The sequence below is a fragment of the Snodgrassella sp. ESL0324 genome (genome assembly GCF_013344955.1).
In the GTDB taxonomy this organism is placed as follows: domain Bacteria; phylum Pseudomonadota; class Gammaproteobacteria; order Burkholderiales; family Neisseriaceae; genus Snodgrassella; species Snodgrassella alvi.
The window spans coordinates 288,358-344,792 of record NZ_JAAEDS010000014.1 but is presented as its reverse complement, the minus strand read 5'-3'; the positions used below and the strand labels follow the sequence as shown (position 1 = coordinate 344,792).

Annotated in this window: 61 protein-coding genes (1 of these 61 running past the window's edge); 32 read left to right on the top strand and 29 right to left on the bottom strand. The window is 43.1% G+C overall.

Translation table 11 applies throughout. The features are described 5' to 3' along the window. From ftsH to GYY70_RS08570, 4 genes are all read left to right on the top strand, one after another. Window positions 1-1,772 carry the 3' portion of an ATP-dependent zinc metalloprotease FtsH gene (gene ftsH / locus GYY70_RS08585; protein ID WP_174832058.1) on the top strand. The gene continues 271 nt to the left of window position 1, outside the view, so only the last 1,772 of its 2,043 coding nucleotides appear in the window; its start codon lies off the left edge, out of view; its stop codon occupies window positions 1,770-1,772. Window positions 1,773-2,520: 748 nt separating this feature from the next. Further along, the gene (folP, locus tag GYY70_RS08580) at window positions 2,521-3,381 is read left to right on the top strand and encodes a dihydropteroate synthase (protein WP_174832057.1); all 861 of its coding nucleotides are present in this window, start codon (window positions 2,521-2,523) and stop codon (window positions 3,379-3,381) included. 183 nt (window positions 3,382-3,564) lie between these two features. Then, a complete protein-coding gene (glmM, locus tag GYY70_RS08575) occupies window positions 3,565-4,908 on the top strand; it encodes a phosphoglucosamine mutase (protein ID WP_025331205.1) in 1,344 nt (447 codons plus the stop codon). A gap of 37 nt (window positions 4,909-4,945) precedes the next feature. After that, window positions 4,946-5,620, top strand: a complete 675-nt coding sequence (locus GYY70_RS08570) for a DedA family protein (protein WP_084553050.1) — start codon at window positions 4,946-4,948, stop codon at window positions 5,618-5,620. A gap of 71 nt (window positions 5,621-5,691) precedes the next feature. Here GYY70_RS08570 and plsY read toward each other — a convergent pair whose 3' ends face one another. Further along, window positions 5,692-6,294 carry a glycerol-3-phosphate 1-O-acyltransferase PlsY gene (gene plsY, locus GYY70_RS08565; RefSeq protein WP_078475673.1) on the bottom strand — a complete coding sequence of 201 codons (603 nt, stop codon included), beginning with the start codon at window positions 6,292-6,294 and terminating at the stop codon, window positions 5,692-5,694. A 58-nt stretch (window positions 6,295-6,352) separates the two neighbouring features. On the opposite strand from plsY, the gene folB reads away from it, so the two are divergent. Beyond that, window positions 6,353-6,712 (top strand): dihydroneopterin aldolase, encoded by a 360-nt coding sequence (gene folB, locus GYY70_RS08560; protein WP_084547902.1) that lies wholly within the window; start codon window positions 6,353-6,355, stop codon window positions 6,710-6,712. A 33-nt stretch (window positions 6,713-6,745) separates the two neighbouring features. After that, window positions 6,746-7,366: an NAD(P)H-hydrate epimerase gene (locus GYY70_RS08555; protein ID WP_174832056.1), complete on the top strand. Its 621-nt coding sequence runs from the start codon at window positions 6,746-6,748 to the stop codon at window positions 7,364-7,366. Here the strand turns inward: GYY70_RS08555 and GYY70_RS08550 are convergent. Then, a complete protein-coding gene (locus tag GYY70_RS08550) occupies window positions 7,363-7,986 on the bottom strand; it encodes a CoA pyrophosphatase (protein WP_174832055.1) in 624 nt (207 codons plus the stop codon). The genes GYY70_RS08555 and GYY70_RS08550 overlap by 4 nt on opposite strands. A gap of 114 nt (window positions 7,987-8,100) precedes the next feature. On the opposite strand from GYY70_RS08550, the gene GYY70_RS08545 reads away from it, so the two are divergent. After that, the gene (locus GYY70_RS08545; RefSeq protein ID WP_084547899.1) at window positions 8,101-8,325 is read left to right on the top strand and encodes a hypothetical protein; all 225 of its coding nucleotides are present in this window, start codon (window positions 8,101-8,103) and stop codon (window positions 8,323-8,325) included. A 126-nt stretch (window positions 8,326-8,451) separates the two neighbouring features. Here GYY70_RS08545 and hemN read toward each other — a convergent pair whose 3' ends face one another. Further along, window positions 8,452-9,837 carry an oxygen-independent coproporphyrinogen III oxidase gene (gene hemN / locus GYY70_RS08540; RefSeq protein ID WP_174832054.1) on the bottom strand — a complete coding sequence of 462 codons (1,386 nt, stop codon included), beginning with the start codon at window positions 9,835-9,837 and terminating at the stop codon, window positions 8,452-8,454. A gap of 264 nt (window positions 9,838-10,101) precedes the next feature. Here hemN and fnr point away from each other — a divergent pair, with 264 nt between their 5' ends. Then, window positions 10,102-10,842, top strand: coding sequence for a fumarate/nitrate reduction transcriptional regulator Fnr (gene fnr, locus GYY70_RS08535; protein ID WP_084563361.1), 741 nt, complete (start codon window positions 10,102-10,104; stop codon window positions 10,840-10,842). A 128-nt stretch (window positions 10,843-10,970) separates the two neighbouring features. Here fnr and GYY70_RS08530 read toward each other — a convergent pair whose 3' ends face one another. The 5 genes from GYY70_RS08530 to GYY70_RS08510 all read right to left on the bottom strand — a co-directional run bounded on the left by GYY70_RS08530 (window position 10,971) and on the right by GYY70_RS08510 (window position 16,208). Next, window positions 10,971-11,753: a hypothetical protein gene (locus tag GYY70_RS08530; RefSeq protein WP_078475668.1), complete on the bottom strand. Its 783-nt coding sequence runs from the start codon at window positions 11,751-11,753 to the stop codon at window positions 10,971-10,973. A 67-nt stretch (window positions 11,754-11,820) separates the two neighbouring features. Next, window positions 11,821-13,137: an FAD-binding oxidoreductase gene (locus tag GYY70_RS08525; RefSeq protein WP_174832053.1), complete on the bottom strand. Its 1,317-nt coding sequence runs from the start codon at window positions 13,135-13,137 to the stop codon at window positions 11,821-11,823. A 78-nt stretch (window positions 13,138-13,215) separates the two neighbouring features. Beyond that, a complete protein-coding gene (locus tag GYY70_RS08520) occupies window positions 13,216-14,097 on the bottom strand; it encodes an ABC transporter permease subunit (protein WP_084547894.1) in 882 nt (293 codons plus the stop codon). Beyond that, a complete protein-coding gene (locus GYY70_RS08515) occupies window positions 14,090-15,058 on the bottom strand; it encodes an ABC transporter permease subunit (protein WP_078475665.1) in 969 nt (322 codons plus the stop codon). The genes GYY70_RS08520 and GYY70_RS08515 overlap by 8 nt, the downstream gene beginning before the upstream one ends. Before the next feature lie 19 nt (window positions 15,059-15,077). Further along, on the bottom strand, window positions 15,078-16,208 hold the full coding sequence (locus GYY70_RS08510; protein ID WP_084547893.1) for an ABC transporter ATP-binding protein: 1,131 nt from the start codon (window positions 16,206-16,208) through the stop codon (window positions 15,078-15,080). A gap of 540 nt (window positions 16,209-16,748) precedes the next feature. On the opposite strand from GYY70_RS08510, the gene coaBC reads away from it, so the two are divergent. Both coaBC and dut read left to right on the top strand, forming a co-directional pair. Then, entirely contained in the window at window positions 16,749-17,930 is a 1,182-nt protein-coding gene (gene coaBC, locus GYY70_RS08505; protein WP_174832052.1) for a bifunctional phosphopantothenoylcysteine decarboxylase/phosphopantothenate--cysteine ligase CoaBC, read from the top strand. Between the two features lie 82 nt (window positions 17,931-18,012). Next, window positions 18,013-18,474, top strand: coding sequence for a dUTP diphosphatase (gene dut, locus GYY70_RS08500; protein ID WP_084547891.1), 462 nt, complete (start codon window positions 18,013-18,015; stop codon window positions 18,472-18,474). A 145-nt stretch (window positions 18,475-18,619) separates the two neighbouring features. Here dut and ppk1 read toward each other — a convergent pair whose 3' ends face one another. The 9 genes from ppk1 to aroQ form a co-directional block, all read right to left on the bottom strand. Further along, window positions 18,620-20,680, bottom strand: coding sequence for a polyphosphate kinase 1 (ppk1, locus tag GYY70_RS08495; RefSeq protein ID WP_174832051.1), 2,061 nt, complete (start codon window positions 20,678-20,680; stop codon window positions 18,620-18,622). 86 nt (window positions 20,681-20,766) lie between these two features. Beyond that, window positions 20,767-21,381, bottom strand: a complete 615-nt coding sequence (locus GYY70_RS08490) for a serine acetyltransferase (RefSeq protein ID WP_202984462.1) — start codon at window positions 21,379-21,381, stop codon at window positions 20,767-20,769. Window positions 21,382-21,387: 6 nt separating this feature from the next. Next, window positions 21,388-21,660, bottom strand: a complete 273-nt coding sequence (locus tag GYY70_RS08485) for an oxidative damage protection protein (RefSeq protein ID WP_174832050.1) — start codon at window positions 21,658-21,660, stop codon at window positions 21,388-21,390. A 62-nt stretch (window positions 21,661-21,722) separates the two neighbouring features. Then, window positions 21,723-23,060, bottom strand: coding sequence for an amino-acid N-acetyltransferase (gene argA / locus GYY70_RS08480; RefSeq protein ID WP_174832049.1), 1,338 nt, complete (start codon window positions 23,058-23,060; stop codon window positions 21,723-21,725). Next, the gene (locus GYY70_RS08475; protein WP_084547888.1) at window positions 23,057-23,857 is read right to left on the bottom strand and encodes a hypothetical protein; all 801 of its coding nucleotides are present in this window, start codon (window positions 23,855-23,857) and stop codon (window positions 23,057-23,059) included. The genes argA and GYY70_RS08475 overlap by 4 nt, the downstream gene beginning before the upstream one ends. Before the next feature lie 121 nt (window positions 23,858-23,978). Next, complete coding sequence (prmA, locus tag GYY70_RS08470) at window positions 23,979-24,875, bottom strand: 50S ribosomal protein L11 methyltransferase (protein ID WP_174832048.1); 897 nt, start codon at window positions 24,873-24,875, stop codon at window positions 23,979-23,981. Window positions 24,876-24,966: 91 nt separating this feature from the next. Further along, complete coding sequence (gene accC / locus GYY70_RS08465; RefSeq protein WP_110414436.1) at window positions 24,967-26,325, bottom strand: acetyl-CoA carboxylase biotin carboxylase subunit; 1,359 nt, start codon at window positions 26,323-26,325, stop codon at window positions 24,967-24,969. A gap of 45 nt (window positions 26,326-26,370) precedes the next feature. Then, the gene (gene accB / locus GYY70_RS08460; RefSeq protein ID WP_025331183.1) at window positions 26,371-26,832 is read right to left on the bottom strand and encodes an acetyl-CoA carboxylase biotin carboxyl carrier protein; all 462 of its coding nucleotides are present in this window, start codon (window positions 26,830-26,832) and stop codon (window positions 26,371-26,373) included. Between the two features lie 41 nt (window positions 26,833-26,873). Then, window positions 26,874-27,332, bottom strand: coding sequence for a type II 3-dehydroquinate dehydratase (gene aroQ, locus GYY70_RS08455; RefSeq protein WP_025331182.1), 459 nt, complete (start codon window positions 27,330-27,332; stop codon window positions 26,874-26,876). A gap of 253 nt (window positions 27,333-27,585) precedes the next feature. On the opposite strand from aroQ, the gene queA reads away from it, so the two are divergent. The 6 genes from queA (at window position 27,586) to pntB (ending at window position 33,945) form a co-directional block, all read left to right on the top strand. Then, complete coding sequence (gene queA, locus GYY70_RS08450; protein ID WP_174830519.1) at window positions 27,586-28,626, top strand: tRNA preQ1(34) S-adenosylmethionine ribosyltransferase-isomerase QueA; 1,041 nt, start codon at window positions 27,586-27,588, stop codon at window positions 28,624-28,626. A gap of 17 nt (window positions 28,627-28,643) precedes the next feature. Further along, window positions 28,644-29,030 carry a lactoylglutathione lyase gene (gene gloA / locus GYY70_RS08445; protein WP_078475657.1) on the top strand — a complete coding sequence of 129 codons (387 nt, stop codon included), beginning with the start codon at window positions 28,644-28,646 and terminating at the stop codon, window positions 29,028-29,030. Between the two features lie 239 nt (window positions 29,031-29,269). Continuing rightward, window positions 29,270-29,587, top strand: coding sequence for a quaternary ammonium compound efflux SMR transporter SugE (sugE, locus tag GYY70_RS08440; protein ID WP_174832047.1), 318 nt, complete (start codon window positions 29,270-29,272; stop codon window positions 29,585-29,587). 142 nt (window positions 29,588-29,729) lie between these two features. Further along, window positions 29,730-30,671, top strand: a complete 942-nt coding sequence (locus GYY70_RS08435; protein WP_174832046.1) for a siderophore ABC transporter substrate-binding protein — start codon at window positions 29,730-29,732, stop codon at window positions 30,669-30,671. A 346-nt stretch (window positions 30,672-31,017) separates the two neighbouring features. Next, complete coding sequence (locus GYY70_RS08430) at window positions 31,018-32,553, top strand: Re/Si-specific NAD(P)(+) transhydrogenase subunit alpha (RefSeq protein ID WP_174832045.1); 1,536 nt, start codon at window positions 31,018-31,020, stop codon at window positions 32,551-32,553. 12 nt (window positions 32,554-32,565) lie between these two features. Continuing rightward, window positions 32,566-33,945, top strand: a complete 1,380-nt coding sequence (gene pntB, locus GYY70_RS08425; RefSeq protein WP_100115488.1) for a Re/Si-specific NAD(P)(+) transhydrogenase subunit beta — start codon at window positions 32,566-32,568, stop codon at window positions 33,943-33,945. Between the two features lie 213 nt (window positions 33,946-34,158). Here pntB and mog read toward each other — a convergent pair whose 3' ends face one another. Next, window positions 34,159-34,734, bottom strand: a complete 576-nt coding sequence (gene mog / locus GYY70_RS08420; RefSeq protein WP_025331175.1) for a molybdopterin adenylyltransferase — start codon at window positions 34,732-34,734, stop codon at window positions 34,159-34,161. 71 nt (window positions 34,735-34,805) lie between these two features. On the opposite strand from mog, the gene moaC reads away from it, so the two are divergent. Beyond that, the gene (gene moaC, locus GYY70_RS08415; RefSeq protein ID WP_025331174.1) at window positions 34,806-35,291 is read left to right on the top strand and encodes a cyclic pyranopterin monophosphate synthase MoaC; all 486 of its coding nucleotides are present in this window, start codon (window positions 34,806-34,808) and stop codon (window positions 35,289-35,291) included. A 1,276-nt stretch (window positions 35,292-36,567) separates the two neighbouring features. Further along, window positions 36,568-37,329, top strand: a complete 762-nt coding sequence (locus tag GYY70_RS08410) for a helix-turn-helix transcriptional regulator (protein ID WP_174832044.1) — start codon at window positions 36,568-36,570, stop codon at window positions 37,327-37,329. 223 nt (window positions 37,330-37,552) lie between these two features. Here the strand turns inward: GYY70_RS08410 and GYY70_RS08405 are convergent, their stop codons facing one another. Further along, complete coding sequence (locus GYY70_RS08405; RefSeq protein ID WP_037475833.1) at window positions 37,553-37,825, bottom strand: DksA/TraR family C4-type zinc finger protein; 273 nt, start codon at window positions 37,823-37,825, stop codon at window positions 37,553-37,555. Window positions 37,826-38,273: 448 nt separating this feature from the next. Here GYY70_RS08405 and GYY70_RS08400 point away from each other — a divergent pair, with 448 nt between their 5' ends. Beyond that, entirely contained in the window at window positions 38,274-38,603 is a 330-nt protein-coding gene (locus GYY70_RS08400) for a four-helix bundle copper-binding protein (protein ID WP_025331171.1), read from the top strand. Window positions 38,604-38,783: 180 nt separating this feature from the next. Here the strand turns inward: GYY70_RS08400 and dapB are convergent, their stop codons facing one another. Both dapB and GYY70_RS08390 read right to left on the bottom strand, forming a co-directional pair. Further along, entirely contained in the window at window positions 38,784-39,596 is an 813-nt protein-coding gene (dapB, locus tag GYY70_RS08395; RefSeq protein ID WP_025331170.1) for a 4-hydroxy-tetrahydrodipicolinate reductase, read from the bottom strand. A 3-nt stretch (window positions 39,597-39,599) separates the two neighbouring features. Further along, window positions 39,600-39,959, bottom strand: coding sequence for an outer membrane protein assembly factor BamE (locus GYY70_RS08390; protein WP_025331169.1), 360 nt, complete (start codon window positions 39,957-39,959; stop codon window positions 39,600-39,602). A 129-nt stretch (window positions 39,960-40,088) separates the two neighbouring features. Between GYY70_RS08390 and fur the strand changes: the two genes are divergently transcribed. Genes fur through dapD form a run of 3 tightly spaced genes read left to right on the top strand, consistent with a single transcriptional unit; the run spans window position 40,089 to window position 42,175 of the window. After that, window positions 40,089-40,523 (top strand): ferric iron uptake transcriptional regulator, encoded by a 435-nt coding sequence (fur, locus tag GYY70_RS08385; protein WP_025331168.1) that lies wholly within the window; start codon window positions 40,089-40,091, stop codon window positions 40,521-40,523. 29 nt (window positions 40,524-40,552) lie between these two features. Further along, window positions 40,553-41,341 (top strand): leucyl/phenylalanyl-tRNA--protein transferase, encoded by a 789-nt coding sequence (aat, locus tag GYY70_RS08380; protein WP_174832043.1) that lies wholly within the window; start codon window positions 40,553-40,555, stop codon window positions 41,339-41,341. Between the two features lie 15 nt (window positions 41,342-41,356). Further along, a complete protein-coding gene (gene dapD / locus GYY70_RS08375; protein WP_084547880.1) occupies window positions 41,357-42,175 on the top strand; it encodes a 2,3,4,5-tetrahydropyridine-2,6-dicarboxylate N-succinyltransferase in 819 nt (272 codons plus the stop codon). A gap of 73 nt (window positions 42,176-42,248) precedes the next feature. On the opposite strand, the gene GYY70_RS08370 is transcribed toward dapD, so the two are convergent. The 3 genes from GYY70_RS08370 to GYY70_RS08360 all read right to left on the bottom strand — a co-directional run bounded on the left by GYY70_RS08370 (window position 42,249) and on the right by GYY70_RS08360 (window position 43,350). Continuing rightward, entirely contained in the window at window positions 42,249-42,536 is a 288-nt protein-coding gene (locus tag GYY70_RS08370) for a hypothetical protein (protein WP_084553029.1), read from the bottom strand. Further along, on the bottom strand, window positions 42,533-42,949 hold the full coding sequence (locus GYY70_RS08365; protein WP_025331164.1) for a phage holin family protein: 417 nt from the start codon (window positions 42,947-42,949) through the stop codon (window positions 42,533-42,535). Before GYY70_RS08365 ends, GYY70_RS08370 begins: the two co-directional genes overlap by 4 nt. An 86-nt stretch (window positions 42,950-43,035) precedes the next feature. Next, the gene (locus GYY70_RS08360; protein WP_025331163.1) at window positions 43,036-43,350 is read right to left on the bottom strand and encodes a YqjD family protein; all 315 of its coding nucleotides are present in this window, start codon (window positions 43,348-43,350) and stop codon (window positions 43,036-43,038) included. A gap of 222 nt (window positions 43,351-43,572) precedes the next feature. On the opposite strand from GYY70_RS08360, the gene GYY70_RS08355 reads away from it, so the two are divergent. From GYY70_RS08355 to GYY70_RS08330, 6 genes are all read left to right on the top strand, one after another. Then, window positions 43,573-44,436: a phosphoribosylaminoimidazolesuccinocarboxamide synthase gene (locus tag GYY70_RS08355; RefSeq protein ID WP_174832191.1), complete on the top strand. Its 864-nt coding sequence runs from the start codon at window positions 43,573-43,575 to the stop codon at window positions 44,434-44,436. Between the two features lie 578 nt (window positions 44,437-45,014). After that, on the top strand, window positions 45,015-45,812 hold the full coding sequence (locus GYY70_RS08350) for a polyamine aminopropyltransferase (protein ID WP_174832042.1): 798 nt from the start codon (window positions 45,015-45,017) through the stop codon (window positions 45,810-45,812). A gap of 64 nt (window positions 45,813-45,876) precedes the next feature. Further along, window positions 45,877-46,212: a ferredoxin gene (locus GYY70_RS08345; RefSeq protein ID WP_037475854.1), complete on the top strand. Its 336-nt coding sequence runs from the start codon at window positions 45,877-45,879 to the stop codon at window positions 46,210-46,212. Between the two features lie 5 nt (window positions 46,213-46,217). Continuing rightward, window positions 46,218-46,853, top strand: a complete 636-nt coding sequence (locus GYY70_RS08340) for an alpha/beta hydrolase (RefSeq protein WP_174832041.1) — start codon at window positions 46,218-46,220, stop codon at window positions 46,851-46,853. Window positions 46,854-47,039: 186 nt separating this feature from the next. Continuing rightward, window positions 47,040-47,936, top strand: coding sequence for a helix-turn-helix transcriptional regulator (locus GYY70_RS08335; protein ID WP_174832040.1), 897 nt, complete (start codon window positions 47,040-47,042; stop codon window positions 47,934-47,936). Window positions 47,937-47,946: 10 nt separating this feature from the next. Then, on the top strand, window positions 47,947-48,804 hold the full coding sequence (locus GYY70_RS08330; protein ID WP_174832039.1) for an FRG domain-containing protein: 858 nt from the start codon (window positions 47,947-47,949) through the stop codon (window positions 48,802-48,804). A gap of 142 nt (window positions 48,805-48,946) precedes the next feature. Here the strand turns inward: GYY70_RS08330 and purM are convergent, their stop codons facing one another. From purM to rpsP, 5 genes are all read right to left on the bottom strand, one after another. Next, window positions 48,947-49,981 carry a phosphoribosylformylglycinamidine cyclo-ligase gene (gene purM / locus GYY70_RS08325; protein WP_078475138.1) on the bottom strand — a complete coding sequence of 345 codons (1,035 nt, stop codon included), beginning with the start codon at window positions 49,979-49,981 and terminating at the stop codon, window positions 48,947-48,949. Window positions 49,982-50,363: 382 nt separating this feature from the next. Then, entirely contained in the window at window positions 50,364-50,729 is a 366-nt protein-coding gene (gene rplS / locus GYY70_RS08320; RefSeq protein WP_025331156.1) for a 50S ribosomal protein L19, read from the bottom strand. Between the two features lie 13 nt (window positions 50,730-50,742). Then, complete coding sequence (trmD, locus tag GYY70_RS08315) at window positions 50,743-51,489, bottom strand: tRNA (guanosine(37)-N1)-methyltransferase TrmD (RefSeq protein ID WP_025331155.1); 747 nt, start codon at window positions 51,487-51,489, stop codon at window positions 50,743-50,745. Continuing rightward, window positions 51,489-52,001, bottom strand: a complete 513-nt coding sequence (gene rimM / locus GYY70_RS08310) for a ribosome maturation factor RimM (protein ID WP_078475139.1) — start codon at window positions 51,999-52,001, stop codon at window positions 51,489-51,491. Before rimM ends, trmD begins: the two co-directional genes overlap by 1 nt. 16 nt (window positions 52,002-52,017) lie before the next feature. After that, window positions 52,018-52,266: a 30S ribosomal protein S16 gene (gene rpsP / locus GYY70_RS08305; RefSeq protein WP_025331153.1), complete on the bottom strand. Its 249-nt coding sequence runs from the start codon at window positions 52,264-52,266 to the stop codon at window positions 52,018-52,020. 405 nt (window positions 52,267-52,671) lie between these two features. Here rpsP and GYY70_RS08300 point away from each other — a divergent pair, with 405 nt between their 5' ends. The 4 genes from GYY70_RS08300 (at window position 52,672) to groES (ending at window position 56,384) form a co-directional block, all read left to right on the top strand. Continuing rightward, window positions 52,672-53,631, top strand: a complete 960-nt coding sequence (locus GYY70_RS08300) for an acetyl-CoA carboxylase carboxyltransferase subunit alpha (protein WP_025331152.1) — start codon at window positions 52,672-52,674, stop codon at window positions 53,629-53,631. After that, window positions 53,609-54,922, top strand: coding sequence for a tRNA lysidine(34) synthetase TilS (gene tilS, locus GYY70_RS08295; RefSeq protein ID WP_084547873.1), 1,314 nt, complete (start codon window positions 53,609-53,611; stop codon window positions 54,920-54,922). The genes GYY70_RS08300 and tilS overlap by 23 nt, the downstream gene beginning before the upstream one ends. A gap of 80 nt (window positions 54,923-55,002) precedes the next feature. Further along, window positions 55,003-55,599 (top strand): sigma-70 family RNA polymerase sigma factor, encoded by a 597-nt coding sequence (locus GYY70_RS08290; RefSeq protein WP_078475141.1) that lies wholly within the window; start codon window positions 55,003-55,005, stop codon window positions 55,597-55,599. 497 nt (window positions 55,600-56,096) lie between these two features. Beyond that, window positions 56,097-56,384, top strand: a complete 288-nt coding sequence (groES, locus tag GYY70_RS08285) for a co-chaperone GroES (RefSeq protein WP_025331149.1) — start codon at window positions 56,097-56,099, stop codon at window positions 56,382-56,384. Window positions 56,385-56,435: the final 51 nt, after the last annotated feature.

Sequence of the window (56,435 nt, the reverse complement as noted above, 5' to 3'; positions counted from 1 at the left end):
TAGCGAAAAATATTCGGGTTAATGTGATTCCGGAAGAAAAACCGGGTATTTTGACTAATATGTTTATCAGCATATTACCTATACTGTTGCTGATTGGTGTATTTTTTTATTTCATGCGCTCCACACAAGGTGGCGGAGGCAAGGGCGGTGCATTTTCTTTTGGTAAAAGCCGTGCCCGTTTGCTGGATAAAGAATCTAATAAAACAACCTTTGCTGATGTGGCTGGCTGTGATGAAGCCAAGGAAGAAGTACAGGAAATTGTGGATTATCTGCGGGCGCCACAGCGTTATCAGACACTTGGCGGACGCGTACCGCGCGGTATTCTGATGTGTGGCAGACCGGGTACAGGTAAAACATTACTGGCAAAAGCAATTGCCGGCGAAGCTCAGGTGCCGTTTTTCAGTATTTCCGGTTCCGATTTTGTAGAGATGTTTGTTGGTGTGGGTGCATCGCGTGTTCGCGATATGTTTGAGCAGGCAAAAAAGAATGCTCCCTGTCTGATTTTTATCGATGAAATTGATGCAGTAGGCCGCCAGCGTGGTGCCGGTTTGGGTGGTGGTAATGATGAACGTGAGCAAACGCTGAATCAGTTGCTTGTGGAGATGGATGGTTTTGAAAGCAATACAACAGTTATTGTGATTGCGGCAACTAACCGTCCGGATGTGCTTGATCCTGCTCTGATGCGACCTGGCCGTTTTGACCGTCAGGTAGTGGTACCGTTACCGGATATCCGCGGACGTGAACAGATTCTGAAAGTACATGCTGCTAAAGTGCCTCTGGATAAATCAGTGGATTTACCTGTGCTGGCACGTGGTACTCCGGGTTTTTCCGGCGCTGATTTAGCCAATCTGGTAAATGAGGCTGCTCTGTTTGCAGGTCGTCGGAATAAGACCAAAGTAGACATGAGTGACTTTGAAGATGCTAAAGATAAGATTTACATGGGTCCTGAACGCCGTTCCATGGTTATGCATGAGGATGAGAAAAAAGCCACTGCTTATCATGAATCAGGTCACGCTGTTGTTGCTGAGACACTGGATTTTACAGATCCGGTACATAAAGTAACGATTATGCCCCGCGGGCGTGCTCTTGGTCTGACCTGGCAGCTGCCGGAACGTGACCGCATCAGTATGTATGAAGATCAGATGCTTAATCAGATTTCAATTCTGTTTGGTGGTCGTATAGCTGAACAGTTGTTTATTGGTCGTGTGTCTACTGGCGCTTCTAATGACTTTGAACGTGCTACTCAGATTGCACGTGATATGGTAACCCGTTATGGTATGTCCAAAAAAATGGGACCTGTAGTATATGGTGAAAATGAAAATGAGGTGTTTCTCGGGCGCTCTGTAACGCAATCGAAAAATATTTCTGAAAAAACCATGCAGGAAGTAGATGCTGAAGTACGTCGCATCCTTGATGAGCAGTATGAAATTGCTTATAAAATTCTGGATGAGAATCGCGATAAGATGCATACCATGGCTAAGGCTCTGATTGAATGGGAAACCATTGACCGTGATCAGGTGCTGGAAATTATGGCCGGTAAGCAGCCTAGTCCGCCAAAAGATTTCAGTGAAAATATAGTTAAGGATGGCGATACTGAGCAGCCGTTAGCTGAGACTGAAACTGAAGCTAAGACTGATGCGGTAGCTGAAACCGAAACAGGTGCTAAAGCGGATGGAGCAACTCAATCCGAAACTAAAGCTGATGCTGTGGCTGAGGATGCAGATAATACTGAATCTAAAGCATCTGCACCTGAACAGAAATCACAGGACTAATTAATGTAGTTATATGATTTTTAACGGCAGCAATAGCTGCCGTTTTTTCTATGTTTTATCTGAAAATAAGAGGCACAAAATATAATAGTAATACTGAAAATAGTTATTCTGGTATATAGGTATATGCTATTTTGGTTTATCTGAATTATTGAAAAGCATGGTAATTTAAGGCAGGAAGATTCTGTATTATGTAAATGATAAAATACTGGTAAAAGCTGGTGTGATAAATTCAGCCAAACGGTTCATTCATGAAAGTAGTAAATCAATATTTCCCATGAGGCAAATATTCTTTCATTAATTAATTTGGCTGGCTTTAAAATAGGTGAATTTATAAATTGAATATTTCTTCATTATTATCAGTTATAAATGTGAAATCAGAGCAATTATGATGGTTACATTGAGTCCGGATTATTTATATAACTCAGATAATGACAGGATATTTAAATCTTGAGATTTATCAATTTATTTTACATCAAGGTATTCTGTCTTAGTTCTGATAGCAATTCTGGTTGTAGTTCAATATATCTTTGTTAATTTCAATATTTTTTGATTTGCAACGATTTTTAATAGATTTTATGTTTTTGTTATTTTAAGTGAGTCTGAATTTGTACTTTGCGGATAAAAAAATCAAGATGTGAAGAGAAATATCTTTATCTGGCTGAGCAGAATTTATTGCTAGTATTATGGGTTTAACCACAAATACAGGCTGTATGATTATTTGATAAATGTTAAGGGATTATGATTGAGTATGAATAATTCTGGTCAAAATTACTGGCAGTGCGGGCGTTTTCAAATTGATTTGGCGCAGCCGAAGATTATGGGAATCGTCAATTTAACGCCGGATTCATTTTCAGATGGTGGTAGTTACAGTACTTCTCTGACTCTGGCATTAAAGCATGCGGAACAGTTATTAAAAGATGGGGCGGATATTCTGGATATTGGCGGAGAGAGCTCCCGTCCCGGATCTGATTTTGTTTCACCTCAGGATGAGTGGAAGCGTATTGAGCCGGTATTAACAGAGTTGGTTACCTGGAATGTACCATTAACTGTCGATACACGCCGCACTTGGGTAATGCGTCAGTTACTTGAGCAGCAGCTGGCTGACGGAATAAATGATATTCAGGCACTGGAAGATGCTGGTGCAGTGGATTTACTTGCGCAGCAGCAGAATATTGGTGTGTGTCTGATGCATATGCAGGGACAGCCGGAAAATATGCAGCATAATCCTGAATATCAGGATGTGGTTACTGAAGTTGGTCAGTATTTGCAGCAACGGGTATCTGTGTGTGAACAGGCTGGGATTGAACGTTTGCGTCTGACAATAGATCCGGGTTTTGGTTTTGGTAAGAGTCTTCAGCATAATATTGCATTAATGCAGCACTTTGCAGACTGGCATGCGGCCGTGGGTTGTCCGGTACTGATTGGGGTATCACGTAAAACGATGATTGGTTTACTGACTGATGAAACTGAACCAAGACAACGGGTTGTTGGAAGTGTGGTGGCGGCAGTAGCAGCAGTGGCACGTGGTGCAGCAATTATACGGGTACATGATGTAAGTGAAACACGTCAGGGTTTACAGGTATGGGCTGCCCTGGGCGGAAGTATTTAATAAGATAGGTTGCAGATTGTCAGCAGACGCGGGCTGCGGTTTTTATTATGTAATCTGAGTGGAATTTAATCGGATTCAGATTTATTGTGAACCGGATAGTTTTCAAATAACATTTTATTTACTGACTGAACAGCTATGCCTGTTCTACAATAATAGTCTTGAATTAATCGGTCGGAGCAGGTGATGGCAAAAAAATATTTTGGTACTGACGGGGTGCGTGGTGAAGTTGGTAAGTTTCCGGTAACCCCCGAATTTGTACTGAAATTAGCGTATGCTGCCGGACATGTACTGGTACAACATGGAACTGATCATCAGCCTACTGTGCTGATTGGTAAAGATACAAGAATTTCCGGTTATATGCTGGAAGCAGCAATGGAAGCGGGCTTTACAGCAGCAGGAGTAAATGTACTGCTTACCGGACCATTACCTACACCGGGTGTGGCTTATTTAACCCGTGCACTGCGTTTGGATTGCGGGGTGATGATATCTGCTTCACATAATGCTTATCATGATAATGGTATTAAATTTTTTGCAGAGGGCGGAGTTAAGTTAAGTGATATTCTGGAGCTGGAAATTGAAGCAGAGCTGGAAAAGCCGGTAAAAACGGTCCCCTCCAGCGAACTTGGCCGCGCACGTCGCATAAATGGTGCTGTTGACCGTTATATTGAGTTTTGTAAATCTACTTTTCCGAATCATTTGAATTTGCGTGGTTTGAAGCTGGTGGTAGATACGGCAAATGGTGCGGCCTATGCTGTGGCACCTAAGGTGTTTCATGAGCTGGGTGCAGATGTGGTCTGCATCGGCGATCAGCCGGATGGTTATAATATCAATCTGAAAATCGGTGCGACATATACTAAGTCACTACAGGCAGCAGTGTTACAGAATGAAGCCGATTATGGTATTGCGCTGGATGGTGACGGCGACAGGCTGATGATGGTAGATAAATTCGGCAAAGTCTATGATGGGGATGCGCTGATTTATGTAATTGCCAAAGCTCGTGCTGCAGCAGGCTGTCTGGATGGCGGTGTAGTGGGGACGGTTATGACCAATCTTGCTATGGAACTGGCGTTTAAGCGGCTGGGCATTGACTTTGTCCGCGCTAAAGTAGGAGACCGTTATGTTCTGGAACAGCTGCATCAGCATCAGTGGTCACTAGGGGGAGAAGCTTCCGGTCATATAGTTTGTCTGGATAAGCATAATACCGGTGATGGAATTATTGCAGCTTTACAGGTCTTTGCAGCCTTACAGGTTTTACAGCAGGATTTAGCCAGTATACTTACTGACTGGCAGCCTTTTCCGCAAACTATGATTAATGTTCATATTGAGCCTGATCAGGACTGGCAGAGTATTGCGGCGCCGGTAGCTGATGAGGTGATGAAACAGCTCGGAGATAACGGACGTGTGGTACTTCGCCCGTCAGGAACAGAACCGGTGGTGCGGGTTATGGTAGAAGCTCGTCAGACTGAAGTTGCGCGTCAGGCAGCTGAAAAAATTGCCAATGCAATTAAGTCGGGTTTGGCAGAATAAATCTGTCTGACAGGAATAAAAAAAGAACGGGCATTTTATGTTTGCATTGCTGGAAGCTTTTTTTACTGAGTATGGCTATGCAGCGGTATTTCTGGTATTGGTCGCCTGCGGCTTTGGTGTGCCGATACCGGAGGACGTAACGCTGGTTGCCGGTGGTGTTATTGCCGGACTGGGACATGCGCATGTTCATACCATGTTTATGGTAGGTATGGCCGGTGTTCTGGTAGGTGATGGGATGATGTTTAGTGCCGGACGCGTATTTGGTCATCGTATTCTGAAATTTCGTTTTGTTCAGCGGGTAATGACGCCCAGGCGCTATGCTCAGGTACAGGATAAATTTGATAAATATGGTAGCTGGGTATTATTTATTGCCCGTTTTCTGCCCGGTTTGCGTACCCCGATTTATATTACCGCCGGGATCAGCGGGAAAGTTTCTATACCGAAATTTTTGCTGATGGATGGTCTGGCTGCAATGATTTCAGTACCCGTGTGGATATATCTGGGTGAATATGGTGCGGAAAATATTGACTGGCTGATGCATAAGGTGCATCAGTTCCAGGCAGCTGTGTATGTTGTGATTGGCGTTGGTGCACTGGCACTAGTCTATTACTGGTGGAAAAAGCGTCAGCGTATCCAGTTTTTTAAACGTAAAATTGCTGAAATTCGTCAGCGCAGGCGCAATCGTAAGCAGCAAAAACAAAATTTGAAGTAATACGCCTGAAATAAAGAAAAAGACAGTTGAGAAAACTGTCTTTTTTTATTTATGGCCGCTATATTAATTTATTATTTAGTTTCGCCGATTTTACCTTCACGACCGCTGAACAGGTTTTTGATATTGCTTTTATGCCGGTAAAGAACCAGTATATCAATCACTATAACAGCAATTACCCAGCTTAACTGAGGCATAAACCACCAGGCAGCAAACGGGCTGATCAGAGTAGCTATTAATGCGGCCAGTGAAGATACTTTGAAACCAAAGGCCATAATCAGCCATACTGCTGCACAAATAAGTGCAGTAGGCCATGATAAAGCCAGGAGTACACCCAGTGCAGTAGCTACGCCTTTACCACCTTTAAATTTGAAAAATACCGGCCACATGTGGCCAATGAGAACCACTACGGCAATTATAGCAATGGTATTGCTGTCCAGTTGCCAGACCGTCTGATAGTGTTTTGCCAGCCAGACGGCCAGCCAGCCTTTGAGTGCATCGCCTAACAGTGTAAGAGCAGCGGCACTTTTTTTGCCTGTACGCAAAACATTGGTAGCACCGGGATTGCCGGAACCATAGCTGTGCGGATCGGGCATACCCATACAGCGTGAAACAATAACGGCAAAAGACAGGGAACCCAGTAAATAGGCACCGATAATTGCAAGGTAATTGACCATAAAGCGGTTTCTTTAGTCTACAATCTGAGGGTTTGCATTTTAGCTCAGTAGGTTGGACATGGATACTATCTTTTTACACGGTATGACTGCGCAGACGCTGATTGGGGTATATCAGTGGGAGCGGCAACAACAGCAAACACTGTTGCTGGATGTGGATATTGGTACAGATTTTCAGCAGGCAGCGCAAAGCGATAATATTGACGATACGATTCACTATGCCAGAGTGGCTGATGATTTGCGTGAGGTACTCGCTGAACAGGAATTTTTGTTACTGGAAGCACTGGCAGAGTATGTGGCGCAGTTTATATTGAACCGTTACGGGGCGTTATGGGTTCGGGTGAAAGTGGTGAAGCCGGGTATTCTTGCTGGTATTAAGGAAGTGGGTGTACAGATTGAACGCCGGAATACCCAAGTATGATAATAATCTGTTTTTCCTGCTAAAGGAGAAGATATGAATACGCCAGTCTGGACTGTGGCACAGATGAAAGCATGGGAGGATACACAGAACCGTGAAGGTTTGAGTTATGCCCGAATGATGGAACATGCAGGAAGTCGTGCAGCAAAGGATTTATTATGTCGGTTTCGTTCCTCGCAGCATACACTGATATTGTGTGGTAAAGGGAATAATGCAGGTGATGGGCTGGTATTAGCCCGAGTGTTGTCTTTACATGGCTGGCCGGTAACGATTTTGTTTTTACAGGGACAGCAATTATCAGCTCTTGCAGAAGCTAACCGGAAATGTCTGCCGGTTACTGTAGATTGTATTGATACTTCGCAGTTGCATATTGTGCTGCCGTCTGTGCATCTGGTTGTGGATGCTGTTTATGGTACTGGTTTCCATGGTGAGTTGCCTCAGGCTATTGCACGTTGTTTTGATGCAGTCTCTCAGGCAGATGTGTTTAAGGTGGCGCTGGATATGCCCAGTGGTGTGGCTGGAGATGGCGATGAAATAGCTGCCGGAAGTTTTCAGGCACAGCTAACTTATGTTTTTCAGTCCCTGAAACCGGCACATTGTCTGGAGCATGTAAGACAGTTATGCGGAGAAATAGTACGTATTGATTTACTGGATTAGTGTTGATAGTTTTGCCTGCTCCATACCTGATAGCATTGAGCCAGGTGTAATAGCATGCATGCAGTAGCTCCCCAGATATGCCGGTTCTGATAATGTAAATGATATACCTTAAGCTTAAGTTGCTGATGTTGTTTAATACTATGCTGGTATAGCTTGCTATCCAGAACAACAGGTAAGGGTACAGGGAATATTTCGCTGACTTCTGACGGGTTGAGCTGCCAGTATAGAGATGAATTGCTCCAGGCCAGAACAGGAACAACTTTGAAACCGCTGGGCAGATAGCATTGAGGTAAGGTTCCGACCAGCTGCCACTGATTACGAATTAGTCCGGTTTCTTCTTCGCTTTCGCGAAATGCTGCATTGATACTGCTTTCATTATTTTCCAGTTTGCCGCCGGGAAAAGCGATTTGTCCGCGGTGCTGGCGTAGTTGCTGACTGCGCTGAGTAAGCCAGATTTGCGCGTTACCATGATTCCAGTCAACAGGCATCAGTACCGCAGCGCAGCGAAAATTAACGGGCAGATGCTGTAATGCATCCTGGCGCTGATTAAGTATAGTAGGCAGTGTACTAGTGCATGCGTAATGTAAAAACTGTTTCAGCTTATCAGGTTTGGTAAACATTTCAATGATGTCAGACTGTTCTTTTTTCAGGATACTGAGTAATTTATATATCGTTCAGGCATAAATGACCAGAATAATTTTAAAGAGGATTAACCAGTGGTTACCAGAGATATAATGAAATTATGGGTAATTGAAGCACTGAAGTACTTAGGCGGATCTGGCTGGCCTAAGGATGTCAGTAAATATATCTGGGATAAATATGAGCAGGAGTTGAAAGCATCCGGAAGTATGCTTTATACCTGGCAATATGATTTACGCTGGGCTGCTCAGCAATTGCGTAATGAGAAAAAGTTAAAACCAGTTCATAAACGGCGTGATTTACCCTGGGAACTGGTTTAATTTTAAAACAGTAAAATTGGTTTGCAGTTAAGTAAATGGCGATGGCGGACAGTTGCAGTATTTATTAATTTTGGCAACGTTATTTATCTTGCTGATAAAACGATGGTAACTGTTGCGGTTTGATTATTATAATGTACGCGAATACTGGGCTTCGGTGCGCTTCTGGCGCAAATAGTAGTCAAATACCATGGCGATATTGCGAATCAGCAGCCTCCCTTTGGGTGTTACCTGTAAATTCTGATCAGTAAGATTGAGCAGGCCAAGCTGTTGCAGGTGCTGTAAATCAGTCTGCTCAGCAGCAAAGTAAGTTTGAAAAGGCTGTTGCATGGCATGGCTATAATCAGTGTAATTAAGCTGGAAGCGGCACATCAAATCCTGAATTACACGCCGGCGCAGTAAATCGTCCGCATTAAGCTGGTACCCGCGCATAACCGGCAGGCGGTTTTCATCCAGAGCCTGATAGTAGGCAGACAGTTCTTTTTCATTCTGGCTGTAGATATTGTTGATTTTGCCGATGCTGGATACGCCGATGGCGATTAAGTCACAGTCTGCATGGGTTGAATAACCCTGAAAATTGCGTTGCAGACGGCCTTCAGATAAGGCAATGGCCAGTTCGTCATCAGGTTTGGCAAAATGATCCATGCCGATGAAGATATAGCCCTGTTGTAACAGATATTGAACGGTATTTTGCAGAATATCCAGTTTAACACTGCTGTCGGGTACGGCTGATGTGTCAATACGCCGCTGGGGTTTGAACAGATGCGGCAGGTGCGCATAGTGATACATGGCAATGCGATCCGGCTGCAGAGTCAGTACGTGATTCAGTGTGCAGCGCATAGAGGCTTCAGTCTGGTGCGGTAAACCATAGATTAAGTCGACACTGACAGAGTGAAAACCATTAGCTCTGGCTGCCTCAATGACTGTCCGGGTTTCAGCTTCGCTCTGGATGCGGTTAACGGCCTGTTGTACCGCCGGATTGAAATCCTGAATACCGATGCTCATCCGGTTAAAACCGAGTCTGCCCAGATGAGCCACAGTTTCAGCTGTTACTTTACGCGGATCGATTTCAATCGAATATTCACCCTGCTCTGACAGGGTAAAGTAGCGGCTGATACTGGCAAAGATGTGACTGAGCTGGTCATCATTCAGAAAGGTTGGTGTACCGCCGCCGAAATGTAATTGTGCCAGCAGCGGCTTACCCTGCCAGTTTTGTGCCAGCAGTGCCAGTTCTTTATCCAGATACCGGATATATATATCGGCACGGCTGGTATCTTTGGTAATAATTTTATTACAGCCGCAATAGTAACAGATGGTATTACAGAAAGGCACATGTACGTACAGGGAAACTGGTTTGTCACCAATGTTTTGCTGTAAAACAGTTTGTAACTGAGTTGCGGTGAATGATGTATTAAAACGGTCTGCTGTAGGGTAGGAAGTATAACGCGGGCCGGAAGACGGTAAGGAAGCGATAAGGGTACGGTCGAATTCTATGTTGATGCGTGGTGTGTTCATTGGGTAATGATGGTTATTCTTGTGTTGGTCTGGTGAAATAGATAAGAGTGATAACTATTTATGGTAGAATACATCAGGCAGTAAAGTAAAGCAGTGAAAACATAATAAGCCAATTTTTTTATTAAATCAGGGTCTGAAGGAAAATTCAATTCACTTTGTCTATAACAATACTATATTGAATAGTTTTTAAAAATTTGATTTATATCAATATGTTTGTTATATGATGTTCTGGGCAGAGTGTAATCAGTAATTATTAAATATATTATGATTAGATTGTATAAACAGGGTGAAATAGTACAGAAATTATGCGAAAAATGTTCTCTGCATATTCTCTGTATGCCGGTAATGCTTAAAGATCGGGAACTTACTGATTTGGGGGCGATTATTCGTCAGAGTCGTCGGTTAAAAAAAGGTGAGTATCTGTTTCGCGCCGGTGAACCGTTTAATGCAATATTTGCCGTACGAACCGGTTTTTTTAAAACCATGGTTAATAGCCGGGACGGACGAGATCAGGTAACTGGTTTTTTTATGTCAGGTGAATTATTGGGTTTGGACGGTATTTGTCATAATGTTCATGGCTGTGATGCAGTAGCTCTGGAAGATAGTGAGGTATGTGAGCTACCATTCACTAATATGGAAGATGCCGGTAATATTTTGCCTTCATTACAAATACATTTTTATCGTCTGATGAGTCAGGAAATTCTGCGTACTCAGGAGCTGATGCTGATGCTGGGTAATATGCGTGCAGAAGAGCGTCTGGCTGCGTTTCTGGTGAATTTATCTCATCGTCTGAGTTTTCGTGGTTTTGCCGCAAATGATTTTATTTTGCGTATGTCACGTGAAGAAATTGGCAGCTATCTGGGGCTAAAGCTGGAAACAGTAAGCCGTACTTTGTCTAAATTTCAGCATGAAGGCTGGATAAAGGTTGAGCACAAGCATATTCAGTTATTAGAACCATGGATGTTGCAGAAAATGGTAATGCATTGTCAGCGGGCTGCAAGTTGAATTCAGTTAATGCTTAAAAAAGCTGTAGCATATTATTGTTGCTACAGCTTTTTTATTTGATGAGGAAAATTATTTTATATACCTGAGTTTGCAATATCGATCATGATTGTGCATTAGCCGGGCTTATTTCAGGCGTATTCGGCCATCGCGGCAAGCTTAAGTGTGTCTTTACCATAAAATTTAGCCTTTAGATGACGCATCCAGCGGATTTTATGTAAGCTTTTGTTGACAATACTACTTACTTCATCTGGTTGATTATGCAGTACGCTATGCCATAATTCTTTAGCCTGAATAGTTACGCCGAATTCCTGCATTAAACGTGCACCTGAGTGCAGATAGCATAGCCAGTCGCGGGAATGGCATTGCGTTAATGTCATCGCGGATAAAGGATCATCTTCGAAATCGATAAAGCCTATGCTGTCCTGATTAATGTAAATCATATTGCGTGCAAAAGTTTCACTCAGGTATTGCTTGCGTTTATGTACATCTTCGATGGCGTTAAGACCAAGCTGCCAGCGTTGCAACAGAAGTTCAGGCTGATGCTTACAGTGTTTCCATTCTTTTTCCAGATTGTGATTGCCAATATGACTAATCATCAGTGCATCCGGTTGTTGCGCCAGAATGGCAGGAACCCGCACTCCTGCTGAGGCCAGAGCACGCAGACGGGATGCTTCGGTTTGCAGTGCAGGTATTCCGCCCAAATTGGGTACAGGTTGCAGCATGTGTATACCACTTATTTTCTGAGCTATTTTTAATAAGTGATAGCGCCAGGCACTGTTGCGTGCACCAGCTTGCCGTACCCATACTTTTTCGCCGTTAGTCAGTATATGGCTTTGCATCAGGCCGGTTTGTATGAGCAGGCACTGTTGTAATGCATGCTGATAAAAGGCAGAAGAGTCGGAAGCGGTCATGAAGCCTGTTGCTTGAATTCAAAAACGGGTATTGATTGTACTATAGTTAAGTTTATAACTCTTAAAATTAAGGTAATAAATCTTTTAGACGGTAATAACTTGTTCCTACCCATTGTATGGGCAGGCGCAGTAAACTGCCACCGGGAAAGTTGTGATGTATAATTTTTTCAAACATGTTCAGACGGCTGTCATCACCACTGATTGCCTCAGCAATAATCTGCCCGCCCATACCGGCAGCAGCCACGCCATGCCCTGAAAATCCTTGTAAAAAATAGAGTTGCGGGTTAAGACGCCCGAAATGGGGCAGGCGGTTCATGCTGATATCAACCAGACCACCCCAGGCATAATCAATTTCTGCATCTGCCAGTTGTGGAAATACTTTAAGCATATCACGGCGCATACTCTGAATGAGTTGCAGCCGGCCTGGTTCACGACCGGAATAATTCACTTTACCTCCGAATAACAGGCGGTTGTCTGCACTCAGGCGATAATAATCAAGTACAAAACGGGTATCACATACTGCCATGTTATTTTTGATGAGTTGCTGAGCACGCTCCCCAAGCGGCTGGGTTGCAATCATGTATGTACCTACCGGCAGGATTTTGGCTTCGAGCGCCTTTATAGGTGCCTGCCGGAGACTGCGGGTAAAGGCATTGACAGCAATCACGAGATTTTTTGCAATGATATTCCCGTTTGGTGTGGTAATCCGGTATCCGTGCTGCCATGTTTCCAGCGAAAGCATAGGGGAATGTTCAAACAGCAATGCTCCGGCACGGGCAGCTGCACGAGCCAGTCCAAGTAAGTAGTTAAGTGGATGTAAATGTCCGGCCTGATGGTCAAAAATAGCGCCGGTATAGCGTTCACTGGCCAGTTGCTGTTGCAGCTGGTTTGAATTCCATACTTCATAATCATGAAAATGGTAGTGTTCGGCAGCTTCTTTCACCCATTCAGTTAAGGCACGCAGCTGGCGCGGCCGGATAGCTGCATGAGCGTAACCACGCTGCCAGTCACAGCTGATTTGGTAGGTTTGAATCTGTTGTTCAATCAGAGTGACAGCTTCACGGCTCCACTGCCAGAGTGTTTGTGCATTTTTCAGTCCGATCATGCTGGCCAGATTGCTCATTTCAGCAGCGTAACCATAAATGACCTGACCGCCGTTACGGCCGGAGGCGCCATAACCGATTCGGGCGGCTTCGATAAGTGCTACACTATGCTGCTGTTGTGCCAGTGGCAATGCAGTACCGATTCCGCTCAGTCCGCCACCAATGATGCAGGTTTCCACTTCAACAGTACCTTTTAAACTTGGATAGTGGCTGTGGTCATTACAGCTGGCTGTATAGTAGCTGTCAATGCGTTCTGTATCTGGCGGTATGTAGGTAGACATAGTTACATGATTAAACTGATTAGGAAGATGAAAAATTGGCAGCTAACCGAAATCAGATAGCTGCCATATATGCAATTTTTATTTGTTAGCCTCAAGTAACTGGCTCTGTCGATAGGCTTCTGCCATTTCCCGTTCACGTCGGGTATTTTGCCGCATCATAAAGTAATTAATACCAATAACCAGTGTACCTACCAGTGCAATGATGATGGTGGCCAGTACATTCATTTGCGGATCCAGACCCAGTTTGATTTTTGAAAATATAATCATTGGCAAAGTGGAAGAACCCGGACCGGACAGGAATGATGTAATGACTAAATCATCCAGCGACAGTGTAATGGACAGCAGAAAGCCAGATGCAATAGCCGGAGCAATTGAAGGCAGTGTAATCAGAAAAAATACCTTTAATGGCCTTGCACCAAGATCCTTGGCTGCTTCTTCCAGTGACTGATTAAGCTCAGACAAACGTGAGCGGATAATAACAGTTACATAGGCCATACACAGGGTGGTATGACCAAGCCAGATAGTAAAAAAGCCGCGTTCAAAATACAGAAAGCTAAAAACACTGTTTTGCAACAATATCTGTACCTGAATAATTAACAGCAGCATGGACAAACCGGTAATGATGTCCGGCATAACCATTGGTGCAGAAACCATACCGGCAAACAAGGTACTACCACGGAAACGTTTGATGCGGGCTAATGCGTAGCCGGCAAGTGTCCCCAGAATGACTGCGGCTGCCGCCGAGCACAAAGCAATGCGTACTGAAAGCCACGCAGCATCAAGTATCTGTTCATTTTGTAATAATTTACTGTACCACTGAGTGGAAAAACCTCCCCATACAGTGACCAGTCGCGAATTATTGAATGAGTAGATAATCAGCACAACCAAGGGTATGTACAAAAATGCCAGCCCCAGAAACAGCATTACTCTGAGAAACCAGGATGATATGTTTTTATGCATGACTGGCTCCTTCTTCAATTTCCCGGTTTTCATAGCGATGGAACAGGGTAATCGGAATCACCAGCAACAGCACCATAATGACAGCCACTGCTGACGCCAGCGGCCAGTTATTCTGATCGAAGAAAGCCTGCCACAGTACTTTACCAATCATCAGATTTTTTGGTCCGCCTATCAGTTCGGGTATCACAAATTCACCAACTGCCGGAATAAAGACCAGCATCGAACCGGAGATAATTCCGGCTTTGGATAGTGGCAGAGTAATGGAAACAAATGCTTTAATAGGGCCGGCACCGAGATCGGCAGCGGCTTCCAGCAGGCGGTTGTCCAGTTTTACCAGCTGAGTATACAGAGGCAGAATCATAAAGGGCAGATAGGTATATACCATAACCAGATTCAGTGAGAATGAGTTGTATAGCATATTCATCGGGTTGTTGATGAGTCCCCATTTGATCAGATAAGTATTAATAATACCGTTATGGCCGAGCAGGCTCATCCATGCATATACACGCAGCAGAAATGATGTCCAGAAAGGCAGCATAATGGTAAGCAGCAGACCGTTACGGATTTTTTCCGGTGCCCGGGCGATAGCATAGGCTATCGGATAACCTGCCAGCAAACAGATAAGTGTCGTAGTGAAAGCGGTTTTAATAGATAACCAGTAAGTCAGCAGGTAAATATTATCGCCTAAATTGCCAATAAACATTTGTCCGAGAGAATGCCAGAAATCATTGAAAATATCGGCATAATTCTGGTAGCTGACCAGAATATTTACCCGTCCCATTTCAGCATCTACATGATACAGCGGAGTATAGGGTGGGATAGCAATATCCTGTTCGGCAAAGCTGATTTTAAGTACGATAAAAAACGGAATAAGGAAAAGTACCAGTAGCCAGATATAAGGGATGCCGACAACCAGTCCCTGTGTCGGGCGCAAGCCTTTGAGGCGGTTAAACCAGTTCATGTTTAAGCTCCTGCGCCAATTAATGGGTCAGAGGGCTGACCTGATTATCCGGCCAGCTGATGTAAACTTTTTCTTCCCAGGTGGGCATAGGAATGCTGTATTGTTCCCAGTATGAGGATAACACCTGACTTTTGATAATTTTGCCGGAAGGCAGCTGGATATGAAAAATACCGAAGCTGCCCAGATAGGCAATTTCTTTGACAATTCCGGCTGACCAGTTATATTCCTGCTGAGGTTGCTCGCGATAGATGTTGATATCTTCAGGACGAATAGACAGCCAGATTTTCTGATCTTCCGGTCCGCTGATACCGTGACCAAGATAAACCAGTTGTTGCATTTCGGGGCAGTGAATAATGGTATGGTCGGCACCGTCTTCAGTCACTTTGCCTTCCAGAATATTGGTTTCGCCCATGAATTCAGCTGTAAAGCGGCTATTCGGATAGTCGTAAATATCAGAAGGTGTGCCAACCTGTTGCAACTGTCCGTCAGACATGATGGCAATACGTGAAGCCATTGTCATGGCTTCTTCCTGATCATGGGTAACCATAATACAGGTAGCGCCTACTTTTTCCAGAGTATTCACCAGTTCCAGCTGGGTTTGCTGACGCAGTTTTTTGTCTAAGGCGCCCAGAGGTTCATCCAGTAAGAGCAATTTAGGGCGTTTTGCCAGACTGCGTGCCAGTGCAACACGCTGCTGCTGACCACCGGAAAGCTGGTGAGGTTTGCGTTTGGCGTATTTGCTCATTTGTACCAGACGCAGCATTTCTTCTACCCGTGCACTGATTTCATCTTTGGGCAGTTTGTCCTGCTTTAGTCCGAAAGCGATGTTTTGTTCGACCGTCATATGCGGAAACAGGGCATAGCTCTGAAACATCATATTGATAGGGCGGTCGTAGGGTTGTAATTTAGTAATATCTTCACCATCAAGGATAATCTGTCCCTGAGTTGGTGTTTCCATACCGGCGAGCATGCGTAATAAAGTCGATTTACCGCTGCCGGAGCTGCCGAGCAAGGCGAATATTTCGTTTTTTTTGATGGTCAGATTAATATGGTCTACGGCGTAATTATCACCATAGGTCTTGACGATGTCTTTAATCTGTAAGTAATGTGCTGGATCGGCACCGGGTCTGGTGGTTGCGTTTTCGCTCATAATTAAAGGTTACTCCAGAAAAATCGTTCCAGCCAATGCTCGGCATATGGATGTTTACTGTAATGTTTAAAGAACGGTGCAAAAACGATTCTGCTCCTGCTTTAGGGGACGCATTGTATGCAAGCATTTAGTATGGGGCAATGAAATTTAAGTGTTAATACGTTTAAATTCTCCACTTAGAGTATAACTTTGTATGTAAACAGGGATTTAGCGGTACTTTTTAAATTGAATAAAATTTTGTTAGGATTGAGCTAAAGTACGGTCAGACAGAGAACATGCTGTCTGGCAGGCTGAATATTGCCTAGTGTATCATGTAATTATTGGCTGCTATATTCATTTAAACCTGATCTACTGAGCAGTTGTATCTGATAATTAGATTGTACTGATTTTCAATTATAAAATGTGAATGTGAGTATAAATGGATTATGCAAAAAATTTTCCTTCTAATCAAATAGTTTGTTTTATTTTTTTCTGACTGGGTTAAATGAAAATTCGGTAGATAACTGTTAACGGCCGGTCATGACGATGGATGTATAAGTAATGAAGAAAAAGGTGTTGCTGGGTATTTGTGGTGGTATTGCTGCATATAAATGTTGTGAACTGGTGCGACTGCTTAAAAAAGCAGGACATCAGGTTAATGTTGTGATGACACAGGCAGCTACTGATTTTGTCAGTCCCACTACTTTTCAGGCACTGAGCGGAGAACCGGTATTACTGGATACCCATGATGCTGCCGGCGGCAACGGGATGGCTCATATCAATCTGAGTCGTCAGGCAGATGTAATGCTGATTGCACCGGCTTCTGCCAATACGCTGGCGAAAATTGCGCATGGCATGGCTGATAATCTGCTGACAACTCTGGTAGCAGCCCGTACCTGTCCGCTGGCTGTTGCGCCGGCAATGAATGTACAGATGTGGAATAATCCGGCTAATCAGCGTAATCTGGCTTTATTACGTCAGGATCAGATAAAAATATTCGGACCGGCAGTCGGTGAGCAGGCCTGTGGCGAAACTGGCAGCGGACGCATGCTGGAAGCGGCTGAGCTGGCGGAATTGCTGGCAGATGTCTGGACACTGCCGGTGCTGGCTGGTAAACGGGTACTGATTACGACAGGGGCAACCTTTGAAGCCATTGATCCGGTACGCGGTATTACCAATATTTCCAGCGGACAGATGGGTATGGCTCTGGCACGTGCCTGCCGTGCGGCCGGAGCAAGTGTATCTTTGGTATACGGACAGATTAATACCTCAATGGCAGCAGGGCTGGCTTACACTGAACAGGCTGTCAGTGCAGATTCTATGCTGAATGCAGTCGAGCGTTTATTGCCACAGCAGGATGTGTTTATTTCTGTAGCAGCAGTGGCTGATTACAAAGTAAAAAACTGCAGTGTACAAAAACTGAAAAAACAGCCGGGGCAGGCTGTTCCTGTAATCGAACTGACTGAAAATGCCGATATACTGGCAACTGTAGCCGGCCGGCCGGATGCACCTTTCTGTGTCGGCTTTGCCGCAGAAAGTGAGCATGTTCTGGAATATGCGCGTGCTAAACGGCTGAAAAAAGGTGTGCCGTTACTGGTAGCCAATGATGTGAGTCTGGCTATGGGTAAAACGACCAATCAGGTAATTTTACTTGATGACGAGCAGGAAACGGCTTTACCGCAGATGAGTAAAGCAGATACCGCTGCGGCTATTGTTGAACGGCTGGCACAATTATTGCCGTGACAGTAAAAGACTGTTACTGATGTGTTATAGGGGCTTGCTGTCCTGATATTTTTAATGATCTATTATTTAAAGACTGGTTTTTATGAGTGCTTCTGAGTTATCTGTACAAATTAAAATATTACATCCGTCAATGGCAGAACAATTACCTGAATATGCGACGATTGGTTCGGCCGGGCTGGATTTACGTGCCTGTATTGAAACACCGGTTACTTTGCAGCCGGGAGAAAGCTTTCTGTTACCAACCGGACTGGCCATACATCTGGCTGATCCGGGATACGCGGCTCTGATATTGCCGCGTTCCGGTCTGGGGCATAAACATGGGATTGTACTGGGTAATCTGGTCGGGTTAATTGATTCGGATTATCAGGGAGAATTAAAAGTATCGTTGTGGAATCGCAGTCAGGAAGCGTATGTCATTGAACCTCTGGCACGGATTGCTCAGATGATTATTGTGCCGGTTATGCAGGCAGCTTTTACTGTGGTTGATGAATTTGCGCAAACCAGCCGCGGAGAAGGCGGTTTTGGTAGTACCGGACATCAGTAATTTTTATTTAAGCAAACGAAAAGCAAGGTATCCGGATGGATAACCTTGCTTTTTTTGCCATGGCACTGGCTAAAACTGCTTACTACACAATTAATTCAGCATTCTGACCGGCCATTCGGTAGTTTTAGGTTTGCAACCAGTATTATTACTGGCGATAACGCTCAATAAGCATATTCTGCATATTGGTTATAGACTCTTTCTCTGCTGGTTTAATGCGCTCATACTGACCATCCGGCTGCATCAGCCATGCACACTGATTATCAGCCAGCGCAAGCATCAGAGTTTCCTTGATTATACGTTGTTTTAGCTCAGGTGTTTCAATCGGTGTGCAAATTTCTACACGACGGAACAGATTTCTTCCCATCCAGTCGGCGCTCGATATCCATAGTTTAGAATCACCGCCATTTTCAAAATAAAATACCCGTGCATGTTCCAGCAGCCGGCCGACTATTGAGCGTACCCGGATATTTTCTGATAAGCCTTTAACACCTGGACGCAGCACACATATTCCGCGTACTATCAGCTCAATTTGTACACCGGCCTGACTGGCTGCATACAGGGCATCGACAATAGAAGGCTCAACCAGTGCGTTCATTTTAGCAATAATACGAGCTGTTTTGCCGGCTTTTGCCTGCTCAATTTCGTTATTAATGCTGTTGAGAAGCATTTTGTGCAGAGTAAACGGGCTTTGCGCTATTTTATGCAGATTATTGGGTTGTCCCAGACCGGTGATTTCCATAAATACGGTATTAACATCCACGCTGATATCCTGATTGCAGGTCATCAGACCCAGATCAGTATAAATTCGGCTGGTGCCCTGATGATAATTACCTGTACTGACATGAGCGTAGCGTTTCAGCCTGCCGTCTTCACGTCGTACTATCAGTGCCATTTTGGCATGAACTTTATAACCAAAAACTCCGTATACGACATGGGCACCGGCAGCTTCAAGCTGACCCGCCCAGTTCAGATTGGTTTCTTCATCAAAACGGGCCATCAGTTCTACTACTACGGTAACCTGTTTGCCTGTCAGTGCCGCTTTCATCAGTGCTTTTACCAGGTCAGAGTTACTGCCAGTGCGGTAAATGGTCATTTTTATCGCAATAACCTGAGTGTCATCGGCTGCCTGCTGAATCAGACGAACTGTAGGTTCGAAAGACTGATAGGGATGATAGAGTAAAATATCGCGCTGGCTGATGATGCTGAACATATCGCGATTTTTATTCAGAATGGCCGGTGTGCCGGGAATAAATGGCGGAAATTTTAAATCATTGCGTTCAACCATATCCGGTACAGCCATCAGTCGTACCAGATTTACCGGACCGTTTACCCGGTACAATTCGTCGCGCCCCAGATGAAAATGGCTTAGCAGGAAATCGTAAACGTGTGCCGGACAATTATCGGCTACTTCCAGCCGGACACCATCTCCATATTGTCTTCCCTGTAATTCACCGGCAATTGCCGTGCGCAGATTTTCCAGATCTTCTTCATCAACACTTAAGTCGCTGTCGCGGGTAAGGCGAAACTGATAGCAGCCTTTAACGCTCATTCCAGTGAAGAGTGTATGCACATGAGCATGCAGGATTGACGACAGAAATACAAAACCATCATGTCCGTCACATAATTCCTTAGGCATTTTCAGTACTCTTGGCAAAATACGCGGAGCCTGAACGATGGCCATGCCACCGGTACGCCCAAAAGCATCTTTACCTTCCAGTTCTACTGCAAAATTCAGTGATTTATTCAGTAAACGCGGAAAAGGATGCGAAGGATCCAGTCCGATAGGGGTCAGAATGGGTAACAGTTCATTTCGGAAGTAATCAGCTACCCACTGGCGTTGTGCTTCACTCCATTCACTGCGCGGATAAAAAGATATGCCTTCACTGCGCAGTGCCGGAATCAGCTCATCGTTAAATAATCTGTATTGTTCGGCAATAATGGCGTGAGCTTCTTCGGTTACATTGGCAATAACTGTATCCGGTAGTTCGCCATTGGCCAGAGGAATATGTGGTGAGAGTTCACGGGTACGCCGCAGCCATGCCATCCTTACTTCAAAAAATTCATCCAGATTGGAAGAAACGATACATAAAAACCGTAAACGTTCGAGTAAGGGTACCTGTGTATCCTGCGCCTGTGCCAGAACGCGACGATTGAAAGCCAGCAGGCTAAGTTCACGGCAAAGTAGATGTGGCTGAATTTCGGACATTGGCTATACCTGTAACTGTCATTAAGGGTAAGAATTTGTCAGTCTGGTGTTAATGTTACTAACATTGGCACTGTTTTGCTGACAGGTCAAGCTTCATTTGTATTTTCTGGCGGCCAGCGGTTGTGGATATATTGTCCCGGATTCTGGTAATTCAGTACTTTAGCGTAATTGCCGGCAGCAGTGGCATTTGCCGGAATATTTTTAGTCACAACACTGCCGGCGCCAATAGTGGCATTGTCACCAATCTGTACATTTTCAATCAGATTACAATTGGGTCCGATGTAGACGTTATTACCGATACAGGCTGCGGGGCCGTTGTTAGCGCCAATTACTGTGTAGGGAGAAAGATTGACATTATTACCCAGTCGGGCACTGCTATTGATAATCAGCGGGCCGCCATGACCAATGTACAAACCATAACCTACTGCTGTGCGCGGGCTGATAATGATACCGCTGCGGCGTTTTTGCCATGCATACATGGGGTAGGCAATTTTGCGCCATATTCCCGGTACGGAGGCCAGTCTGAGCCAGAAAGTAAAGCGGAACCCCCGGTTAAACAGATAATGACGAATAAAACTAGACCAGTCTGTACGGCCGCTATAACGAAACAAATCACTTTTAATAAGCTGGATAACCATAAAACAGTGCAAAAATGTCGGGAAAATAAAAGGCTGTTCGTCTCTGTGAAATCGAACAGCCATTAGTTTTTATACCTGAGGCGGTGTATAACCACTGATTTGATCGGCACCCTCGCCGAAGAAATAATTTTCCATTTGCTGAGTAATGTACTGACGGGCGCGGGGGTCGGCCAGACTAAGGCGGTTTTCATTAATAATCATGGTTTGATAACGTAACCAGCCATCCCATGCTTCCTGTGATACGTTATTGTATATGCGTTTACCCAGTTCATTGGGAAATGGCGGAAATTTCAATCCGGGCGCTTCTTTGCCCAGTTTAACGCAATGCACCATATGGCTCATGTGTTTTCCTTTGTGTCATTCAGGGAAAAATACAGATTGTAGAATATTTTGCAGGAGTTGGTTTAAAGCTGGCGGCAAAATATTTTCGACTGGCGTTTGTTACTGGTGTACTGTTGCTGCCGCTCTAATGGTAACTGTTCCAGGTGAGCACTGATAAATCCGCGTTCGACAAACCAGTCGCCGGTATGTGTGCTCAGAGCAAACAGTTCTTTTAGCTGTAATTGCTGTGCCTGTTTAATAACATGAGTCAGCAGCAATTCTCCGTAGCCGCGGGCGCGGGCATTCGGTGAAACAATCAGACAGGCCAGCTCACCGGCATTTGCTTCAGGATAAACATGTAAAGCAACACAGCCATAAACATAACAATCCTGCTCCAGCACAGAAAATTCATGAATATGGTTTTCCATGTATTCACTGTCGCGCGGTAATAAAATACCGGCTGCTTCCAGTGGCGCAATCAGTTGCAGAATATCACCGATATCTTTATTAGCAGCCGGCCGGATACGCATAAAGGGCGCTTTAGCCATGGCTGTGCCGCTGCCTTCACGGGTAAATAATTCCTGTAACAGGCTGCCATCCTGCAGACCGGACAGTACATGCACCCGTTGAACGCCGTGTTCAAGTACATGTGCTGCTGTCTGTAACAGCTCTGTCTGGCGTCTGCTTCCGGTGTTTTGTGCCAGCAGACTGGCAATTTCAACACAGTTCAGTTCACTGATGGTTTGTTGCTGTTCATCCAGTAAACCCTGCTGTGTGCCCAGAAAGATGAGTTTTTCTGCGCTGATGGCTTCTGCCACAGCTTGTGCAACTTCATTTACCTGCAAACGATATGACAGACCGCTAAGCGAATGACCGATCGGGCTGATTAATACCAGCTGATTGTGAGCCAGACGCTCTTCGATAGCGGCCGAATCTACTTTGCGAACACAGCCGCTGTAGCCCATATCTGTTCCGTTAATTACGCCCAGAGGCTTGGCGCGCAGGAAATTGCCGGCAGCAATACGCAGGTTCGGAGTGCTGTGCTCCATAACCTGTGTAGGTATCATAGATAGTGCTGCTTCCAGATTAAAGCGTGCAATTCCGCTGGCCTGTTTGACTAACTCCAGAGCAGCATTATCAGTAACCGGATTTTCATCTATGCTGATTGCAGTATCACTGCCGGCTATGGCCTGAATATACTGGCTGCACCCGTGAATAAGAACCAGCCTCATACCGAGGCTGGTTAATAAAAGTATATCGGCGGCCAGTGCTGCGAGTTTGTCGCTTACCAGAACATGGCTACTGATTGCTAAAACAAGCGTTTTACCATTCAGATGGTGGATATAGGGTGAAGCCTGACGAAAATCGTGAACAAACTGGTTACTTTTAAAAATTTCTTGATTACCTGCATGAATGTTCATTTTACTGCCATTAAATAAAATAACTGCATCATCAGTACAGTTAACGCAACAATGGTTGCCAGAGTCCAGTTAAATTCTTTGGACAGTTTATCCTGCTGATGATGTAAAAATTCGGTTTTGGCATGGATGGCATCGGTTTTTTCGATTGCATCATTAAGCAGTAATGGTACATCTGCCTGATTTGGATTGTCATTAGGCAGTAAGGTAAAAACAAGATTATTCAGGTTATTCACATTACTGTTCATGGAGATGCTGGTGGTGTTTTCTTCAGGCACATGGACTGGTGTATTGACTATTGGCGGAGCTTCTTTTACCGGCTCTGCTACAGGTGGCGGGTTGCGCAGTAATTCACTGCTGGCCAGCTGCGGCTGTGGCGCAGAGGAATGTTCCGGTTCCGGTTCGATTACCGTTGGCACGCGGATTTCAACTTTATTGGCTACTTGATTTAATAAAGTATTCAGATTCGGTCTTTTATCAATAACCGCAGTATTTTTTGGTGTTGGTGCACTGGTAAATATCTGACTCTGGGCATTTCTGCTGTTGGTCTGATTTAAATTCAGAGCATTTTGCAGTAAATCCATTACTTCACTGGCACTGGGAACCTGTTGTCCGGAAGCTGCCGTATTATTTTTGCTTCCGGCCGGCGGGGTGACATTTTTATTCGTACGGATTTTGGATACAACTGTAAATCTGTGCCGGCATTGTTCACACACAACACGTCCTCCGTCACGTGGCGGTGTTGCTACGATATTTTCTGCATGGCATTTAGGACAAATAACAGTAATTGTTTTAGACATGATTTTTCAGCAAACCAAATAGTTAAAAAGGAGGCAATTAAGTACTGTCAGAAGCGGATAGCCGTGTTATCGCATTAGCATGTCATGCCGGTATTTTCAGATAAATAGCAAAACCGGGCAATTATGCTCTTTTACGGCCACTAATACATACCCACCCGTCCAGTGTTTTAGGTGAGTTCAAATCAAACCACTGACGATATATTCCACTGAGCTCTTCTGTCTGTTCTGCCAGAATACCTGACAGGACAATTTCACCACCGGTACGGGTACGTTCTGCCAGCATTTGAGCCAGCATGCGTAACGGATTAGCCAGAATATTTGCAACAACGATGTCAAATTTCTGACCGGCTGGCAAATTATCCGGAAGATAAAATTCAGCACTGACCTGATTTTGTGCAGCATTATCCTGACTGGCACGGATTGCCTGCGGATCAATGTCTACACCACAGGCACGACCGACACCCAGTTTCAGTGCGGCAATCGTCAGAATACCTGAACCACAGCCATAATCCAGCAGAGTTTCACCACTGCGCACATGCTTATCCAGCCATTGCAGGCACAGCCGGGTAGTGGGGTGACTCCCGGTACCGAAAGCCAGCCCCGGATCCAGTTGCAGATTGATGACCCCCGGTTGAGTTGGCTGGTTATGCCATGATGGCGTAATCCATAAGCGCGAAGAAATCTGAATCGGGTCAAACTGAGACTGGGTCAGGCGTACCCAGTCCTGCTCAGGAATGGTTTCAAGATAGTACTGTGGTTTGGCAATCGCACATTCCTTTGCCGCTGCAGAGACAACGGAATCAATATCAGTATTTTCATCAAACAGTGCCACAATGTTACTTTGCTGCCACACCTGTTCAGTGGGCATATCAGGTTCGCCGAAAATCGGCTGTTCATTATCATTGCCGGCATTGGCATCTTCAATGGCTGTACTTAATGCGCCGTTTTCAATCAGTGCATCGGAGAGCTTATCCACCTGATCTTGTGTAACTGTAATAACAACTTGTTGGTAGTGCATGGCTTTTTTACCGTAACTGGATGTTTTATAAAACTTCAGGCAGCCACCGCGGCTGCCTGCAAACAAAAGCGCAATGTATGCTTATTGTAAATTATTTTTGTGATTCTTTGTGTTTTTGTAACCATTGTTCAAGATAATGAATACTTTCACCACCATGAATGAAACCCGGATCAGCAAAAATATCACGGTGCAGATTGGTATTGGTTTTAATACCGGTGATGGCCAGCTCCTGCAGGGCAACACGCATTTTGGCAATAGCTTCATTACGATCACGCCCGTGGGTACACACCTTACCAATCATGCTATCGTAATAAGGAGGCACGGTATAGCCCTGATAAATATGGCTGTCAATGCGTACTCCGTTACCACCGGGCTGGTGGCAGCTGGTAATCAGGCCGGGGCTGGGAACAAAAGTATACGGGTCTTCGGCATTAATCCGGCATTCAAAAGCATGTCCTTGTAAACGGATATCTGCCTGAGTGTAGGATAAGGGCAGACCGGAAGCTACACGGATTTGCTCCTGCACAATATCCACACCGGTAATCAGCTCAGTAATAGCATGCTCAACCTGCACACGGGTATTCATTTCAATGAAGAAGAACTCACCATCTTCATACAGAAATTCAAATGTACCTGCACCACGGTAGCCGATGCGCTGACATGCGGCTACACACGCGGTACCAATACGTTCGCGTTCTTCCGCAGTGATAAATGGTGCCGGTGCTTCTTCAATGACTTTCTGATGGCGGCGCTGCATAGAGCAGTCACGTTCACCCAGATAAATGGCATTGCCATGTTCATCACACAGTACCTGAATTTCAATATGGCGCGGTTTCTGCAGATAGCGCTCCATATATACGGCAGGATTACCAAAAGCAGCACCGGCTTCAGTACGGGTCATTTCTACTGCGGCCAGTAAATCCTCAGCCTTTTCAACTACGCGCATACCGCGACCGCCGCCGCCGCCTGATGCTTTAATAATGACCGGATAGCCTACCGCAGCACCGATTTTTTCAATTTCCTGCGGATCTTCCGGTAATGCACCATCTGAACCGGGTACGCAGGGGACACCGGCTGCCTGCATAGCCTTTTTCGCAGAAACTTTGTCACCCATCTGACGTATGGTTTCCGGACGCGGACCGATAAAAACGAAACCGGACTGCTCCACCTGTTCTGCAAAACCATCATTTTCTGCCAGAAATCCATAACCGGGGTGAATCGCATCAGCATCGGTAACTTCAGCAGCGGAAATCAGAGCAGGGATATTCAGGTAACTTTGGGCGGAACTGGCCGGACCAATACAAACAGATTCATCAGCCAGCTTAACGTGCAGAGCATCACTGTCGGCTTCTGAATGCACAGCTACGGTTGCAATACCCATTTCATGGCAGGCGCGCAGAATGCGCAGCGCAATTTCGCCACGATTGGCAATAAGAACTTTTTTTAACATGAGGCAGTACCTTGTAAAAAAGGGGAGTTATGACTGATATTAAGATTACTCAATAATAAACAGCGGTTCACCAAACTCCACAGGCTGCCCGTTGGATACGAGAATTTCTTTGACCACGCCACTGTGATCAGCTTCAATTTCATTCATCAGTTTCATGGCTTCGATGATACACAGAGTATCGCCGGCATTAACGGTTTGCCCCACTTCAACAAACGGTGCAGAAGTCGGACTTGCTGCCCGGTAAAAAGTTCCGACCATCGGTGACTTCATCGCTTTGCTCAGATCAGGACCGGCTGCCGGTACGGCTGCTGCCGGAGCAGCTTCTGCCGGAACTGCTGCTGGTGCAGCCATAACAGCCGGCTGTTGCTGTACTGGTGCAGAATATACTGGCTGAGCAGCAGTAGTGCGGGTAATGCGTACCTTTTCCTCACCTTCGGTCACTTCGATTTCAGCAATGCCTGACTCTTCTACCAAATCAATGAGTTTTTTAAGTTTACGTAAATCCATATTATGAACCCTTGTGTGATTGGACCTGATCGCAATAGGTATTAGTGTTGGCGATCTGTCTCTTGAATGTATTCAATTGCGCGGTGTAATGCTGCCTCGTAACCATATACGCCCAGACCACAGATTACCCCCATGGCAATATCGGACAGATAGGAATGGCGCCGGAAAGCTTCGCGTGCATGTACATTTGAAATGTGTATCTCAATAAATGGTTTGCCGGCAGCTGCAAAAGCATCACGAATGGCTACGCTGGTATGAGTAAATGCACCCGGATTAATAATAATAAACCGGGTATCATCAGTTAATGCAGCCTGAATGCGTTCTGTCAGAACATGTTCGGCATTGCTTTGCAGTGTTTCCAGCGTTAGGCCGGCTGCCTGTGCCTGTACAAGCAGTTTCTGATTAATGTCTGCCAGTGTGGTATGACCATATATATGCGGCTCCCGTAACCCTAAAAGATTCAGATTGGGGCCGTTTAAAACCAGAATTGAGGCACTCATATATTGATTGTTTATCGCAAAATTGCGCCATTTTTGCCGAAAATGCGCGCAAATGTCCAGTATTTTCGTAAAAATTTCACTATATAAACTACAACTGTTTTCCCTATAACAGTCTGGCAGCCTTATTTTGCGTGCTTAATAAACTGATAAGCCGGATATTTAAACTGTGGCTGATAAGGGTAATATGCTACTGCTTCGCAGTCTGTGCAAGCCGGCTTATAATACGTCTTTTGCCTTTTTTGGGCACATATACATGCATATTAATGATTTTGATTTTGATTTGCCACCGGAACTGATTGCTCAGCACCCTCCGGCTGTGCGTGGCAGTAGCCGTCTGCTGGTGGCTTTGCCCGGGCAGCCTCCGACAGACAGTGAATTTATCCGGCTGGCAGATTATGTGGCAGCCGGTGATGTTTTGGTATTTAACAATACCCGTGTAATGAAAGCCCGCCTTTTTGGCCGTAAAGCCAGTGGCGGTCAGATTGAAGCATTGATTGAACGAGTGCTGGATAACCATACTGCTCTGGCGCATGTGCGTTCATCTAAATCGCCCAAACCGGGTACAGAGCTGATTTTCGAAGGCGGATTGCATGCACAGATGCAGGCGCGACAAGGTGAGTTATTTGTACTGCATTTTTCCGGCGACAAAACTGTATGGGAGCTACTGGAAGCTCACGGCCATTTGCCATTACCACCATACATTACCCGTTCGGCTGATCATGACGATGATGAGCGCTATCAGACGATTTATGCTAAATATGAAGGAGCAGTAGCTGCCCCTACTGCCGGTTTGCACTTTACCGATACTATTTTGCAACAATTGCGAAATAAAGGCGTACACCTGACCGAAGTAACTTTACATGTGGGTGCAGGCACCTTTCAGCCGGTGCGGGTAGAAAATATTGCTGAACATCATATGCATAGTGAATGGTATGACGTGAGTGAGGAAGTTGTGGCAGAGATTGAAGCGGCACAGGCGCGAGGAAATAAAATCTGGGCGGTAGGCACAACAGCAGTTCGCGCACTGGAGTCTGCGGCACGCAGTGGAAAATTACAGGCAGGCCAGGGCGATACCAATATTTTTATTACGCCGGGCTATGAGTTTAAGGTAATTGACCGCATGATTACCAATTTTCACCTGCCTAAATCAACTTTACTCATGCTGGTAAGCGCATTTAGCGGTTATGATGAAATTCGTGCCATTTACCAGCATGCCATTGGTGCCGGATACCGCTTTTTCAGTTATGGCGATGCCATGCTGCTGGGTAATCTGGCAAAAACAAAAACAGAATAAGATATAAGGAACATAACATGAGAATGTTGCATACTATGCTGCGAGTAGGTGATCTGGATAAATCACTGGCGTTTTATCAGGATGTGCTCGGTATGAAACTGCTGCGGCGGGAAGATTTTCCCGGCGGACGTTTTACTCTGGCTTTTGTCGGCTATGGTGAAGAATCTGACAGTACCGTACTGGAATTAACCTATAACTGGGATACGCATACTTATGATCTAGGTACAGGATACGGACATATTGCTATTGAGGTAGATGATGCTTATGCTGCCTGTGATGCTGTGCGCGCCAAGGGCTGTCGTGTAACCCGTGAGGCCGGACCTATGCAGCACGGCACTACTGTCATCGCATTTGTGGAAGATCCTGATGGCTATAAAATTGAATTCATTCAGAAGAAGAAATAAGTTCGCAGCATTATATTGATTATAACTGTGGCAGACTGAACTGTGATCAGTATCAATATCCTGACAGATAGTTTATAGCCATCTGTTTTTGTTCCAATGGAGTTTTGATTGCTTGACGCTGATTCAGACTGCCTATTATGATGCCATTATTCATATGCTTATTTATGCATCCGTTCGGGACGACCCGGCCGGTAGATTCTCACGCAGGACGGCCTGCATCAGCCTTAACAGGAATCATTATGGCCTGGGTGTCATTATTGCTGGCCGGCATACTTGAAATAGTCTGGGCAATTGGTCTTAAGTATTCACAGAATTTTACTAAATTCACCCCGAGTATCATTACATTAGCTGCTCTGGTTGGCAGCTTTCTTCTGCTGGCACAGTCCATGCGTTCATTGCCGGTAGGTACAGCTTATGCAGTCTGGACTGGTATTGGCGCTGTGGGGGCAACCATTGTCGGTATCATTGCTTTTAAAGAACCGGCTGGTGCCATGCGTCTGATTAGCCTGACACTGATTATTGCCGGTATTATTGGTCTGAAACTGGGCGCACAGTAAATTCATGCTGTCCGGCAAGTTATAACATCTGCTTATTAAATTTATATTAAGCCGGATTGTATTGCAAAGCTGGACATTTATATTAAATAATGATAATAATTATCATTATTTAATAATTTAAAATTCAAGGGGTAATTCAGTTATGAAAAAAATAATAACGCTGGCTGTGGCATCGGCTCTGATGATGGGGTTAAGTGCCTGTCAAAGCACTGCACCGTCAATTAACCTTACTCAGGCTGGCGAAGAAATTAAGATACCGGTACAACCGCAAAAAATTGTTGTGATGGATTTCGGTGCTTTAGATACACTGGATGCACTGGGTGCCGGCAACCGCGTTATTGCTGCGCCGGTAAGTAATATTCCGGCTTATCTGCAACAATATCATAATGCACAGGTACAGGATTCAGGCAAAATGAAGGAGCCGGATATTGCCGGTATTAAAGCTGCCAGTCCGGATCTGATTATCATGAGCGGAAGGCAGAATAATTTCTATAAAGATTTAAGTGCCATTGCACCTACACTCAATTACTCAGTTAATGCCGGTGAAAATTATTATTCTGCGGTCAAGAATCAGATCAGATTGCTGGGGAAAATTGCCGGCAAAGAAGTACTGGCGCAGGAGCAGTTGAATGCACTGGATTTAAAAATGGATGCAGCCCGTCAGCTCGCGCAGCAATCCGGTAAAAAAGCCATCGTGGTATTACATAATGACGGAAATGTGATGCTGATGAATCAGGGTAGCTATGCTGCGCTGATTTTCGATGAATTACATGTAAAACGGGCTGTAAATGCCAATGATCTGCCTGTACCGGATAAAGCTGAAAATGGCCGGCCGGCACGTATAATGGTTGATAATCAGTTTATTGCTCAATATCATCCGGATATTATTTACGTTGTTGACCGCAGTAAAGCAATAGGCAATACACCGATGCGCAGCGATTATTTTGATAATAAAGTTATGCAGAATGCAGGTACGCAAATCGTTAATCTTAGTGCTGACTTATGGTATTTATCCGGCAACGGGCTGGAAAGTCTGAACCGTCAGATTGATGAAGTTATCCGGCCGCTGAACAGCATGAATTAAATTTTGTTCCTGTCACATTACAGCCAGCCGTTATTACTAATGGCTGGCTTTTTTGTTGAAAACAGATAATAGCCTATCCTGATAATAGACATTATTGATAAAGACATATTATATGTAAATGTAATTGTTAAATTTTTTAAATCAGACACAAATAATGACCTGAATAAAGGTTTTATTGCTGTGTTTTCGATAATATAGTGGTTGTAAACAACAGAAAATATTATCTTCTGATAGTTATGGGTTAGGCAGGCAGTCTATGCTGATTAACTCAGACCAAATATATCAGAGCAGACAAGTATTTACAGTTAAAACTATTTTACGGCACCTTCCTCGGAAAGGAATAAGAATGAAGATAGGTATTCCACGCGAATCTCTTGCCGGTGAAACCAGAGTAGCGGCTACGCCGAAAACCGTTACCCAGCTAATTAAATTGGGGCATGAAGTTGTTATTGAGCATGATGCCGGTAAGGCAGCCAGCTTATCTGACGGTTTGTATCATGAAGCAGGCGCAACAGTGGCCGATGCAGGCACTGTCTGGCAGTGTCCGCTAATATTTAAGGTAAATGCACCGAATAAAGAAGAAATTGCCGCCATGCAGTCCGGTACGATACTGGTCAGCTTCATCATGCCGGCGCAGCAGTCAGAGCTGGTACAGCAGTTACAGGCGAAAAAAATTACTGTGCTGGCAATGGACATGGTACCGCGGATTTCACGTGCACAGGCGATGGATGCATTGTCGTCAATGGCTAATATCAGTGGCTATCGGGCGGTAATTGAAGCTGCTGAAAACTTTGGCCGTTTCTTTACCGGCCAGATTACTGCTGCCGGTAAAGTTCCTCCGGCAGAAGTGCTGGTGATAGGTGCAGGGGTGGCTGGTCTGGCCGCTATTGGTACAGCCCGTCAGCTTGGTGCCGTGGTTAATGCATTCGATACCCGCCCTGAAGTTGCTGACCAGATTGAATCCATGGGTGGTAACTTTCTGCAACTGGACTATCAGGAAGAAGAAAGCAGTAGTGGCGACGGCTATGCTAAAACCATGAGTGCTGCTTATATTGAAGCAGAAATGAAACTGTTTGCCGAACAGGCCAGACAAGTTGACATTATCATTACAACTGCTGCAATTCCGGGAAAACCTGCTCCCAAACTGATTACCCGGGAGATGGTAGACAGTATGCGTGAAGGTTCGGTAATCGTGGATCTGGCTGCTGCTACCGGTGGTAACTGCGAATATACCGAACCCGGTAAAATTATTACTACAGCCAATGGGGTGAAAATAATTGGTTATACCGATATGGCTAACCGTCTGGCCGGCCAGTCTTCACAGCTTTATGGCACAAATCTGGTTAATCTGGCACGCCTGCTTACACCGAATAAGGATGGTGAACTGGCATTAAATTTCGAAGATGTGATTATCCGTAACATGACTGTTACTCATGAAGGCAACAGCATGTATCCGCCACCACCGATTCAGGTATCCGCCGCGCCAAAAGCAGAATCGAAAGTTGCAGCTCCGGCTCCTGTTGCGACAGCACAGCCGGCATCAGCAAACAAAAAAATCATCTGGGCAGCAATTGCAGTCATACTGATGTTGTGGATAGGTGCGGTTGCTCCGGTGGCTTTTCTGAATCACTTCATGGTATTTGTACTTGCCTGTGTAGTGGGTTACTTTGTGGTATGGAACGTGAACCACGCCCTGCATACCCCGTTAATGTCAGTAACTAATGCCATATCGGGCATTATTGTAGTAGGTGCATTGCTGCAAATCGGGCAGGGACATGGTTTCGTATCGCTGCTGGCCTTTATTGCAGTAGCGATAGTCAGCGTTAATATCTTCGGTGGCTTTGCTGTTACCCGCCGTATGCTCAATATGTTTCGTAAATAAGGGGGAAACGGTATGTCTCAAGGTATCGTAACTGCTGCATACATCGTTGCTGCGGTATTGTTTATTCTGAGTCTGGCCGGACTCTCACAGCAGGAAAGTGCCAGACGTGGCTGTTATATGGGCATAGCAGGTATGGCTATTGCGCTGATTGCTACGGTTTTCAGTGAAAATGCGCACGGTCTGGGCTGGGTGATTATTGCCATGGTTATTGGTGGTGCAGTGGGTCTGCAACAGGCTAAGAAAGTGGAAATGACCCAGATGCCGGAGCTGATTGCTATGCTGCACAGCTTTGTCGGATTAGCTGCCGTACTGGTGGGTTTCAACAGCTACATCGACCCTCATGATGTAGACTCAGATATGTTCACCATCCATCTGGTTGAAGTATTTCTGGGGGTATTTATTGGTGCAGTAACCTTTAGTGGTTCATTAGTAGCATGGGGAAAACTGAATGGTAAGATTGCCAGCAGCCCCCTGCAACTGCCACACCGGCACCTGCTCAATCTGGGCGCACTGGTATTGTCATTTTTACTGATGCTGTGGTTCGTAGGTGTTGGCGGTTCCGGTTTTGCCCTGATTGTCATGACTCTGATTGCACTGGTATTCGGTTATCATCTGGTTGCTTCGATTGGCGGAGCTGATATGCCGGTAGTCATTTCCATGCTGAATTCTTATTCAGGCTGGGCTGCCGCCGCTGCCGGTTTTATGCTTGATAACGATTTACTGATTGTTACCGGTGCATTAGTCGGTTCGTCCGGTGCGATTTTGTCATATATCATGTGTCAGGCAATGAATCGCAAATTTCTTTCTGTAATTGGCGGTGGTTTCGGTTCAGCGCCGGTAGCCGCAAACAGTGACAATGTACCAGCCGGCGAAGTTCAGGAAATCAAACCGGAGCAGGTAGCAGATACACTGAAAAATGCACATAGCGTCATTATTACGCCGGGATACGGTATGGCGGTGGCTCATGCACAAAATGCAGTGGCCAGTATTACCGCCAAACTGCGCCAGCAAGGTATTAATGTCCGCTTCGGGATTCATCCGGTAGCCGGACGCCTGCCCGGACATATGAATGTATTACTGGCTGAAGCAAAAGTACCTTATGATATTGTACTGGAAATGGACGAAATCAATGATGATCTCAGCGATACTGATGTGGTACTGGTGATTGGTGCCAATGATACAGTCAATCCGGCAGCAGTAACCGATCCGAATAGTCCAATTGCCGGTATGCCGGTATTGCATGTCTGGGAAGCTAAAAACGTGATTGTATTTAAACGTTCAATGCAATCCGGTTATGCAGGTGTAGATAATCCACTGTTTTATGAAGAAAATGTCAGAATGTGTTTTGGTGATGCCAAAGCTACCCTGGATGAAGTGGATAAAAATATTTAACAGTGAAAAAACAGTCTGGTCATTTACCAGACTGTTTTTTTATAAAGCTCAATAAATAAAAATTTTAAGAAATTCTAGATAAATCTGGATATTACCCTATCTGCTAAAGATTACAGAATGTTATTTATTGAATAAAGAATTACACCTTCCCCTTTTCCGCCAATCAAATTCATTGCCAAATTAATTGTTCTGTGAACATCAGGCATTATTCAATCAGCGCTTGGGTAATACTACCGGACAAAAATCGGAATCTGTACGGATAAGCGGGCCGCCAACGGCATCTACTGCAATAGGTATTGATGCAAAAATACCCGGTATCAGGGTTTTTCCCTGTTCATCTTTCACGCCCCCCAGTGTTTCTGCAATTGCAGATGGTTTACCGGGTAAATTCAGAATAAGACTATTGCCACGCAGTACCCCTACCTGACGCGATAAAATAGCAGTAGGAGTGAAATGCAGACTAATTTGCCGCATTAATTCACCAAAGCCCGGAATTACCCGGTCGGCAACTGCCAGCGTTGCTTCCGGAGTTACATCGCGTAAATAGGGTCCGGTGCCGCCGGTAGTCAGAATCAGAGGGCAGGCATCTTCATCGGCAAGCTGAGTCAGAATACTTTCAATAAGTGGCTGTTCATCCGGAATCAGGTGCTCAACAAATTCCAGAGGATTCAATACCGCACGCTGTAACCATTTTTTCAGTTCAGGCAAACCCTGATCCGTGTAGACGCCAGTAGAAGCCCGGTCACTGATAGAAACCAGACCAATTTTTAATAAAGACAATGTATCCATTTTCAGAGCTCATCCAGCATTACAAAGACAATTATTGTAATATAGACCCTTTAGCCTGTCAGTGAAGCAAGATGAATTCAGACGAGTTAACTCATTTCAATAACCGTGGCGAAGCTCATATGGTAGATGTGGGAGCCAAACCGCACAGTAAGCGCATTGCCATTGCAACCGGTATTATCAGTGTCAATGAAACTGCGTTTAATAAAATACGCAATGGTGACAGTAAAAAAGGGGATGTGCTCGGTATTGCACGGATTGCGGCAATACAGGCATCCAAACAAACCAGTAATTTAATACCTTTATGCCATCCGATAGCACTTACCCGGGTTAATGTTGATTTCAGTCTTGATGATGAAAAACGCAGTATTACTATTTGTGTACAAACAGAAAATACGGGGCAGACCGGAGTTGAAATGGAAGCATTAACTGCTGCCAGTGTTGGGTTGCTTACTATTTATGATATGCTCAAGGCAGTAGATCGCAGTATGATTATCAGCAATATCTGTCTGCAACACAAAGAGGGTGGCCAGTCCGGTACCTGGCATCGCCAGTCCTGATACTGCAAAATAAATGTAAACGAATAGTCACTGAAAAATAAATAGTTGCCTAGGCAATTTAGTCTCAGAAATATTCTGTCAGTGACTTTAAATAAGCAAAGTTACTATTAACAAAATAGCTGTGGTAATAAACTATACTCAGACTGTCTATGACGTTGAAGATAAATTGTCTTAGATCCTATTCTGCTACAGATGAATTGCATCAGTATTATCATTACATACGGCAAAGCCAATAATATATCTGTCACCTAACTTAATTCTCTGCTATTTGAAAGCTTCGCCTGTCTTTTCGTATCTAATTTAATCATTATTAAATACAAAACGTGTTGATTAAACAGAACGCTGAATAAATAAATTTCTGCTTATCTGAATCTTCAAATTTATGCTGAAAATAAATTAATCGTTTAATTTTTCTATAGTTTATCTATGCATTTGTTGGTTGTAGCTTGATTTATAGTTACACATTAAAAAATTAATATAAAAAGTGAAGTGTTAACTTTATATATACTTTTTAGTTATAATAAAAAAATTTAATAGTATAATCAAAATCAATGAAAAATAAATGAATTTGCTGTTTTTGTTTACAAATTAATCTTCCAAAAAAAAATTGAAAGTTTTATTTGTATATTAAAGAAAATTTTAGTGTTGGAAATATATAACTAGAAATATAAATATAAATTTACTAATTGAAACTTATTTAAAAATTAATCAAAAATTAAGTTTTAAAGGGCTTTTATGGAGGTTTATTTTAAGAGTATTTATTTTGAAATAATAGTAAAATACTATATGTTTAACAAAAAATTCACATATAATGACTTGAAAAATATTGCTTTAGGTTAAACAATTGTTTCAGAAAATGTGATATTTTATTTTATTTGGTCAATTTTTTTATACAAAAAAAGTACAAAGACACGAAGTCACCCATTTTCTGGCATTTCCTTGCGCATGACAAAATGGTATTATTCATTCAGTGCCAAGCAAGCAAAGTGAATATTTAGCCAATGTGCGTTATTTAATATTAAATGCAATACTGCAAGTAAATAGTATAGCATTAACGTTAAAAATTTAACGTTAACTTTAATTATATTAAAGTAATTAGTTAATGCTCCCAATATATTTACATACTAAATTATATAGTAAAAGTTATATTTTGCAAGTTTTAATTTAAAGAATGTACCAAAATGTTGCTTTTTTATAATTTTAAAATTGTAAATTATTGTTTGCAAATATATTTTAAATTTGACCTTACATATTTTTATTTGAAGGTAATTCCCATATGGAAAATTTTAACGTCGGCTTTGCCTCTAGAATGCAGGAAGTAGTAGATATTCTGAAAAGTGTTTCTGAATTAGCAAGAAGAGTAGGGGTTGCTTATCCGACTGCATCTAAATGGGTTAAAGATGGCGCGGAACCTGGTACCATTAATTTAATTAAAATAGCTGATGCTGCACAGGTAAGTCTATTATGGTTGGCAAAAGGCGAAGGACCTAAATTTGAAAAGGACAGAGAAAATAATCAAAAAGATTACTATGCAAAGCTGTCCAATCCTTTATCTGTGAATACCGGTGCTCACCTCAGTGAAAGCAGTTGTGATTATGCCGGCCGCTTAAATGAAATATATGCCGGAGATTATGCATTTATTCCAGAGTATTCTTTGCAGAATTCATATGAAATCAATGCAAGTGAGAGTAATGTTTTATGCACATTTGCATTTAATCGTATCTGGCTGAAAAATATCCTGAATGTAGATCCGCAAAAACTGAGTACCTTTATTATTAAAGATGACAGTATGGCCGGAATACTTAATCACGGAGATCATGTACTGATTAATCATGATAAAAAAGAAGGTGGTGATGGTCTGTATGTATTGCGTATAGGAAATAATATACAGGTTAAACGTACGCAGCTGAAACCGAATAATCAATTACTGGTTACTTCTGCTAATAAAGAATACGAAGCATTTACTATTGATCTGAATAATCCTGAGGAAAATTTTGAAATCATTGGTAAAGTAGAATGGTACTGCAGAAAAATCTGATTGGTACTGATAATTCCGGCATTGAAATGCGATGTTATTGTCTGACTCAATTTATATGGCGGTATTAATACAGAATCAGACCTTCACCGGCAAAAAACTCTGTAAGAGGATTAAAACAGACAAACTGCTTTATTCTTACTTTTAATATCCAGTGCTATTTATTTTGTTCAATCAAATGTACAAAATTGGCAAATGTATTTTCATTGTGTTATTTATACTGATTTTAGCGTAACTGACTGTCTTTGCTGCCACGCCGGTTATATAAACTGAATGTTTTCTGCATTTCCTTATCCCGTTCGGCCTGACAGTGAACACAAAAACGAACGCCCTGAATAGCCTGACGACGCCCGATAGGAATTGCTTCGCCACATTCTTCACAAAATTCTGCGCTTTCATCTGCGGTATCTATTTGCTGGCGAACATGATTGATGGCATCTTCTATTGTGCTTTCAATCTGCTGATTTACCGCATCATCTGATGCCCAGCCGCTGGCCATAATAAACTCCTTCAAAATAATAGATTATTAATATGGAGTTATATTGTCTTATTTCAATATATTACTGATTAATATAGATATTTATTGATAATGTAAAGAGGGGACGAATCTGGATTACTGGATTTTATGATCAAACATAAAGTTAATCATTGAAACGGTTTTAATATTTTACTTTGAAAATAATCAATTTGTTTTATGAATGGCTAATCAGAAAATAAAAATTTATATTCTGAAATTATTTTTCTATTATATTTTGCTTACTTACGTGAATAAACAATTTTCACCTGTTATTTGGCATATGAAATACAGATTCGGATAAAACTTAAATTAATCTATCTAAATCATAATTTTATTTACCTGTAAATGGATTGCAATATGCGCTATGGTTTTATAGACTGATTTTGATTTCTCTTGTTAAATCAAAATATTGCTGAATAGGATATCAACCATGGATGCCCAGAAATTTAAAGAATGTATAGAAGCCTGTAACCGCTGTATTGCTTTATGCCAATATTGTTCTACTGCCTGTCTGCAGGAAGATGATGTCAAAATGATGGCTAAGTGTATTCATCTGGATATGCAATGTGCGGCGATGTGCACACTTGCTGTTAATTTTATGTGTATGAACAGTGCTTTTATCGTACAGGTGTGTCAGCTGTGTGCTGAAGTGTGCCGTGCCTGTGCTCAGGAATGTGGTCGTTTTAAAATGGATCACTGTCAGCGCTGCGCTGAAGCTTGTAATGCCTGCGCGGATAAATGTATGGCTATGGCTGCATAAATAATGAAGTATGTATTGCAAAATTTTTTAAGCCATTGTTTCTGACAATGGCTTTTTTATGGTTGTTATGTTATTAAAAATATAATTAGTTTTATACCGTTTTTAGCTCTAAAATGTCTAAAATAAACAGGGTTAGCCAGATAAATAGCTAACCCTGTTTACTGTGTTAGTCAGATAGCTTTATTTCAGACCAAGTACATCCTGCATATCAAACAGACCGTGCGGATGCTGACGCAGCCACACTGCCGCCCGGACAGCACCATTAGCGAAAGTAGCACGGCTGGAGGCTTTATGGCTGATTTCTACACGTTCACCATCAGTAGCAAACAATGCCGTATGTTCGCCGACAATGTCACCAGCGCGGATAGTTGAAAAGCCGATTGTCTGCGGGTCACGCGCTCCGGTATGTCCTTCGCGCCCGTAAACGGCACAGGTTTTTAAATCACGGCCTAGTGCATCGGCAATTACTTCTCCCATGCGCAGAGCAGTACCAGAAGGAGCATCAACTTTATGGCGATGATGAGCTTCGATAATTTCAATATCGTAGCCTTCATTTAATACCCGGGCAGCGGTATTAAGCAGAGCAAAGGTCAGGTTGACACCTACACTGAAATTAGGGGCAAATACAATGCCAATTTTTTCAGCGGCTGAGGCAATGCGTTGTTTACCTGTTTCATCGAAACCGGTCGTGCCGATAACATCATTGACACCAAGCCGTTCACAGATAGCCAGATTATTCAGTGTGGATTCCGGTTTGCTGAAATCAATCAGTACATCGGTATTGTCCAGTACTTTTTCCGGGTCGTGACAAATACTAACGCCCAGCTCCAGACCGATGGCAAACCCAGCATCAAGACCGATAGCCGGGGAAGCATCGTGTTCCAGGGCACCGCTCAGAACACAATCCTGGCGCTGACTGATGCTTTGAATAAGGGCTCTGCCCATACGCCCGTTGGCACCGGCTACAGCAATTCTTAAACGTGATGTAGACATGTTTTACTCCGTTACAGGTACAGGCTGAGCAGTTAAAGCATCACCTTCGGCATGTATCAGTTTTCCGTTGGCATCAAAGTAAAGAGTCAGCTTCTTCTCTTCCTGAATTTCATTGGCACGGGTTATAACAAACAGATAATCCCAGCGGTTGGCATGAAACGGATCACGGAGTAAAGGAGTGCCAAGCAGCATTTGTACTTGTTCACGGCTCATACCGGGCTGTAAAGAGTTCACAACATTCTGGTCCAGCTCGTTACCCTGAATAATTTTCAGTTTGTACGACGGAATTTGTGTCAGTTTTGCTGTGGAGCATGCGCTCAGGCCTAGAACGGCCACTGCCAGCAGGCAGTATATTTTTTTCATACTGATACCTCTGATCCGGGACGAAACAGTTAGCAATGGCGATGGCGACATTGTATGACACCCAGTGGGCAATTGCCTTAAAAGTGCGTATTATAGCGAGTATTATTACTTAGTGGTGAAATAAGCATCATGAATAGCAATGTAGCTCAATTAAAAGATAACGGTTTAAAGGTTACTGGCCCCAGACTGAAGATTCTGGAGCTATTTGAAGCCCAGCCTGAACTGCATATGAGTGCAGAAGATGTATACCGGCGCCTGCTTGATGAAGGCGTGGAAATTGGTGTGGCCACCATTTATCGTGTGCTTACTCAGTTTGAACAGGCCAATATTCTGTTACGCCATCATTTTGAAACCGGTAAAGCTGTATATGAATTAAATCGCGGCGGTCATCATGATCATCTTGTATGCATTAAATGCGGAAAGGTAACTGAATTTTGCAGTGAAGAAATTGAAAAGCTGCAAAAGAAGATTGCTGATGATAACGGCTACCGTATTGTTGACCATGCCTTATATATGTATGGTGTATGCACTGAGTGCCAGCAGTTTGACAATAAATATCTCTGAAACTGAAATAAAGGGCAGGATATTCAAATATGAATCAGCCTGAATACCGCTTACGTGTTCCGGTTCTGAGCAGGAATAATCTGGATTTTCCGGATATTGAAACTGCACAGCAACAACGTGACGGATTGGTGGCTGTTGGCGGCGATTTATCTCCTGCCCGAATACTGGCTGCATACCGGCAGGGTATTTTCCCTTGGTATTCACCTGATGAGCCTATTATGTGGTGGTCTTTTGCGCAGCGGATGGTACTATTTCCGGCAGAGTTGAAAATCAGTCGTTCTCTGGCAAAAAATCTGCGCAATAAGCCTTATGCCGTGACCATGAACTATGTTTTCCGGCAGGTGATTGCCAACTGCGCCCAAACGCCGCGCCCCGGGCAGAACGGTACATGGCTGAGCGCAGAAATGCAGCAGGCTTACTATTCGTTACATCAGCAGCAGTATGCTTGTTCATTTGAATGCTGGTATCGGGATACAGATGGCAATACTATTCTGGCTGGAGGCTTATACGGCGTGCTGATTGGGCAGATATTCTATGGTGAATCCATGTTTGCTCATGCTTCGGATGCTTCCAAAATAGCTTTTGTGCATGCCGTGCATTATTTGCAGCAACAGGGCGTACCGCTGATAGATTGTCAGGTTTACACTGACTACTTAGCCAGCTTTGGTGCCCGTAAAATTCCTTATGCTGAATTTGCAGCTTGTCTGCATGAGTTTAATCCACGTTCACTGGCACAGCCAGACTCTTTCAAATCACAGATACTGGCAGATAATGGTGTTATACCCTTACCCAGAGATAATCCGGAACTGAATTATTGATTATAGGAATATTGTATGTCTTTACAACAAGTAATTGAAACTGCTTTTGAAAACCGCGCGGAAATTACTCCGGCTTCTGTAACTGCCGAAGTAAAGGAAGCTGTAGCTGAAACTTTACAGCAACTGGACAGCGGACATCTGCGTGTGGCTGAAAAACAGGGTAATCAGTGGCTGGTAAATGAATGGGCCAAAAAAGCAGTATTGCTGTCTTTCCGGATTAGTGACAATGTACTGGCAGATGATGCAGTCAATCGCTATTTTGATAAAGTACCTACTAAATTTGCCAACTGGACTGGCGCAGATTTTCAGCAGGCAGGCTTCCGTGCAGTTCCGGGTGCAGTAGTACGTGCCGGCAGTCATATTGGTAAAAATGTAGTACTGATGCCTTCATTTGTTAATATTGGTGCATTTGTGGATGAAGGTACGATGGTTGATACTTGGGCAACGGTAGGTTCCTGTGCTCAGATTGGTAAACATGTTCACCTGAGTGGCGGGGTAGGCATAGGTGGTGTGCTGGAACCTTTACAGGCAGCACCAACAATTATTGAAGATAACTGTTTTATCGGCGCCCGTTCTGAAATTGTTGAAGGGGTAATTGTCGAAGAGGGCAGTGTAATTTCGATGGGTGTATTTATTGGTCAGTCTACTAAAATTTATGACCGTGAAAGCGGTGAAATCAGTTATGGACGGGTACCAGCGGGTTCTGTTGTTGTTTCAGGCAGTCTTCCGGCGAAAGATGGCAGCCATAGCCTGTATTGTGCAGTGATTGTCAAAAAGGTAGATGCCAAAACCCGTGCTAAAACCAGTGTTAATGATTTGCTGCGTGGAATCTAAGTTCATTCAGGTTTTATAAATAAAAGCCTCTTACTTGCTGATAAGAGGCTTTATCTTTATTATCTGTTGTATTTTAACGTATATTGCGGCTAATTTTATTGGCTATCAGAGTAGCTGCGGTTATTACTGCACCCACCAGCAGCTTGTTGCGCCAGCGTTTGGGTTTGTTTGCCAGCTTAAGTGCCAAACCTCCTGCCGGAATTTTATCCACAATATTCAGCGAGCGCTGCCATAAACGTGATTTATGGGTATTATCGCCATTCCTGAGCTGCTCTGCGAGTAATTTTAATCTCGTACCTTGTGCCTGTATGTCCAGCAATTCGCGTTGTTGTGCGATATTCAGCTTATCGGATTTACTCATGGTCGTCTGTGTTCTCCATTGGCTTCATGCTTGCCGGTGTGTCTGAGATAGCTGAGATCTTCACTCATTGCATCAAGTGTTTTTGTCATAAACTGGCTTTGTTTGCGTAACAATTTAATAATCAATATAGTCAGAAGCAGAATCAAAAGTAAAAACAGAATGGCAAGACCAAAAAATACCCATACTTTAGCCTGAGGGGAAAGTACAGTATTCAGACCGAATAATAAACTGATAAATCCCAGAAAAAACATTACTCCGGCAAGTACAACAAGTACCATCAGTACAATAATACTTTGCAGCTGGGCAATCGCATCCAGACGCAGCATACGTAAGCGAATCCACAATAACTCAGTGCCATAAGTCAGCCAGATTTTCAGCTGGCGCAGGTCACGACCAAGATTGCCTATACTCATGGTATATTATCCGTTAAAAAGTAAATTATATTCAGGCAACCGATCGTCAGACCAGATTGCCTGAATGAACTTATGCCGTAAGTTGTTTAGTGTCTGCAACGTCCCAGCAACACACCGGCAAGAAAGCCGACTGCGGCAGCAACACCCATAGCATAGTATGGTTGTTCATGTACCAGCTCATCAGTGCGTTCAGCTGTGGCACGGGCTTTTTCTGCCAGTGTACTTTCGATATCGCACAGTTTGGATTTGGTATTGCTTAGTTTTTTACGAAACTGATCTTTCAATGCTTTGGCCTGATCAGACCCGTTGTCGCCGGCGTTTTCATATAAATCTTCAACTTCATCCAGTACAGAACGTACTTCTTTCATTAAATCTTTTTTTTGTGAATCAAAATCAGCCATGGCAATTCTCCTTCCAATTGGCGTGGAATTTATCTACGATTTAACATCAGCAACCGGCTTAACCCTTGCAGTACGGCAAACAGACTGTCTGTTGTATTGCAATATCGGTTAAAATAATCATTGGCTGCTAACATTTGTTGCACAATGATTACCTTAGCACAAGGTTATTGATTTGCACAGGTATATTATATTGGCGATTAACCGCTTGAATAGAGGTAGATGATGACTGAGCTGGCTCTGGAAAAAATATATTCGGGTAAAGTACGCGATTTGTATGCAATTGACGAGAAACGCATGCTGATGGTAGCTACAGACCGCTTATCGGCTTTTGATGTAATTTTACCTGAACCTATAACAGGAAAAGGCGAAATTCTTACCCAGATATCCAATTTCTGGTTTAAAAAACTGCAACATATTATGCCTAACCATTTTACTGGTGAAACAGTTTATGATGTGCTGCCACGCCAGCAGGCTGAGAAAATTGCCAAACGGGCAGTTGTGGTAAAAAAATTAAGCCCGTTGAAAATAGAAGCTATTGTTCGCGGTTATCTTTCTGGCAGTGGCTGGCGTGATTACCAGCAAACCGGAGCTGTTTGCGGAATTAAATTACCAGCCGGATTGCGGGAAGCTGAACAGTTACCTGAGGTAATTTTTACTCCTTCGAGTAAAGCCGCTGTAGGCGACCATGATGAAAATATCAGTTTGTCACAATGTGCTTCTCTGCTGGGAGAAGAACTGACAGAGCAGGTAAGTGCTAAGGCGATTAAGCTATATTCAGAAGCCGCGGATTATGCTCGCAGTAAAGGCATCATTATTGCCGATACCAAATTTGAATTCGGTTTGGATGAGAATGGTGTTTTGACGCTTATGGATGAAGTGCTTACCCCGGATTCCAGCCGTTTTTGGTCTGTAGACAGCTATCAGGTTGGTAGCAATCCGCCTTCATTCGATAAACAGTTTATCCGTGATTGGCTGGTAGAGTCCGGTTGGAATAAACAACCACCGGCACCACATATACCGGCAGACATAATTACCAAAACACTGGCTAAATATGAAGAAGCCCTGCATCTGATTGCCGGAGCATAAAATATTATGAATGGCAGACAAGCGGTCCTGCCAGTATCATCCTATGTATATCAGCTCATACTCTTTCCGACAGGAATATTGAGTAGTCGGATATAGTTTGCCTGCTTTTATTGCTGATTTAGAGCACTATTATCTGATTGTGCTTTGCTTGTGATTTTGCTTATAACAGCACTAATCAGTCTATTGACCTTATTCTGTATCTGTACTTGTTAAATCTTACAACACAGATAGTTATTAAATTACCTCTTGGATATTTTACAAATCTCATGATAGGTAGTTTGTGATTCAGCAATACAAATGGAAACACCGGATTTATAGGTTGCAGTACCAGAAAATTGATTCAATAAACCATTTGCTATCAAAAGTGACATATTACTTTATAAAACAAAAAATCTGTTATAACTATATAATACACCACCAACTGGCCTCACTGTATTTGCTGTTTATTCCAGTCTTATCAGTGAGGCTAATATTATTTTTAAACGGTTTACTGCTAATCTGATATTGAATATTATCAGACTGCATATTAGCCATCCGGCCAATTGCTACTTTATTGTTATCTGATGACGGAAATTACTATGCCACAACACCCCTATCGTCGTTTACGTCCTGCGCACTATGAGTTACCCGAAGTAGGCATATCCGAATCAGGCAATATACGTTCTCTCCATCTGGGTACGTCTACTATACAAAGTTCTATGAATGTCGATGATCCGGCAGAACTGGTGCTATCGTATAGCCGGGCTATGATGGCATGGCTATTGTTTGCCGACAGTATGCCCCGGCATATTACCCAGATAGGTTTGGGCGGTGGCTCATTTGCACGCTGGATAGATGCTTACCTGCCTGATACCTGTCAGACTGCTGTCGATATCAACCCTCAGGTTATCAGTATTGCCCGCAGTATGTTTGAGCTGCCATTTGAGGGCGAAAAATTCGAAATTATTGAAGACGACGGTGCCGAATACATCAAGATACTACGGGGTAATACAGATATCATTCTTGTTGATGGCTTTGATGGTGAGCAGATTATTGACAGTCTGGTTGCTGAACCTTTTTTTGAGGATTGCCGTCAGGCACTGAGTGAGCATGGTATCTTTGTTACTAACTGGTGGCAGGGTGACAAACGGTTTCAGACTTTTGTACGCCGGTTGCGTAGTGTATTTGACAACAGAGTGCTAATGGTGCCGGCTGAAACTCATGGCAATATTGCCGTACTGGCCTTTCAGCAGCCGCCTTCAGTACGTGACTGGGATAAACTGAAAAAACGGGCTGCACAGCGAGCAATTGAATTTAATCTGGATTTGCCCGCTATGCTGGCTTCAGTTAAAGCTCAGCAATCACACAGTAATCGTGTGCTGACATTTAATGATTAAATACTTCATACTGGCAAAATGACTATTGCCGGTGTGAGCAGAAACAAAGAATAAAGGAAAACCCGTGAGTTATTATGCTAAACATCTTTTTGTCTGCACCAATCGCCGAGATAATCCGTGTCGCCAGAGCTGTGGAGACGATGATGTTGGTGCAGATGCAGTTGATTATCTCAAAGGTCATGCTAAAGCCATGGGGCTGATGGGAGTAGGTAAGCTGCGTATCAGTAGTGCCGGCTGTCTTGGCCGGTGTGATGAAGGGCCGGTTATGGTGCTTTATCCGCAGGGGCGCTGGTATACCTATGTAGACGAAAGTGACCTGCAGGAAATATTGGATGAAGAACTGGCAAACGATCGTGTTGTTACCCGATTGTTAATGGATAAACCTGAAAGTAATGAGTAAATCTGATGCTGAAGCAACAACCGAACATCTGGATTAACGGGCCGGCAGGACGGCTTGAAACTATTTATTTACCTGCGCAGGGTACCGCATGTGGTGTGGCTGTAATTAATCATCCCAATCCTTTACAAGGCGGGCTGAATACCAATAAAGTGGTACAGACAGCAGCAAAAGCACTTACAGGAATGGGTTTTCACTGTTATCTGCCTAATTTGCGTGGCGTGGGTAATAGCGAAGGAGAGCATGATTATGGTCGCGGTGAAGTGGCAGACTGCCTTGCCGTGGTTGACTTTGCCCGTGCTCAGCATCCGGAAGTTAGTAAACTGGTATTATCCGGTTTTTCTTTTGGTGGCTATGTAGCCTTGTTCAGCGCGCTCACTGCAAGACCGGATGCCTTATTGCTGATGGGTCCGGCTATAGGTATGTATACCATTGATGCACCCAATGCCTATAATCCGGCTACTACATTACTGATTCATGGTGAAAAGGATGAAGTGGTACCGTTGCAGAACAGCCTGAACTGGGCTGAAGGGCAGGATTTACCTGTATTGGTTGTACCCGGTTCCGGCCATTTTTTTCATGGTAAACTGATTTTACTGCGTCAATGGATTGAAAGGCTATTCCCTGCATTATTGACGAAATAAACGATAATATGTCTTTTGCCGGCAATTATCAGATGTTGGCAAAAGGCTATATTTAATTATTACAGTTTTTAATAGAAATATAAGCCATTGCCATTGTTTTAATTAGCTTAAATATGTAAATATAACAATAGAAATATAAATTGTTCACTATTTTATTTAATTAATTTAATTGCTATTCGTACTTATATGGAAAAATTAAAAATTTTAAGAAAAACATGTAATTATACACAAAAATATTTAGCTGATCTTCTGGGGGTAAAAACGAAAGATATAAGTGATTGGGAATCGAATAAATCTCAACCAGAATTAAAAACACTAAGGGATCTTGCGGTAATTTTTGGTACAAGCGTTCTTGATATTTTATGTAATGAAACAGTTTCAACAACACATTGGCAACCATGGCAAAAAGAAAAAATAATTGATTCTTTTTGGGGGCATATTGGCATTCTTTTATGCAATTCTACTAATATTAAATGGTATCCGATTACCTCTGCTACAGCTCAAAGAATTCAAGAAAGCTTGTGTTATGATGAAGATATACTTGATAAATTACTTTCTGTTGATACACTAAATAACCACTTCCTTATTATTAATACTAAATCAATAAAAAAAATTTCACTTCTCGATGATTCATCCGATGCCCCAGAAAATTGGGAAATACCTTGGGATGGATATCAAGGCTTAGGAGCTGAAGAATATTACAATCTTATAGAAGAATATTTTTGTGATGAGGAATACTTTTATGAGAATACTTCAGAAAAATTACAATTAGTTATTAAGGATTTGATCGAAGAGAATAATTTTACTGAAGAAAATGTTGATGAGATAACACATAGTATAAATATTTATTTTTCTGATAATACATCCGAATCCATCACAATAGAATATGATTCAGATTTTACTGAGGCTATTACGAATATTGAAATGGGAATAAGTAAATTTATTAGTTTTGAAGATTCAAACTATGAAATACATTTTATATCTACTGAAAATATTGGGTTAATTGATATACCTCTTAATTTATATAAGAAACAGCTTCAGTTATATGAGAAACAGCTTCAGCAATTTTTTGATAATGAATAGGTAATTTATTATGTATACACAACAAGAGAGAAAAGATATTTATATTGGGGAAATATTCGAATTTATTCAGCAAATTTTGGATTTAAAAAAACACAAAAAACATATATTTTATCGCGGACACTCAAGTGAGCGGTATCGCTTAGTACCCTCACTTTTTAGAAAAAATAGTCAAGGTCGTTCTATATATAGTTCGCAAGAACATATTTTATATCGAGAATTGTACATGTCTGAATATAAAGAATTTATCAATGATAGATATACATTAGATAAATTGGTTAGAATGCAGCATTACTCAATGCCGACACGATTACTTGATTTAACTACTAATCCACTTATAGCCCTTTATTTTGCATGTAAATCAAGTGTAGATATGGATGAAGGTATAGGGGAAGTGATTATATTTTTTATAGATGATAAGCATGTCAAATATTATGATTCTGACACGGCGAGCTGTATTGCAAATTTGGCAAGATTATCCGATCAAGAAAAAGAATCAATTAAGTTTAACTTTGATCGTGAACGTTTTAATCAACAGACCAGTATAAAAAAACTTCTTCATTTTATTCGAGACGAGAAACCTTTTTTTGAACCGAGAATTGATAAATACGATTTACAAAATATTATTTGTATTAAGGGAATTAAAAATAATGAAAGAATAACTTCTCAGTCGGGTGTCTTTCTTTTATTTGGTTTAAATGCTAGTTTAGAAGAAATTGGAAATGATTTTATTCAAATCAAAAGAATTAAAATTAAGAATAGAAAAAAAATATTAAACGAACTAGACTTACTTAATATCAATGAAAGTACAGTTTTTCCAGGTATCGAAAGTTCTGCTAGATATATTTCTTTCAAAAATAAAGTTGACTAAGATTTTGAATCTGAACTCGTTATTTCAATAATAAATTTTAATTGATTGATAATTATATAATTTATTAAATGAAAAGCTTAGAATAAATAAATTAATTCTAAGCCTTCATATATTAATATTGCAATTAATTTTTAATTATTATCTAATTTACTTGGGTTTGATGTTCTTCCCCTTGACGAGAACGAATACGACCTATCTGATAAACAGTTTCGCCTTGTTGCTGTAAAAATTTCTGTATCGCATCTGCATCTTCTGCATTCACCACCAAAACCATACCAATACCGCAATTAAAAGTGCGGTACATTTCCTGAATTTCTACATTTCCAGCTTGTTGCAGCCATTGAAAAAGTTTGGGTAATGGCCATGATTGAGAATCAATGGCGGCCACGGTGTTTTCAGGAAGAATGCGGGGTACATTTTCACTGATACCGCCACCGGTAATATGAGCCATACCTTTGATGGTAAATTGTTTTAGTGCCGCCAGAATAGGTTTTACATAAAGCCGGGTCGGGGCAATGATTGCCTGACGCAATGTTTTACCCTGATTAAATTCAGCGTCAAGCTCAGGCTGGGCACGTTCGATAATTTTACGAACCAGTGAGTAACCATTGGAGTGAATACCGTTTGAAGCCAGACCTAATACAACATCACCTGCAACAATGCTGCGTCCGTTAATTACCTGTTCTTTTTCTACAACGCCAACTGCAAAGCCGGCCAGATCATATTCGCCATCGGGGTACATACCCGGCATTTCTGCAGTTTCACCACCAATCAGTGCACATCCGGACTGTTCGCAACCGGCTGCAATGCCTTTAATAACAGCGGCGGCACGTTCAACATCTAGTTTGCCGCAGGCAAAATAATCCAGAAAGAATAATGGTTCTGCCCCTTGCACCAGAATATCATTGACACTCATAGCTACCAGATCAATGCCTACGGTGTCGTGCTGATCCCATTCAAAGGCCAGTTTCAGTTTGGTACCTACACCATCGGTACCGGAAACCAGTACCGGGTGGCGATATTTCTGGCTGATTTCAACCAAAGCACCAAATCCGCCCAAATCACCTAATACTTCAGGCCGCATGGTACGCTTAGCAAATGGTTTAATTCTTTCAACCAAAGAATCACCAGCATTAATATCAACACCGGCATCACGATAACTCAGGGACTGGCTCATTTGGTGTGTTTCCTTTGGGTAAGACAAAGCAAGTTAAATTAGGATGGAGTAAACCAAAAACCGGATAATTTTAACATTTTTCACCTTTTGCCGGTGTGTAAATTATTAGAGTTTGTGAGCAGAGGATAGGCGTGGCTGGCATTCACAGATTTGGATTATTTCTGTCAGAGAAATTAATTTTTAAAAATTCAATTATCTATTCAGTATTTTTTATATAACACTATTTCAATAAGTATTTATTGATTATTTCATGCTATTTAAAAGCTCTGACATTTTCTGTTTTACCAGTTTGACCGAAAACATAAAGAAAAAGGCCAAATCTGATGATTCGGCCTGAGTATTAGTACTGCCGCAGGCAGCTAATAGTAATTGTAAATACTGCTTAGGCTTTACGAGCCGGCAGTTTTTCACGGATGCGGGCAGCTTTACCGGTTAAGCCACGCAGGTAGTACAGTTTGGCACGACGTACATCACCACGACGTTTAACTTCGATTTTTTCAACGGCTGGAGAATATAACTGGAATGTACGTTCTACACCTTCACCGCTAGAAATTTTACGAACGATGAAGTTACTGTTCAGACCACGGTTACGACGGGCGATTACAATGCCTTCATAGGCCTGTAAACGGGTACGGCTACCTTCAGTAACACGTACAGAAACAACCACGGTATCACCTGGTGCAAAAGCCGGAATTTCTTTATTCAGGCGAGCGATTTCTTCTTGCTCTAATTGTTGAATTAAGTTCATATTAAGCTTCCTATTATAATGGGATATCCCGTTCCTCTTGTCTGATCGTCTGCAAGAGTCTGGATTCCTCTGGGGTTAATTCACGATCGGCCAGTAAATCTGGTCGGCGTGTCAGTGTGCGCCTGAGCGCCTGAGTTAATCGCCACTGTGCGATTAAAGCATGATTACCGCTACGTAAAACGTCGGGAACTGTCTGCTGACGAAATTCTACCGGACGGGTGTAGTGTGGGCAATCAAGTAAACCATTGGCAAAAGAATCTTCTACTGCTGAGCGTGTATCGCCAAGTGTGCCGGGTAACAAACGGATTACTGCATCCATTAACATCATTGCCGGCAATTCACCGCCGGAAACCACAAAGTCACCAATACTGATTTCGGTTACTTCGTTGCTGGTCAGGATGCGTTCATCAATACCTTCATAGCGGCCGCACAGTACAATCAAAGCTTTTTCTCTGGCTAGATTTGCTGTCTGTGCGTGATTCAGTGGCTTGCCCTGCGGACTCATATAAATCAGTCGCCCTTCGGGACAAGTCTGTCTGGCTGTATCAATGGCTGCCTGTAAGGGCGGAGCCATCATAATCATTCCCGGACCACCACCAAACGGCCGGTCATCAATATAACCCAACGGGTTATCAGCGAACTGGCGCGGATTAATGGTAGCAAATTCCCATATACCTTTTTGTAATGCACGACCGGTTACGCCACTGCCGGTAAGGGCGGTAAACATTTCCGGAAACAGGGTAATGGCCTGAATGTGCATCAGTAATCACTGCCCCAGTCAACAACAATTTGCTGTTGAGGCAAGTTAACTTCATCAATGTACTGTGAGACAAAAGGAATCAGTTTACGGCCAAAAGCACCATCTACTACCAGTACGTCATGCGCACCGGTTTGCATTAATGAACTGACAGTACCCAGATTTTCCTGTGTACGGTTATGTACCTGCATTCCGATCAGGTCTGTCCAGTAATACTCATTGTCATCGGTTTCGGCAAAGCTGGCGCGGTCTATTTCGATGGTAAAGCCGCGCAGTAATGCTGCACTGTCACGATCGGTTATGCCGTCAAATCTTACCTGTAATTCATCGCCGCTGATTTTGCTTTCGGCTATGCTTACAGTTTTAATCTGGCCATCTTTACTCAGCTGCCATTGCGGATAGTCGAGCAGGCTATCGGTATATTCAGTATCAGAATGGACTTTCACCCAGCCTTTTACTCCGAACACGCCTTTTATATAGCCCATTGCTACCCATTGTGGCTGTGTACTATTCATTTGCTTTACTGCTAAATCAGGCCGCAGCCTTTTGTTCTTTAACCAGCTTGGCAACAGCTTCGCTTAATTGCGCGCCCTGACCAATCCAGTGGTTCAGACGGTCTGCGCTCAGACGTACGCGTTCCTGTTTCTCATTGGCAACAGGATTGTAAAAACCAACGCGTTCGATAAAGCGGCCGTCACGGCGGTTGTGTGAGTCTGCTACGACAATGTTATAGAAAGGACGGTGTTTAGAACCACCGCGAGCCAAACGGATAACTACCATAGTGTATTCCTTAGTGAAAAAATCGAAGTAATTTTATTCTGCCAAGATAACAGAAAATCGCTAATTTTAGTGGGTAATTCCTAGTCTTGGCAAGCTGTTAATGCATATTTGTTGCGTATATAGTGTTTCGGATCTGCTTGTTATTGGATGTTTATTTAATTAGCATTGCTGCTGAGGCATGTGGTTTAAGTTGTTGCTATATCTGTTTAAATTGATAGAAAACGCTAAAGTGTAATTCGGATGCGCAGGTGGCTGTAGAGATGTTTTTTTATAATTATATTTTATAAATCATATTGTTATTATTATAATTTATAATTGTGCTATCAGGTTTTTATTAATAAGGGCTGCATAGCTTCATTTCTTCGCGTATCATAGCTGATACATGTTTTTGCGGATATTTTAACAATGAAACAGATTTTTTTGGATTTTGAACAACCTATAGCTGAACTGGTACAGAAAATTGATGAATTGCGCTTTGTACAGGATGAATCGGCTGTGGATATATCCGAAGAAATCGCGCGCCTGAAAAAGAAAAGCGACGATTTAACCAAAAATCTTTTTGCCAAACTGACGCCGGTGCAAATTTCGCAGGTATCCCGTCACGCACAGCGTCCGTATACCTTAGATTATATTGATGCTCTGTGTACAGATTTTGAAGAATTGCACGGGGATCGTGCATTTGCTGACGATGCTGCCATTGTTGGCGGTTTGGCACGCTTTAATGGTGAAAGCGTAATGGTTATTGGTCATCAGAAAGGCCGTGATACCAAGGAAAAAATTCGCCGTAATTTTGGTATGCCTAAGCCCGAAGGATACCGTAAGGCTCTGCGCCTGATGAAGCTGGCAGAAAAATTTCAAATTCCTCTGCTAACCTTTATTGATACACCGGGAGCTTATCCGGGCATCGGAGCAGAAGAAAGAGGGCAGTCTGAAGCCATCGGCCGTAATTTATACGAGCTGGCACGGCTGCGTGTACCGGTTATCTGTACAGTGATTGGTGAAGGCGGTTCTGGCGGGGCTCTGGCAATCGCTGTAGGTGATTACATCAATATGCTGCAATTTTCGACTTATTCAGTGATTTCACCTGAAGGTTGTGCATCTATTCTATGGAAAACGGCTGAAAAAGCTCCGGAAGCTGCTCAGGCTCTGGGGATTACTGCCAAACGCCTGCATGATTTGAAATTAATTGATACTGTGATTGAGGAACCACTGGGAGGAGCACATCGTAATTATCCGGAAATTATGCAACGGGTAAAATCGGTGCTAACCCGTCAGCTGCAAGATGCTAAAGGCAAACAGTTGTCGACATTGCTAAGCCGGCGTTTTGATCGTCTGATGAGCTATGGTCAGTTCAGCGGTAAGTAAATTATGTGAGAGTATTGCACAACAATGGTCAGCCTCTATGGCTGACCGTTGTATTTTGGCAGTAGGTCTCAGCGGCGGGTTGGATTCAGTGGTATTGTTACACGCGCTGACTCAGTTGCGTGATAGCCTGCCGATACAGATATCTGCAATTCATGTGCATCATGGTTTAAGCAGATATGCGGATGAGTGGGCTGCATTTTGTGAGCAATTATGCGCATTGTGGTCAGTTCCGCTGCAACTTGTCAGGGTAGATGTGCGTGCGGCCGGAGAGGGATTGGAAGCCGCTGCGCGTAAAGCACGTTATCAGGTTTATGCTGATAGTGAAGCTGATGCAGTAGTATTGGCGCATCACAGAAATGATCAAATTGAAACTTTTTTTTTGGGGGCTCTGCGCGGAGGCGGTTTACGTTCGCTTTCAGCTATGCCGGCGATACGTTCATTAACTGAACATACTGTTATCTGGCGTCCGCTATTGCATTTTTCCCGGCAACAGCTCAAGGCATATGCAGATGCCGCAGGACTTGGGCATATTGAAGATGACAGTAATAGTAATTGTGCCTATTTACGCAACTGGCTGCGTCTGGACGGTTTGCCATACTGGCGCAAACATCTGCCACATCTGGATACCCAGATAGAAGCGGCAGTAGAACGTTTACAGGATGAACTGAGCTTATTGAATGAAATAGCTGAAGCTGACTGGACTATGCTGCATGCACAGCAAAAGGGGTTTCAGATTCCTTTATGGCGTAATTTAAGTGAATCACGCCGTCGGCAGCAATTGCGTTTATTTGCGCAAAAGCATTGTTTGGGAATGTCTACGTCTGCGGCTCTAACAGAATTTGCACGACAGTTGATGGAAAGCAAAACTGGTGCACAATGGGCTTTACCGCATGCGCGTGTGGTCTATTATGATTCCAGATTATGGATTGATAAGTATGATGTAAGCGGGCAGTGGCACTGGTATGGATTGTTACCGGTGTCCAGTCAGAAACTGGTTACTGCCCGTTATCTGCAATGGAACCGGCATCCTTTTGGTTTGGCGGAAACTGATGCTGCGTGGATAGTGCGTCAGGCAGATAATGAAGATACTATTGTTCTGAGAGGAGGAAGAAAAAAAGTTAGAAAATTATTACAAGAAAGGAAGATCCCTCCTTTTATGCGTACTGTCTGGCCGGTTTTATGTGACTCAGACAATCAGTGTGCCGCTGTTATTAATGTTGCTGTTGATATTGACAGAGGTGTAACTGACGGATGGATGCCAATTATGGAGGACTTGCCTCTAAGGCTGTAAAACTTTAAGGCTGATACTAGATTTATCGCAGATTCAGCTGCTGATTGATGCAACAACAATAATGACTAGAGGATAATAAAATGCATGATGATTCTACCCGGCAGGTGGAAGAGCAGGTGTTGGTGCGAAGGGCTCAGCAGGGTGATGCTCAGATTTTTAGTTTGCTGGTCAGAAAGTATCAGCGTCGTTTAAAACACTTTCTGCATCGTTTTACTCATGATGAGCAAACGACGCTGGATGTGGTACAGGAAACATTTCTTAAAGCTTATAAAGCTATGCCGCAATTTCGTGCCGGAAGTCAGTTTTATACGTGGCTTTGCTGTATCGGTATGAATACGGCTAAGTCTATGGCAGCTGTTTACGGACGTGAACCGCAAATGATTACTGAGATTATGGATGAGGACGGAGATGAAACTGATGTACTGGAACATTTGTCAGATTATCAGACTCCGGAGGATTTGTTACTTAATCGTGAGCTGATTGATGCTGTTGATGAAGCAATTAATCAATTGCCAGCCAATCTGCGTCAGCCGATTATTTTATCAGAGATAAATGGTCTGACCTATGAAGAAATCGCTCAGGAATTAGGCTGTCCGGTAGGTACAGTGCGTTCACGTATTGCACGTGCCCGCGAAACGTTATCAGCACAGATTGATACCAGATTTGAAAGAAAATAAGCCCCTCTGTAAATTGAAATTCTGATTTTCAGAATTTGGTAAAATAATTCTGGTAATTAAGTTAATCAGCATTATTTGGCATTTCACCGCTTATATTTTAATCTGGTATATATACTTAATATTATGCAAAAAACAGTTTATCTGTAATTAGCAGATAAACTATCTTTTTTCTTTATGTGTTACCTGTGTCCGGAATCTGTCCGGCGGGCTGAGGTAATATATTTACTCTGTCTCAAATTAATTTATCGGGTCGAACTGGGATACAGGAGATCTGTTTGTAATTGCAGCTATCTGTCTGTAATGACTAAGATAATTTGTCAAATTTGCTAAGTATTTGTAAGAGTAAGGAAAAAAATTATTTTACTTACTCTTGAATTGCAGCAAGCCAGCCTTACTTTAAGTAGCGAATAAATTTATATTTACGCCCCGCTGAAAATGCGGGTTTGTATTAACCAACTTTGCTGTGCCTCGGGCACTAAAGATGTGGAGAAGATAATATGACTATTCGTCCTTTGAATGACCGCGTTGTCGTAAAACGTCTGGAAGCTGAAGAAAAAACTGCTTCTGGTATTGTGTTACCCGGTTCTGCTGCTGAAAAACCTGATATGGGTGAAATAATTGCCGTAGGTAATGGCAAACTGCTGAAAAACGGTGACCGTCAGAAACTGGATGTTAAAGTTGGCGATAAAGTAATTTTCGGAAAATACAGCGGCCAGACTGTTAAAGTAGATGGTGAAGAGTTGCTGGTAATGCGCGAAGAAGATATTTTCGGTATCGTTGAATAAATTATTTATCCAGAAATTAAATTTTATTGCGTAATTAATTATTAAAGATTA

Excerpts from the sequence above, each read along its gene's own strand:
- folP (WP_174832057.1), top strand. The coding sequence starts at position 2,521 with ATGAATAATTCTGGTCAAAATTACTGGCAGTGCGGGCGTTTTCAAATT.
- glmM (WP_025331205.1), top strand. The coding sequence starts at position 3,565 with ATGGCAAAAAAATATTTTGGTACTGACGGGGTGCGTGGTGAAGTTGGT.
- GYY70_RS08570 (WP_084553050.1), top strand. The coding sequence starts at position 4,946 with ATGTTTGCATTGCTGGAAGCTTTTTTTACTGAGTATGGCTATGCAGCG.
- plsY (WP_078475673.1), bottom strand. The coding sequence starts at position 6,294 with ATGGTCAATTACCTTGCAATTATCGGTGCCTATTTACTGGGTTCCCTG.
- folB (WP_084547902.1), top strand. The coding sequence starts at position 6,353 with ATGGATACTATCTTTTTACACGGTATGACTGCGCAGACGCTGATTGGG.
- GYY70_RS08555 (WP_174832056.1), top strand. The coding sequence starts at position 6,746 with ATGAATACGCCAGTCTGGACTGTGGCACAGATGAAAGCATGGGAGGAT.
- GYY70_RS08550 (WP_174832055.1), bottom strand. The coding sequence starts at position 7,986 with ATGTTTACCAAACCTGATAAGCTGAAACAGTTTTTACATTACGCATGC.
- GYY70_RS08545 (WP_084547899.1), top strand. The coding sequence starts at position 8,101 with ATGAAATTATGGGTAATTGAAGCACTGAAGTACTTAGGCGGATCTGGC.
- hemN (WP_174832054.1), bottom strand. The coding sequence starts at position 9,837 with ATGAACACACCACGCATCAACATAGAATTCGACCGTACCCTTATCGCT.
- fnr (WP_084563361.1), top strand. The coding sequence starts at position 10,102 with ATGATTAGATTGTATAAACAGGGTGAAATAGTACAGAAATTATGCGAA.
- GYY70_RS08530 (WP_078475668.1), bottom strand. The coding sequence starts at position 11,753 with ATGACCGCTTCCGACTCTTCTGCCTTTTATCAGCATGCATTACAACAG.
- GYY70_RS08525 (WP_174832053.1), bottom strand. The coding sequence starts at position 13,137 with ATGTCTACCTACATACCGCCAGATACAGAACGCATTGACAGCTACTAT.
- GYY70_RS08520 (WP_084547894.1), bottom strand. The coding sequence starts at position 14,097 with ATGCATAAAAACATATCATCCTGGTTTCTCAGAGTAATGCTGTTTCTG.
- GYY70_RS08515 (WP_078475665.1), bottom strand. The coding sequence starts at position 15,058 with ATGAACTGGTTTAACCGCCTCAAAGGCTTGCGCCCGACACAGGGACTG.
- GYY70_RS08510 (WP_084547893.1), bottom strand. The coding sequence starts at position 16,208 with ATGAGCGAAAACGCAACCACCAGACCCGGTGCCGATCCAGCACATTAC.
- coaBC (WP_174832052.1), top strand. The coding sequence starts at position 16,749 with ATGAAGAAAAAGGTGTTGCTGGGTATTTGTGGTGGTATTGCTGCATAT.
- dut (WP_084547891.1), top strand. The coding sequence starts at position 18,013 with ATGAGTGCTTCTGAGTTATCTGTACAAATTAAAATATTACATCCGTCA.
- ppk1 (WP_174832051.1), bottom strand. The coding sequence starts at position 20,680 with ATGTCCGAAATTCAGCCACATCTACTTTGCCGTGAACTTAGCCTGCTG.
- GYY70_RS08490 (WP_202984462.1), bottom strand. The coding sequence starts at position 21,381 with ATGGCTGTTCGATTTCACAGAGACGAACAGCCTTTTATTTTCCCGACA.
- GYY70_RS08485 (WP_174832050.1), bottom strand. The coding sequence starts at position 21,660 with ATGAGCCATATGGTGCATTGCGTTAAACTGGGCAAAGAAGCGCCCGGA.
- argA (WP_174832049.1), bottom strand. The coding sequence starts at position 23,060 with ATGAACATTCATGCAGGTAATCAAGAAATTTTTAAAAGTAACCAGTTT.
- GYY70_RS08475 (WP_084547888.1), bottom strand. The coding sequence starts at position 23,857 with ATGTCTAAAACAATTACTGTTATTTGTCCTAAATGCCATGCAGAAAAT.
- prmA (WP_174832048.1), bottom strand. The coding sequence starts at position 24,875 with ATGCACTACCAACAAGTTGTTATTACAGTTACACAAGATCAGGTGGAT.
- accC (WP_110414436.1), bottom strand. The coding sequence starts at position 26,325 with ATGTTAAAAAAAGTTCTTATTGCCAATCGTGGCGAAATTGCGCTGCGC.
- accB (WP_025331183.1), bottom strand. The coding sequence starts at position 26,832 with ATGGATTTACGTAAACTTAAAAAACTCATTGATTTGGTAGAAGAGTCA.
- aroQ (WP_025331182.1), bottom strand. The coding sequence starts at position 27,332 with ATGAGTGCCTCAATTCTGGTTTTAAACGGCCCCAATCTGAATCTTTTA.
- queA (WP_174830519.1), top strand. The coding sequence starts at position 27,586 with ATGCATATTAATGATTTTGATTTTGATTTGCCACCGGAACTGATTGCT.
- gloA (WP_078475657.1), top strand. The coding sequence starts at position 28,644 with ATGAGAATGTTGCATACTATGCTGCGAGTAGGTGATCTGGATAAATCA.
- sugE (WP_174832047.1), top strand. The coding sequence starts at position 29,270 with ATGGCCTGGGTGTCATTATTGCTGGCCGGCATACTTGAAATAGTCTGG.
- GYY70_RS08435 (WP_174832046.1), top strand. The coding sequence starts at position 29,730 with ATGAAAAAAATAATAACGCTGGCTGTGGCATCGGCTCTGATGATGGGG.
- GYY70_RS08430 (WP_174832045.1), top strand. The coding sequence starts at position 31,018 with ATGAAGATAGGTATTCCACGCGAATCTCTTGCCGGTGAAACCAGAGTA.
- pntB (WP_100115488.1), top strand. The coding sequence starts at position 32,566 with ATGTCTCAAGGTATCGTAACTGCTGCATACATCGTTGCTGCGGTATTG.
- mog (WP_025331175.1), bottom strand. The coding sequence starts at position 34,734 with ATGGATACATTGTCTTTATTAAAAATTGGTCTGGTTTCTATCAGTGAC.
- moaC (WP_025331174.1), top strand. The coding sequence starts at position 34,806 with ATGAATTCAGACGAGTTAACTCATTTCAATAACCGTGGCGAAGCTCAT.
- GYY70_RS08410 (WP_174832044.1), top strand. The coding sequence starts at position 36,568 with ATGGAAAATTTTAACGTCGGCTTTGCCTCTAGAATGCAGGAAGTAGTA.
- GYY70_RS08405 (WP_037475833.1), bottom strand. The coding sequence starts at position 37,825 with ATGGCCAGCGGCTGGGCATCAGATGATGCGGTAAATCAGCAGATTGAA.
- GYY70_RS08400 (WP_025331171.1), top strand. The coding sequence starts at position 38,274 with ATGGATGCCCAGAAATTTAAAGAATGTATAGAAGCCTGTAACCGCTGT.
- dapB (WP_025331170.1), bottom strand. The coding sequence starts at position 39,596 with ATGTCTACATCACGTTTAAGAATTGCTGTAGCCGGTGCCAACGGGCGT.
- GYY70_RS08390 (WP_025331169.1), bottom strand. The coding sequence starts at position 39,959 with ATGAAAAAAATATACTGCCTGCTGGCAGTGGCCGTTCTAGGCCTGAGC.
- fur (WP_025331168.1), top strand. The coding sequence starts at position 40,089 with ATGAATAGCAATGTAGCTCAATTAAAAGATAACGGTTTAAAGGTTACT.
- aat (WP_174832043.1), top strand. The coding sequence starts at position 40,553 with ATGAATCAGCCTGAATACCGCTTACGTGTTCCGGTTCTGAGCAGGAAT.
- dapD (WP_084547880.1), top strand. The coding sequence starts at position 41,357 with ATGTCTTTACAACAAGTAATTGAAACTGCTTTTGAAAACCGCGCGGAA.
- GYY70_RS08370 (WP_084553029.1), bottom strand. The coding sequence starts at position 42,536 with ATGAGTAAATCCGATAAGCTGAATATCGCACAACAACGCGAATTGCTG.
- GYY70_RS08365 (WP_025331164.1), bottom strand. The coding sequence starts at position 42,949 with ATGAGTATAGGCAATCTTGGTCGTGACCTGCGCCAGCTGAAAATCTGG.
- GYY70_RS08360 (WP_025331163.1), bottom strand. The coding sequence starts at position 43,350 with ATGGCTGATTTTGATTCACAAAAAAAAGATTTAATGAAAGAAGTACGT.
- GYY70_RS08355 (WP_174832191.1), top strand. The coding sequence starts at position 43,573 with ATGACTGAGCTGGCTCTGGAAAAAATATATTCGGGTAAAGTACGCGAT.
- GYY70_RS08350 (WP_174832042.1), top strand. The coding sequence starts at position 45,015 with ATGCCACAACACCCCTATCGTCGTTTACGTCCTGCGCACTATGAGTTA.
- GYY70_RS08340 (WP_174832041.1), top strand. The coding sequence starts at position 46,218 with ATGCTGAAGCAACAACCGAACATCTGGATTAACGGGCCGGCAGGACGG.
- GYY70_RS08335 (WP_174832040.1), top strand. The coding sequence starts at position 47,040 with ATGGAAAAATTAAAAATTTTAAGAAAAACATGTAATTATACACAAAAA.
- GYY70_RS08330 (WP_174832039.1), top strand. The coding sequence starts at position 47,947 with ATGTATACACAACAAGAGAGAAAAGATATTTATATTGGGGAAATATTC.
- purM (WP_078475138.1), bottom strand. The coding sequence starts at position 49,981 with ATGAGCCAGTCCCTGAGTTATCGTGATGCCGGTGTTGATATTAATGCT.
- rplS (WP_025331156.1), bottom strand. The coding sequence starts at position 50,729 with ATGAACTTAATTCAACAATTAGAGCAAGAAGAAATCGCTCGCCTGAAT.
- trmD (WP_025331155.1), bottom strand. The coding sequence starts at position 51,489 with ATGCACATTCAGGCCATTACCCTGTTTCCGGAAATGTTTACCGCCCTT.
- rimM (WP_078475139.1), bottom strand. The coding sequence starts at position 52,001 with ATGAATAGTACACAGCCACAATGGGTAGCAATGGGCTATATAAAAGGC.
- rpsP (WP_025331153.1), bottom strand. The coding sequence starts at position 52,266 with ATGGTAGTTATCCGTTTGGCTCGCGGTGGTTCTAAACACCGTCCTTTC.
- GYY70_RS08300 (WP_025331152.1), top strand. The coding sequence starts at position 52,672 with ATGAAACAGATTTTTTTGGATTTTGAACAACCTATAGCTGAACTGGTA.
- tilS (WP_084547873.1), top strand. The coding sequence starts at position 53,609 with ATGGTCAGTTCAGCGGTAAGTAAATTATGTGAGAGTATTGCACAACAA.
- GYY70_RS08290 (WP_078475141.1), top strand. The coding sequence starts at position 55,003 with ATGCATGATGATTCTACCCGGCAGGTGGAAGAGCAGGTGTTGGTGCGA.
- groES (WP_025331149.1), top strand. The coding sequence starts at position 56,097 with ATGACTATTCGTCCTTTGAATGACCGCGTTGTCGTAAAACGTCTGGAA.